The organism is Shewanella kaireitica (assembly GCF_023284045.1).
GTDB classification, from domain to species: Bacteria; Pseudomonadota; Gammaproteobacteria; order Enterobacterales; family Shewanellaceae; genus Shewanella; species Shewanella kaireitica.
This window is the reverse complement of sequence record NZ_JAKIKQ010000021.1, coordinates 1-57,671: the sequence shown is the minus strand read 5'-3', so window position 1 is coordinate 57,671 and position 57,671 is coordinate 1. Positions and strand designations below refer to the sequence as shown.

Here is a 57,671-nt window from a genome sequence, read left to right as displayed (position 1 = left end):
TATTGATGAATGCGGTATCTATGACAGCTTCGTGGACTAATTGCTTGGCAAGCCTGTCCAGCCACTTTCGTTGGTTTGGGTTCCAAGTGTGTTCGCTGTAAATACGCTGTATTGCCTTTTGTACTCGCTGTTCAAAAGGTACCAGCGCCTCATCAAGTGCAGCTTGCCTGATATAGCCGATAATACTGGCAGCAATATCTTGATTAGTGTTTTTGCGCCATGCACTTTGCAAGTTTGCTTCGCTGTACCCTGCGTTATCAAGCAGTAACTTTACTTCTATCAGTTGCTCTCTGGTGAGATCTTTGGGTCTATTCACTACCACGGATAAGGCGACTGACAAGTTAATATTTTTCTTGATGAAATCATTAAAGCTTTCAAGGTAATCGGCAGGTTTTTCGTGTACGCCATAGTTCTGCTGGCGGCTAACAAATTCGTCGTGTCCTTCGTATATGACAGGCATTTTGTCACTGCCAGCTAAAAACCTGACTTCGGCGAGTTGATTGATCAGGCCTTGGTGTTGCTTAAAGAACTGAGCTGCCTGTTTAGGGCCTATTTGGTGTAGATGCTGGTGGAGTTTGTCGGGTGCTACGCCCCATATTCCTTCAAGTTGATCTAACTTGGTTTTAAGCTCAGGTTTATTTTCTGCTTTTTTAACGGCTTTACGCATAATACGCATGACTTTTTGGCTGAGCTGATCAAGTACATCATCTGCATGGCTACTGTTGGTGTCATTCGTGCTAGCTTGCTCACCTGGAGTGTTGAGAGCTCGCTCTAAGTGAGCATCATCACTGAGTTCGTCCACCAGCTGTTCTAGGGTGATTTTAGGGTCTTTAACGATGGGCTTCATGGTATTCACTTCTTCAAGTGCACTATAAAGATCAACTGGATCATACACTTTGAACACGGTTTTACCGATATCATCACAGCGTCTAGTTGCGCGGCCCATCATTTGTTCGTAGAGAATGCGCGATTTTACTCGACGTAGAAAAACTAAGTGGCCGATCTTGGGCACATCGATACCTGTTGTCAGCAGATCTACTGTGATGGCGATATTCGGGTAGGTCTCATTTTTATACTTGCGAATAAGTTGCGCGACTTTATCACTTTGACCTGTAATTTTGGCTACCGCAGCTTGGTTATACTGCTCACCATAAAGGGCTTTAAACTCTTCATCTAACGCAGATTTAACCATGTCCGCATGTAAGTCAGTGGCACAGAAGATTAGGGTTTTCTCTTCGCCGAATGGGTCTAAGTCCTCTGTCGCGAGTTGTTTGCAAATCACTTGGTTAAAGTTTTTGGTTATCACGCGGCGGTTAAATGATTCCACATCAAATTTGAGTTCATCTTCTAAGTCTGCAGTTTCTATTTCACCAGTTTGGGTGTTCAATGCTGAGACTTTCTCTCCCTTTTCAAACTTGATGCCATTTTGGGTTAGTAAGGTTTCATAGCGAATGGGTGGCTCGTGATCAATTAGCCAATCTGCTGCAACCGCTTCACGGTAACTGTAGGTGTAAACAGGTTTACCGAATATCTCGCTAGTATGTTTGGCAGGGGTTGCGGTTAAACCTATACGCACTGCATCAAAATAATCCAAGACTCTTCGATAACTGGATAGATATTGGCGAGCATCGCGGTTAGCGAGCTCACCTTCTGTCATCTGTTGGTCAAGGGCATAACCACGGTGAGCTTCATCAACAATAATACAGTCAAATTCATCGAGTGCTGGTGGCGTATCAGACATAAAGATACGCTGCACCATAGCTTGAACCGTGGCCACTTGAATACGGGTTTCAGCTTCGGCTTTCATATCCCCAAGTTCAGCGATGTTATAGATAGATGATAAGGTTTTATTTTGTTCTAACTTGGCTTCATCAAATGAGTCACAGGCCTGTTCGCCCAGCGCTGTTCTATCAACTAAGAATAAAATTCGATTGAAGCGCTCGGCCTTTAAAAAACGATACATCAAGCCGATAATGGTTCGCGTTTTCCCCGTTCCTGTAGCCATGGCCAAAAGGCACTCGGTTTTATCTTGTTCTAGTGCTATTTCAACTGCCTCAATGGCTTTTTGTTGATAATCACGCAGACCTAAATATTCAAAGCCTTCTTGTTGCAGTAACTTTTCAGCTTGTTCTTTATCGCGCTTAAGCCTGTCTAGTAAGCCATTTGGTGAGTGAAATGCTTGTAATGCACGGGCTTGATTACTGTTTTTTCGTGTATCACGGAACCAAATCCCTGATAGCTCGGCCAGTTGCTTATTAAACTCGCGGCCGTTACACGAATAGACAAAAGGTATATGGTAGTGACCCTCTGCTTCGTCAGCCCAAGCCACGGTTCTACCTTCCAAGACCCACGCACCTTGCTGAGGGGTAACTATTTTATAGCCTTTTGAATAACGCTCAGCTTGACCAATTTTACCCGCTACATTGGTATTCTCTTTCTTGGCTTCAACCACTCCTATAGGGACTAGCCCACAAAAAAGAACATAATCAGCTCGACCTTTCTCGCCTTGATACAAGGTAGGCCATTCAGCGATAGCGAGGTTTTTACCTTTTTCTGGCCTGGTGCCTTTTCGATAATCTAGCTCTTCGCTATCGGCCGTCCAGCCAGCATCAATGAGCTGTTCATCAATAAGCACGCGAGTTAGTTCTTCATTTAAAGTGAAGTTTTTAGTCGCTTTATTCGTTAGGTTGGAAACTTCTTTGCGTTGAGCTTTAGCAAGCTTTAGCGCGTCTTCAGTTTGCTGCTCAAGCCGCTTTTGTATTACAGCGAGCTTTTTATCAAACTCAACTTGTTGTTTAGCTAATGCTTGCTCATGTGTTTTAGCTTGCTCGGCAAGCAATCTTGCTTCTGCATCCATTTGTTCTGCAAGTACAGCAAACTCTTCTTTTTCTCGTGCGAGTAAAGCGGTGAGTTGCTGGTTAGTTTCAAGCTGTTCATTGTTTTCGACCAATTGACAGGCAAGTAATTTTATCTGCGTTTGTAAGGCATCAAGTTCATGGCTTGGATCCGTTGGTTTCACAAAAGCAGTCGGCTTGAAGTTTATTCCTAGGCTGCCAAAAGCTTTGTGATACCAAATAGCAATATCACGGGCAACTTTGAGGCCTGCTAATGCAGATTTATGCTCAGTTTTGAATTTATGTACCGCTTGATTCCCTGCTTTGCGTAGCCCGTGAAATAGACTGATGATCTGTGACTCTAGGCGCAGCTCTCGATTGATACGAAACAGCAGATCTGCTTGCTTTGTTTGCTCATCGAATTCAATACTGCAACGCATGGCTAAGTCTTGCGTTATCGCTTCGGCAAACTGACGCAGCTTAACTAATGTGGTATTGGGATCACTAGAGAAAGCGCGTTCAGCACTTTGCGCTAGCTGCAGAAATATGGGGTCATGTTCTGTGAGGAAATCGAAGTTACCTACTGCGGTGGTCGCGTCAACGTTATTTGGTCCTGTCATGACTTCCTCTTTGCAACTAAAACGTCCAATGTAGTGGGGCAATTTTCTTAATTAAAACGGTAACGTACAGATCAAAACACAAGCTGACACCACTTTGCTTTAAGAGGAGGCAAAAAACAACCATATTTATCTGATAATAAGAGGGTCAATAAGCTTTTAGACGGTACTGCGTTAGGTGTAAATATAATCAATTCGAGTTTCTAAGTGATTGGTCATGTCTTAACGCTGTACTGGTGAAGCTAGGTGTGTTTTTCTTTAAAGTCCTTAAGCCGCTTCTTGAGTTCTTTTCGCATAGGACTGGGGTAGACCCTACCTGAGTAAAAACAGCCTTTTTTTCTTATTGTCTTAACCAGCATTTTTGTACACAGCTCATCTTCGGCTTTTGAACCATGGAATCGGTGATAAAAAGGAGTGGGATATATTGGGGTGTATATATGGAAGTGTAAGTGTTCATTGGCGTTATCTTTATAGTAGTGATCTAAAGCTGATTGGATAATGACGAAGGCTTCAGGTCCCTCATATTTTTCTATGTAGTATTTGGCTGTTTCTAGCTCAACACGATACTCACGGACAATGTCGATAACTTGGTTTTGTAGCTCGTTATATTTTAGGTTGGTCAGGTCTACTAGGTTTAGATAAGCCTTGATTGCTCTTTCCATGTCAGATTTACTGATCTTCATGTAAAAGTGGCTATTGCAAAACCACATAAAGTTATTCAGCAGTGCATTAACTCGAACGGCTAACTTACCTTCCTTTGTTTTTGCACCTGTTGAGCGCCCTCCATGTAACTTACAGCGGCCATTTGTCTTATTACCGTAACGTTGGCATGGCTTTCCACTTCTGGTCTTTGCACCGCATTTAGCTAGGGTCTCTAGGTTAAACTTAGCCATTATCACTCCTATTTTTAGTGATCACTGAAGTGATCACCTTTTAATATTTCTTCGGTTCATGGGCTTTGTTTTGCATTCTGGAAAAACGGATAAGGCTTTGAATACTCCAATTATCACAACCCCCCGGTGTAACTTGTTTCATGCGGTTTACTCGTGCTTGATGTCTCAATCATTGATGATCCAAGTGATCAAAAAATTAGTGATCACTTTTCGGTTCATGAGGTGCTACTCGAGTGATCACTATTAAATTTAATAGTGATCACTCCTCAGACAATTCATTTACCAATGCATCCTTGTATCGATAAGTTTGCCTGTTCTGTATTGCGGAAGAGGAAGCCGTCAGATGGTTTAAGCTGGTGGTTCTTGAGGCTATACACTCTTTTAGTTGCTGAGAGTGAGGCAGGGTATTAAACCAAGCATAGTTAGATGGTTTACTTGTCTTGGCTATTGGCTCACCGCCTGTGTCTTGGGCAATCTCAAATACCTGCTTTCGCTTGTTCTTTTCGAATGTGATGTCTGGGTCCACCAGCATTAAGTCATTAGTGGGGTTAAAGTTTTTTGCTGGTGGTAGCTTATTACTTAGGAAGCCTTTAGTTTTACCATTGAGCTCTTTGGTGTGTTCTTTGGCGAGATAGCTTGAACGGTAAATAGCATGTTTGAGTGAGGCTTTGTTGCCTCGGTATACAATGCAGAAGGGGTTATCGACATAGGCCACGGTACCTGTGGTGTGCATCTTCCACATAGCTTTAACTAGCGAGAGTATTCGATCGGAATAGTTAACTTTATGAGCACTGAGCATGAGTTCAAGGTGGTAATGTTCGCGCTCTGATGTTTCTTGCTCTCTGGCACAGTGATAAATAACCTTGCTTTGGTATTCGTCAGAGAGAAATGTTGTTAGTTGCGCTAAGAATTGCTTAATAATTTTGTTGTCTGCCGAGTAGGCATTTGGGTGCAGTTCAATTCTAGTCACGAATACTCTTTTGTAGTGGCTAAGCATAATTTCATAATCATAGATAATGGTGCTGACCATGTTCTTGTTTAGGTTTTTCTGTTTAGCCTTGAAGACATGATAAGCGTGATCCTTGTAAGTGAATAAACTTGAGTTGTTTTGATTAATACAGAACACCCGCTTGCGTGACTTGGCGATAGGGTTGCTGGAATTGTTTTTCATGGTTTTAATCGTCATCTTTATTATTCTTATAATTGGACAATAGGTTGGTATGGTGGCGGTATATTATTTAATATCCGCCGTACTGCATCGCCTTCAATCCCCTAGTTGTCGAGTAGGTATGGGATGTAGGGCATTCAGACTGACTACTCGCTTGCTGTTAGTGCTTCAAAGTGTGTCATCTACATGTGTAAAAAAAGCAGGTCGAAACCTGCTTTTCATTTATCGATTTGATAACCACAGATGGACATCTTTAAATTGCCAGCTCAAATGTGCGTCGCCATTATCTATAGGTGGTGGAAATCTCCCTGATTTGACCCACCTTCTTAATGTTGATGAGCTCACACTTAACAACTGTAGAACTTTAGGCCTTTTAATTAATCGATTGTCATCGAGGTACATTTCAAGATGATTAATGTGCTTTTTAGTCATATCGATTACTACCTTAAGTCTAAAGATTGACGAGAATCGACCCATTCATTGAGTTCTGATAATAGCCAACCTACTAAGTTACTTTGTGGGTATAACTGACGACGCTTTGGGAAAAGACCTTTACGTTCAAGCCTCCAAGCAGTGCTCCGTGAAATAGAAGTGATGCTTTTACGCTCGCCTTCGCGAATGATGCGGTCTGGTGATTTGGTTTGTGATGTTGTACTTGATATTTTCATGGTCACTCCTGTTTAAGGTTATCTCTGTATGTTTCAGGAGTGACTTTGCGGTTTTGAGGATGATTAATAGATAGGTCTCTGTGAGGCCTGCTACTTATTTTTTAATCAATTGCTTTGCATAAGGTTTATATGTTTTATTAAATGATTTTTTATCTATCTGTTTATAATCATCTTTTGTTGCTCCCTTCCAGTTTGGATGGGGAGTGATTGCTTTTAAAGATGTACTTATAAAATCTTTAAATAAATCAGATTTTCTATCCTTTGGGTATTCGAAGCCTTGTTGAATGCATAGCATTTCAATGTAATCGATTACTAAATTAGGCTTAACAGGGCGGTTTTTTTCAATATTATAGAAATGTGAAAGCACTATTTGTGTTAGTTCGAGTGCTTTGTTGTATTTTTGATTATATTTCTTAAGTGACTTTACTTGCTCTGCCTGCAACTTTTTTATGCCTGATTCGGTATAATAGGTGCTATTCATCTCTTGATTATGCGCCCCAACAAGAAGACCCAGTGTAAATTTAGCTTGCGCTATTTTCTCATGAGATTGGTTGAAGGCAATAACATCATCTGTTTTACAGCTATCTGATTTAGGATAGTTAACAAGCCTATTTTGAAACGCCTCTAGCTCTTCATATAAAAATTGTATGTATGCTAGCTGCTGTTTTATTTTTTGAAAATTTGTAGGATATTCAGTTGGTGTTGGTACCCCATCAATGTTTTCTATGTGATGCGCGAGTAATGGAATATCAAAGCTGTTTACACGATGAAATTCGCTTACAAATTGATTAAGGAAATCACGCCCAACAGGTTCAATTTTTAGCGGATCTTGGCTAGTGAATTTTTCAAAATTAAAAGTTTTATCGAAATTTTCCGCTATTTTATTCTCAAGCTTTTTTGACATCATTTGTACTCTTTAAATGAAGGGGGAGTAGCCTAAGCTCGCTTACTAAAAGGGGTTACATTGTTATGAGCATCATTAATTACAGGGGCTAATAAATCAGCTAATTGGCACAATGCTTCTCTTCGCTCTTCTAAGTAGTCATGCTGATTGTAGACTGCTTCAATGCCCTTTAACTTGTGGTTGAGGCAGCGTTCTGCAATATGAGGAAGTACTTTAAGTTCAGCTAACAAGCTGCGGCAGGTTCTACGTAAATCGTGGATGGTGAAGTGTTCGATGCTTGCTTGCCCTAGTAAGTTGTCATAGGGCTTTTTGTTGCTATCTACTTTTTTGCCAAATAACTTTGCTAGCGCGTGATTTAGGGTATCACTAGAGATATAACCACGACGTTTACTGGCTCGGCGTGATGGAAACACAAACTCAGAGCCACCGGCTCTTGCACGAAGCTCTTGAAACCAGTCAATTGCGGGTGTTGGCAGGGGGATCGTAATGGCTACACCAGTTTTACTTCGCTCTTTTGGCATGTGCCAAAGTTGATGGTCAAAATCAAATTCACTCCACTGTGCGGCAATTAGTTCCCCTTTACGGACACCTAATGTTAATAGTAAAGCTACCGCTAGATAGTTGTCTCTTGTAAAGATTTGGTTGTTGTCTCTTAATACTTTGAAAAGGTTAACGAGCTCTGAAACCTTTAATGCTCTGTCTCTGCTCTTTTCTACTCCACCAGCATCAATAGGTTTAAAAGCTGTAGCGGGGTTACCAACGATAAGGTCAAGTTTACAGGCATGATTAAATAGTTGCTTACAACACAGCAGGGTCTTATTAGAAACGGTGGGGCGATTGCTGGTCGCTACCTTATGAATAATAGCTCTTATGTCTCGTGCATTTACATCTGCAACTCGAAGTTGTCCTATGGTCGGCTTAATATCTTTGGTGTACATACGCATTGGTATTTCTGGGTGCTTTAAGCGTGAAGCGGTTGTTTGATACCAATCGTCGAAAAGGTCATTGACCGTAATGATGGTCTCTTCTTGTTGACGCTCTCGCTCAGCAAGTGAATCTATACCCTGTTTCGCTGATAATTTAATTTTTGCGGCTTCAGCCCTTGCCTCGACTAAAGGCATAGCAGGATAACAACCACCTTCTAGCATCATAGAACGGCGTTTACCGTTAATGCTGTACCGAACCTCCCAGTAACCGATACCTTCAGTCTGCACTCTGATATAGAGTCCATCACCTACTGCTTTACGTCCTAGTTCTTTGCTTTTCACAAAAGCCTTTACTTGTTTATCGTTCATTTGCTTCGGTCCAAATTGGTGACTAAATTATCTTAAAGTGGTGACCAATGTATTTAGTCACCACTTTAGTCCCACTTTTGTTGAAACAATAGCAAACAATCTGAAACAAGTAAAAACAAGGTTTAAATAAAAAACCCTGTTATAACAGGCGTTATAACAGGGTTTTAATGAGCTGTAGTTAGGGGTTAAAACTCTACTCTACGTTTTGGATCTGCTCGCGCATCTGCTCAATCAGTACTTTAAGCTCTACCGCAGCGGCAGTCACTTCGGCGCTGATAGATTTAGAGGCCAAGGTGTTTGATTCACGGTTAAACTCTTGCATCATAAAGTCTAAACGGCGGCCTTGTGCGCCACCTTTTTTCAAAATTAGACGAGTCTCGGCAACGTGTGCATCAAGTCTATCCATCTCTTCGGCAACATCCATCTTCTGCGCCATTAACACCATCTCTTGCTCCATACGTGCAGGATCAAGTTCGCCAGTGATTTCAGCTAGACGGTTAGTTAGCTTGTCGCGTTGCCACTGCATAACGGCTGGCATATGTTCACGCACAACTGCGACTTGATCAACTATTTGGTCAAGGCGAGTTTGCAGCATGGTATTGATAGCTTCACCTTCGCGGCCACGGGCTTCGATAAATTGATCGATGGCTAAGTTGAAAGCGTTCAGTAGATCTTTGCCTAAGGCATCCATATCCTGCTCTGAGCTAGACATAACGCCAGGCCAGCGCAGTACGTCAACGACGTTGAGTTCACCCTGTTTGGCTTCATCTTTTACCCAGTTCGCAGCGTTGATGATCTGCTTAGCCAGTTCTTGGTTTAATTGCAGTTCACTGCTATCACCTTCATTAAGGTCGTAACGCAGATTAACTTCAACTTTACCACGGTTTAAGCGTTTACGTAGACGATCTCTAAGCACGGGCTCTAAGCTGCGGAAATGTTCCGGAAGGCGCAGGTATGTTTCTAAGTAGCGCTGATTAACTGAACGGATTTCCCAAGAGGCTGTGCCCCAATCTGCTTTGTGCTCAATGCGAGCATAGGCTGTCATGCTTTGGATCATGGATGGTTTCCAGTGTAGTTCGTCTAAGTGAGCTGTGATTATATACGCAATTAGCATCGAGGTGCAGGATTGCACCATAATTTACTGTTGAGAATTTAAGATGGTTTTATTTTACAGATAGCATAGTGCCTAACATATCCCTATAATATGCAGCCAAATTAGCCCTTAGCTCTTAACTACAGGAATTCACCATGCGCCCAAGCAACAGAACTCCAGCACAATCTCGTCCTGTGACGATTACCCGCCAATTTACCGCTCATGCCGAAGGTTCGGTATTGGTTGAGTTTGGTGACACTAAAGTCCTTTGTACTGCCAGTTTTGAAGAGGGTGTACCGCGTTTTCTTAAAGGCCAAGGCCAAGGTTGGGTAACTGCCGAATATGGCATGTTGCCGCGTTCGACACATAGCCGCATGAACCGTGAAGCTGCTCGTGGTAAGCAGTCAGGTCGTACTCAAGAAATCCAGCGTTTAATCGGTCGCTCATTGCGCGCTGCTGTTGATATGAAGCTTCTGGGCGAAAACACCATAGTGATCGATTGTGATGTGATTCAAGCTGATGGTGGCACGCGTACTGCTGCTATTACTGGTGCATGTGTGGCTTTAGTTGACGCACTGAACTGGGCTCGTGGTAAAGGTATATTGAAGACTAACCCACTTAAGTTCCTGATTGCTGCAGTCAGCGTTGGTATTTATAAAGGTGAGCCAATCTGCGATTTAGAGTATATCGAAGATAGCGCGGCTGAAACCGACATGAACGTTGTCATGACTGAAACAGGTAAAATGATTGAGATCCAAGGTACTGCCGAAGGCGATCCGTTCAGCCATGAAGAGCTACTAAGCTTATTGGACTTGGCTAAGCATGGTATCCGAGAAATCGTTGATATTCAAAAAGCTTCGTTAAGCTAAGCAGTATTGATATTCGGGCCCTACGGGGTCCTTTTTGTAAGTGCTTTTTGACAGCGCTTATAATAGAAGACTGATTAAATAGAACTGAGTTACCCTACATATTTTAAGGAGATATTGTGAAAGCCTATCAACGTGAGTTTATTGAGTTTGCCCTTGAGCGTCAGGTACTTAGATTTGGCGAATTTACGTTAAAATCAGGCCGCACTAGCCCTTACTTCTTTAATGCTGGCTTGTTCAATACTGGTCGTGATTTAGCGCGTTTAGGTCGCTTCTATGCGGCTGCATTGGTTGATTCAGGTATTGAGTATGATCTGTTGTTCGGCCCTGCGTATAAAGGGATCCCAATTGCAACCACTACAGCGGTTGCCTTGTGTGATCACCACGATATTGATATGCCTTACTGCTTTAACCGTAAAGAGAAAAAAGATCACGGTGAGGGGGGAAGCTTGGTGGGTAGCGAGTTGCAAGGTCGAGTGATGCTAGTTGATGATGTGATCACAGCTGGTACTGCTATTCGTGAATCAATGGAAATTATCGCGGCTCATAATGCTAAGCTTGCTGGGGTGTTGATTGCACTTGATCGCCAAGAGAAAGGCAAAGGTGAATTGTCTGCTATTCAAGAAGTAGAGCGTGACTTTGGTTGTGACATCGTATCTATCATTAAGCTTGAAGACTTGATCAACTACTTGTCTGAAAAGTCTGGTATGGAAACTGAGCTTGCTTCAGTCAGTGCTTACCGTGACCAATACGGGATTTAACAGAGGGCCATAGTCACTAGGACATTATAGGGTGACTTCGAGTTAAGATAACAAAAACGCTGCATTGGATGATGCAGCGTTTTTTTATGTTCTGATATTACCGGGGTATATCAACCTAGGCTAATTACTCAGAAATTCTGCCCGTGTCGCCGGATTAGATTTAAAGATCCCACCCAAGGCTGTAGTAGTGGTGGAGCTGGTTGAGTCCATTACGCCGCGAGACTTCACGCAGTAATGTACCGCATCCATTTTTACAGCTACATCTTTGGTCTCAAGTAAAGTTTGCAAAGCGACTAATACCTGCTGCGTTAGACGTTCTTGCACCTGTGGACGCTGAGCAAAAAAGCGCACAATACGGTTAATCTTTGATAAACCGATGATATTCTTACGTGGCAAGTAAGCAACCCGTGCTAAACCATCGATAGTCACCAAGTGGTGCTCACAAGTGCTAGTTAGACTAATGTCATTAACTTTAACCATCTCATCGAAACCCATTTTGTTCTCAATGACGGTAATCTTTGGGAAATTGGCGTAATCGAGACCTGAAAAAATCTCATCAACGTACATTTTTGCAATGCGGCGTGGAGTTTCTTCCAAACTATCATCGCGCAGATCGAGTGACATTAAGGTCAAGATCTCGCGCATATGATGTTCTATTTTTTCTTTACGCTCTTCGCGAGTGAACTCGCTGGGCAGCATTGGAGTTTCAAGCCCACGCTCAAGCAGAGCGGTTTGAACCAGTTGTGCTGATTCACTGAGGATAGCTTCTTTTGATGTCATAAGGTCCTCCACTGTAACGGGTAGTGGTACTGTCTCAGTGTTCTTAAGTGGCGACACATATTTTGACTGGTATCGCTGAACAGTAATAATAGAGCATTAACGCGTTGCCTTGGCGCTAAGAAGCACGGAGGATACAGCGATTTGCTGTAAATATACACCGAAAAACGCATTGGGGATAAGAAAAACCGACTAAATTAGTCGGTTTTTCTATTTGCAGCATTACAATTTTAGATTGGTTTTCAAGAAGCCCAGCATTTCGTCGTAGTATTTGGCTTTATGCGCATCGTCATAAAAGCCGTGTCCTTCATCATCCATAACCAGTTTCTTAAACGGGTACTTGTGCTCATTTAAGGCATCTTCGAGTGCTTCGAACTGCTCGATAGGTGCTCTTTCATCTTCACCGCCATGAACTAGCATGATGTTGGCCTTGAGCTTATCGACATTGTGGGTTGGTGACATCGAACGCAGTATGCTTTCATTTTCACCTAGCACCTCTTTGAGGTAGCGCTTACCTGCACGACGTCCTTGTACATCGCCTTCATCGAACATGAGCTGCAGATCGTAAACCCCGGCGAAACCTATAGCACATTTAAACAGATCTGGTTCTATCGCTGAGCTTTGAATTGCGGAGTAGCCTCCGAAGCTGCCACCCACAATACAGATTCGGTCTTTATCCACCATGCCCTGCTCGATAACATACTTAGTGGCATCAATAATATCGTACTGAATATTTGTGCCCCACTTTTTATGGCCTGCATTCTCAAAGCTGTTACCGTAGCCGCCTGAACCGCGGAAATTGACTTGCAATACAGCCGCGCCTTGGCTGGCGATCATTTGGTTTTGTGGGTCAAAGCCCCATCGGTCTCTTGGGCCGTGAGGTCCACCATGAGGGTTGACGACTAGTGGTAGGTTTTTGGCTTCAACACCATGAGGTAAGGTTATGTAGCCATGTATTGTTACGCCATCTCTGCTGGTAAACTTAATCGGTTTGATTTCGGCCATTTGGTCAGGATCTAGCCATTTCTTTTGTGATACCAGATACTCTAGTTTTTTTGCCTTGGTATTGAACAGGTAGTAGTCGCCGGGATTACGGTCATTGAAGGCTTTAATTATGATTTTATCAGCACTGGTTGTTTGGCTAACTAAATGGATTTGGTGCCCCGGTAGAGCCGCTAAAAGTTGCTTAATGATTTTGGCTGAGGGGTCTTTTGAATCGACAAACTCATAAGTTGGGTAACCATTTTCATATTCAATAGCGTAGAGCTTTTTGCTGATAGCATTAATCCATACATTGCTTGGATCTACCACTTTATCTTGGCTGACGAGCTTTTTATCGCCGGTTTTGATATTCACTAAGTACACGCCAGCTGGTTTACCAGCTTCGCTTGCGGTGACATATAAGCTGTCTTTGTCATCGCTAAATGCAATTGGCTTTATGGCGTCTAAGCCAAGATTTAACTTATCAGTATCTGTCCAATTACCGTCATTTCGGTAATATAATTTTGAATTGACGTAATCTCGAGTGCCACTGACAAAGCGTACGTTGCCATCATGATCGGTTAAGAAATTCGGGTAGGTGATGGGCGCAGTTGCGACTTTTTTGCGTCGACCTTTATATACGTCGACGCGATAAACTTTTTGAGTATTCTCAGCCATATTACTACCGCCACTCCCCCAAGGAAGCGCTTGAACGAGCATATAACGATCATCTTCTGGTAGTGGATCTAGGATATAGGCTGTTGCGCGAATTGGGGTGTTTTTCTTCAGGTTTGAGCCGGTTTGCTGTTCACCTCCTTGGTAACCAAATAGGTAAGTTGCTTTAGAACCGTCGGCGTTGACTGCCATTAATTCGCCGTAATAGAGCGGGTGGTCGCTCCAGCCTTTTAAATATTCTTTTTGCATCACCAACCGTTCATCATTGACCCATTCGTAATGGCCGACTTGTGCATTACCCTTAAAGAAAATGGCGTGAACTAGGGATCTATCTGCAGCTTTTAGGATAAGTAGCATGGCTTTACCATCTTTTTTGGTAATCACGCTTAGATAATCTCCTGCTGGAGATATTTTGACTTGCGAGAACTCAGCCGAACGGCTGAATAAATTGGCTGCATCGTTGGTTTTTGCTGATGCGTAGCAACTTAGCCAAGCTAGGCATACTAGGCCAATGGTTTTAATGAGTTTCATACAACTTCCTTGTGAAAAAATATTAGCTTTTATAGATATTTGCAATAATTAGACACGAGGAAAGTAAACCAAAAGTAGTGGGGGGGCAACAGTTTTGTACAATTAGGCAGCATGTTTGCTCTGCTGCCTTTTTTTATGATATTTAGCTTTTAGCTCTGCAGTAATTGCTGCTGCACGAATGTCCACTGTTCGTTAAAGTGCTTAGTCGGTTTTAGCTTAAATTCGCTGCGGACAAATTGGGCAATTCGTCCCTCGGCAATCGCCATTAGTAGGTTGGCTAGTACAGCTTCATCAATGCTAAAGGCTTGCCCTTCGCGCAGACTCTTCTCGCGTAAAATCTGCTTCAGATGAGTTTCTATCTTTGAGAAAAGCTGGCTAATTCGGCTGCGTAAACGTTCGTTTTCACCCAACAACGCATCACCATTGAGCACCCGTGAAATCCCTGGATTACGTTCGGCAAAAACCAACAGTAGTTGCAGTAATTGCTGACAGCGTTTCATGGTGTCTTTCTCTTCATCCATGATGAGATTGATGCGAGACAGTAATGACTCTTCGATAAACTCAATCAGGCCTTCAAACATCCGCGCTTTGCTCGGAAAGTGGCGATAAAGCGCCGCCTCTGACACACCGACTTCCGCTGCTAATTTGGCAGTAGTGATACGTTGTCCTGGGCTTGTCTCTAACATGGTCGCTAAACACTGTAGAATGTGTTCGCGGCGATTAATCTTTGGGCTTGCAGCCATTTATCAGTCCTTCACTCGATTACTACTGAGCGAGACGGCAAGGAAACAACGCTCCGTGCTGTCCATAAAATGTAGTGATGTGCTTAAATGTGGTTATTATTTTGTGCCTGAATGGCCAAAGCCGCCTGCACCGCGATCTGAGCTATCAAACTCATCAACAAGCTTAAACTCTGCCTGCACAACAGGAACAAATACTAATTGCGCGAGGCGGTCACCGATCTCTATGGTGAATGGCTCACTGCCGCGATTCCAGCAAGAGACCATTAGCGGACCTTGGTAATCAGAATCAATCAATCCAACTAAGTTACCGAGTACGATACCGTGCTTATGGCCTAAGCCTGAACGAGGCAGAATAATAGCTGCCAAGCTCGGATCCGCGACGTGTACAGCAATACCGGTTGGAATGAGTACGGTTTCACCTGGTCGTATGGTGAGCGCAGTATCAGTGATTGCACGTAGATCCATACCTGCACTACCTGGAGTCGCGTAGGCGGGTAACGGAAACTGTGTACCAATGCGCGAGTCGAGAATTTTTAGTTCGATCGGTGTTTTCATTTATTTTTTACTTTTTCTGCGATTAGGGTCAGTAATTGCTTGGCCAGAGTTTGCTTGTCGACAGCGGGGAGGTGGGTTACACCATCATGCCAAAAGACGCTAAGCGCGTTATCGTCGCTATTAAAACCAATGCTGCTATTCGACACATCATTGGCGGCAATCATATCAAGTTTTTTGCGCTCAAGTTTACCTTTTGCGTATTGCTCAACATTATTGGTTTCTGCTGCAAAACCAACCGTAAACGGACGTTTTGGATGGCTGGCAACGCTGGCTAAGATATCAGGATTTCGCACTAGCGCAAGCTGCATCTGCTCAGCTGATTTTTTGATCTTACTCTCGGCCACATCCGCAATTCGATAATCAGCTACTGCGGCACAACCGATAAAAATTTGGTTTTTTTCCACTTCTGGCAGCACGGCATCAAGCATCTCTTGTGCCGATTCAACATCGATACGGCCGACATTCGCTGGTGTTGCTAGATTAACGGGGCCCGCAACTAGCGTAACTTTAGCGCCCATTGCTGCTGCGGCACTCGCTAGAGAGAAGCCCATTTTGCCTGAGCTATGGTTAGAGATGTACCTAACTGGGTCGATCGCTTCGCGTGTAGGCCCTGCTGTTAACAGTAAAGAGATGCCAGCTAATAATTTAGGGCCAAAGAACTGTTCGGCTTTTTCAGCGATAGCCACTGGCTCTAACATTCTACCGGGACCAACTTCTCCGCAGGCTTGAGAGCCTGAATCTGGGCCCCAAATCGCTATGCCACGCTGAGCGACGGTGACTAAATTGGCTTGGGTTGCGGCATTGCGATACATCTGCTGGTTCATTGCAGGGCAAAGCACGATAGGCGCTTCGGTGGCTAGGCAAGTGGTGGTGATGAGTTCATCAGCCATGCCGCTACTGATGCGCGCAATTAAATTCGCTGTGGCTGGCGCCACAATCACTAAGTCTGCCCAACGAGCTAATTCAATATGGCCCATGGATGCTTCAGCGCTTGGGTCAAGAAGATCGGTCGAGACTGGATAGCCAGATAATGCTTGCAGGGTGAGTGGGGTAATAAATTCCTGCGCGCTCTGGCTCATTACCACTCTAACATCTGCGCCGCGATCTTTTAGTTTGCGAACTAAGTCAGCAGATTTATAGGCTGCAATACCACCGCCAATTCCTAAAAGTACTTTCTTGTTTTTCAAACCCATAGCTACTCTTTCCATAATCATTTTGACGGATTTAAATACTGTCCGTGCAGTCGACGTTGCGGCCTAAGATATCACACTCCGAATTGAGTTGATGAACAAGTTAGTAAATTGTCGACCATACTCAACTAGAAATAATGACAAGGAGGTTATTGTGGGAATTAAAGATTGGCCGCAGGGTGAAGGACCAAGAGAAAAACTACTACTTAATGGTGCAGAGCATCTGTCGGATGCAGAATTACTTGCTGTATTGCTCAGAGTTGGTTTAAAGGGATTAAGTGCCGTAGAGCTTGCTCGTATGATGATAACGGAGTTTGGTGGGCTTAGAAGCTTGCTGACAGCCTCTCAAGCACAAGTGTGCCGGCTAGACGGAATAGGCCCGGTTAAGTTTGCTCAATTGCAAGCTGCGGTAGAGATTGGCAAGCGAATTTCGAAAGAAAATCTAAAAAGAGGCAAAATTTTATCGGATCCTGATTTAACTCGAGACTATTTAATGAGACAATTGGGAGATCGTGCCTACGAAGTGTTTGCTATTTTACTACTTGATAGCCAGCATCGGGTGATTCAATTCGTTGAATTATTCAGGGGTACCATTAACTCAGCGTCGGTTTACCCACGAGATGTGGTGAGCTTGGTGCTTGAGAAAAAGGCTGCGGCTGTGATCGTGTGTCACAATCATCCCTCTGGAATTGCAGAGCCAAGTACAGCCGATAGACGAATTACTGAGCGATTGAAACAAGCACTACAAACCATCGATGTTTCCTTGCTGGACCATATGGTTGTAGGCGATCGAGAGATAGTTTCTTTCGCTGAACGAGGGTGGATAGATTAATCTAACCCTTGATCTTTGATTTTAGATCCTGTATAAAATGCGCCCTCTGTTGTGTGCCTCAGGCGACGGCCGTGTTCGAGGTACATTAATGCTCGAGCGTTATATATATTGTTTTGGAGAAGTTTGACATGTCAAGAGTATGCCAAGTAACTGGCAAGAAACCAATGGTTGGTAACAACCGTTCGCACGCGAAGAATGCTACGCGTCGTCGTTTTTTACCTAACCTACAGAATCACAGATTCTGGTTAGAAACTGAAAAGCGTTTCGTTAAGCTACGTATCTCTACTAAAGGTATGCGTATCATCGATAAGAAAGGTATTGAAGTTGTTGTTGCTGAACTTCGTGCCCGCGGCGAGAAGGTATAATAAACCATGGCTAAATCTAAAGGTAATCGTGAGAAGATCAAGCTAGTATCTAGCGCTAAAACTGGTCACTTCTACACGACTGAAAAGAACAAGCGTAACATGCCTGAAAAGATGGAAATCAAGAAATTTGATCCTGTTATCCGTCAGCACGTTATGTACAAAGAAGCTAAAATCAAGTAATTACTTGTTTAAAGCATCTTCAAAAGCCTCTATTTATAGAGGCTTTTTTTTGGCTTAAATTTACCACGACGCCAAACTCCTGCAGAACAATTAAATCATGATCTTAGTGGCTGTAACTATCTAATTTCAGCTATTGGCCTGATAGCCATTATTCACCCTCATTTTCATCCCACTGTTTCAATTAAGAGTCTCAACCATTTCAGAGTTTACGATATCGCTCAATGTCACCGCCATCATGATACAGCTTGCAACACTATTCACTTTCTTGAATTCAGCACTTTAAAGGTAAACCTTTTGTGTTTAATAGCTTTGTTGCGATATATGTTGCTTTAATTGGTGGAAATAAATGCTTTTTAATTGAATTAAAATGCAATATTATGATGGGTGTTATCAATGAACTAGATTATTGCGACTGTCTATTTAGACTTATAAGGTGGATTTAGCGTGCGTACTACAGAACTCGTCGATGGTTTTCGTCATTCAGCCTCCTATGTTAACGCCCACAGAGGTAAAACCTTTGTGGTTATGCTTGGCGGTGAAGCGCTTGCTCAGCCGCAGTTTAAAGCCATTATTAACGATATAGCGTTATTGCATAGCCTAGGAATTAAAATCGTCCTAGTGCACGGCGCTCGCCCGCAGATTGATGAAGCGTTAGCACAACAAAGCCTAACCCCTGAATATTACAATGGTGTGAGGATTACCGAAGAAGAGACCTTTAAAGTCATTAAGCAGGTCGTAGGTGCATTACAGCTTGATATTACGGCACGGTTGTCGATGAGTTTGAGCAACACGCCTATGCAAGGGGCACAGATTAATGTAGTTAGCGGTAACTTTGTAATTGCACAGCCTTTGGGGGTAGAAGACGGGGTTGATTACAGTCTCAGCGGCAGAGTAAGGCGTATAGATAGCCAAGGCTTAAAGCGTCAACTGGATAATGGTGGCATTGTATTGTTGGGCCCTGTGGCTGCATCAGTAACGGGTGAAAGCTTTAACCTAACGGCTGAAGAGGTTGCAACCCAAATTGCGGTAAAACTCAAGGCCGATAAGATGATTGGCTTTAGCGCCCATAAAGGGATTATGGATGAAGGTGGTGAAGTGCTTGCTGAGCTGATGCCTACAGATGCTCAAGCCATTCTTAATAACTTACCTGAACAAGCGCCACTTTGTTTAAGTACAAAAGCATTTTTGCAAGCCAGTATCGATGCTTGTAGAAATGGCGTAAGCCGTTGCCACTTTGTTAGCTATCTAGATGATGGTGCTCTACTGCAAGAGCTTTTCTCCCGTGATGGTATCGGTACCCAAATTGTGACAGAAAGTGCCGAACGTCTGCGTCGTGCTTCTATTCGGGATATCGGTGGCATACTCGACCTTATCCGTCCACTGGAGGAAAAAGGCATACTGGTGCGCCGTTCAAGAGAGCAGTTAGAGGTCGAAATTGAGCAGTTTATGCTGATTGAGCGCGACAGTTTAGTGATTGGTTGTGCGGCATTTTATCCGTTTGAAGAGGATAATGCTGGTGAGTTTGCCTGTTTAGTGGTCCACCCCGAATATCGAGATGCAGATAGGGGCAGTTTGCTGCTGCAAAATATTATTAGCCAAGCGCGGGTGAGAGGTTATTCAAGATTATTTGCGCTGACAACGCGGAGTATTCACTGGTTCTTAGAGCATGGTTTTAATATTGTTGAAGTTGATGAGTTACCAGGAAAGAAGAAACAGCTCTACAACTACCAACGTAAGTCGAAGATTTTAGCGTTGGATCTATAAACGAACATCCTAAAAGACTCGGCTTGACATAATATGTCATCTAGTCAAAGATAAGGTTACCTTATTGACAGGACTAGATGATGACTCAAAGTTTTGCACTTACTCCTCTAGGCTCAACCGGTACGTTGAGCTTTATTGCCTTACTCATCGGCCTAATTGGAATAGGGATTTATATATATTATAAAGCGCTGCCGCAAACCAGTAAGGTTGTTATTGCTGCGGTATTAATGCCGATGTTCATAGCATTCAGTTGGATGTTCTATAAAGTTAATGACGCAAAACTGATTGTGACGCCGGATTCGGTTACTGTCGATGTGCCATTTTATCGGTTTAGTCTACCGATAGAAGAGGTAGATGTAGCTAGAATACGTCAATTAAATTGGTCTGTTGGAGCTGATACTGCATTTAAACCTGATCTGCGGGTTAATGGCGTGGGTATGCCCGGATTTCAATTAGGATGGTTCAGTTTAGTTGGTCAGTCGAAAGCTTTTGTTGCAGTCACTGAAACTGATCATGTGGTGCTGCTTCCGACAGTGCAAGGTTACCCGATACTATTGAGCCTTGAGCAACCCGATACACTGCTAAGCCATTTTAAGTAATAGCGACATAGGGTTTAAGCTCAATCATAAAAAGCGAACCGACTAGGCTCGCTTTTTTGCATGTTAAAGGGTTACTTTTTCTGTTTGCGCTTATAAAACATATCAGCGGTAAACAGTGCTAATGCAGCCCAAATAAAGCCAAAAGTAATGCCTTTTTCCATATCGAAAGGTTCATTAAACAAGCTTATTGCAAGAATGAACATGATACTGGGGCCGATATACTGGAAAAAGCCCAACATAGTAAATGGGATCCTTACTGCTGCAGCGGCAAAACACAATAACGGCACTGTGGTGATGATGCCTGCTGCGAGTAACAATCCGTTTAGATGCATATCGTTACTCATAAGGTGCGTCAGCGAGTCACCGATATTGCTAAGCAGGTAGAATAATGCGACAGGCATTAAGATAGCGGTTTCTACTAATAGGCCGGTTTTCGCATCAATGTTGACCTTTTTGCGCAATAAGCCATAACAGGCAAATGATCCCGCCAAACCCAGCGACACCAGTGGTATTGAGCCGAATGAAATAAGCTGAATAGACACCCCGATAGCCGCTAAAGATACTGCTGCCCACTGTAGTTTACGTAAGCGCTCCCCCAGAAATAGCATGGCCAAGAACACGTTAACCAATGGGTTGATGAAATAGCCTAGGCTGGCATCTAACATATGATCGTTATTGACTGCCCAGATGAATAACAGCCAGTTAGCGGCGATTAAACAGGAGGTAATACAGAGTACCGCCAGCTGTTTAGGCTTTTTAAGCAATTGTCTGGCACGGCCAAATCCACCGAAAAAGCTCATCAGCAATCCCATAAAAAGGAACGACCAAAGTACACGGTGCAGTAAAATCTCAGCGGCAGATACATCTGTCAGTAATTTAAAGTACAGTGGCGCAAAGCCCCACAGGGTATAAGCGCAAATGGCAAACGCTATGCCCTTGCGATGTTCAGTATCTTGCATTGAAATGTACTAAGAAGAGGAAGTAAGCGCTGATTGTAATCCTGCCCAAGCTTAGACTCAAGCTAACCGCGCTGTTTATCTACTCTGGTGGTCATGACGTTTAGTCAATAAACCGTGCCAGTTATAATTAAGTTCGAACTCACAGGCTGTTTAAAACGCCGCTAAAAGGCGACGCCCCAGTGGCTATAATTTACATCAACCCACCATATAAGTCCCTGTGCCGAAAGCAATATGATCTCCTTTTTCATTGTGAAGCTCCATTCTAGAAACTGACACTCGATTTCCGGCGCGGATCACCGTACCCGTGCCTGTAAAAATTTCGCCACGGCCAGGGCGTAAGTAATCAACTCTAAGGTCAATAGTGCCTAATGTCTGAATGCGTTTTTCTAGCTCCTCAAGACTCCAATCATCACGACTGGCGACTAAGCCCGAAAAAGCGGTGAGGCCGCCGACGACATCTAGGACGGTGGCGGTTACGCCGCCATGCAATATTTGCTGATGGATATTACCAATTAATTCAGGCTTCATTGTTACGACAACTTCTACGCCGTCCACATCATAACGTTTGATATCCATCCCAAGTAAGTTATGAAAAGGTACATGCTTGTCAAAAACCTCTGCAACTCTACGTAATGTTTCTTGCTGAATAATATTGCTCATACGGCTCCCTGCGCGTTCCTTGTCAGATCAATTGCTTCGTATTAGAGCATTTAATCTATCGCTAATGGAGTCTGTGTTGCAAGTTTAAATTTTGGTCGATAAATCGTTTGAAGAGAGACAAGAGAGGTTCGCTCGATTAGAATGGTCGGCCTTATGATTAACACAGGTTCACTATGGATCAGGCGGCACTAGAACATCCGGTCGATCAATTATCAGCAAGCCTTCAGTCGGTATTTGGTTATCGCACGTTTAGGGATGGTCAGCGTGAAGTAATCGAACAGATCTGTGCTGGCCAAGATTGCTTGGTGATCATGCCGACCGGCGGTGGTAAAAGCCTGTGTTACCAGTTGCCTGCGTTACAGTTACCAGGCTTAACGGTTGTGGTTTCACCGCTGATCTCGCTAATGAAAGATCAGGTCGATAGTCTTATTCAGACGGGTGTCCCAGCCGCTTACCTTAACTCTTCTCAACCAAGAGAAGAGAGCCTAAAAATTTTGCAGCAGATGCGCTATGGCGAACTAAAGTTGCTGTACGTTTCGCCAGAAAGGTTGTTGCAAGCCAGCTTTATCGATCGTTTACACGAGTTGAATATCTCGCTATTTGCCATTGATGAAGCGCACTGTATTTCACAGTGGGGTCATGATTTTAGACCCGAATATGCTGCGCTTGGGCGTTTACGTCAGCAATTTCCTCAGGTGCCGATTATGGCGTTAACAGCAACGGCGGATAATGCGACGCGCGTCGATATCTGCGAGCGGTTAACCATTGAACCATTTTCGCTACTAACCAGCTTCGATAGACCCAATATTCGCTATACCGTCGCAGAAAAGCTAAATGCTGCAAATCAATTGCGGCAGTTTATTGATGCGCAAAATGGTAATAGCGGCATTGTTTATTGCAGTAGCCGTCGCCGAGTTGATGAGGTGGCTGATCGTCTGCGTATGCAAGGGCATCAAGCCGAGGCGTACCATGCAGGTAAAACCCAAGAGGAGCGGGCTGATGTTCAAGATCGGTTCTTAAAAGATCAACTGGATATTGTAGTGGCCACGGTCGCTTTTGGTATGGGGATCAACAAATCAAATGTGCGTTATGTGGTGCACTATGATATCCCAAAAAGTGTCGAAGCCTACTACCAAGAAACCGGACGAGCAGGCCGTGATGGTTTGGATTCAGAAGCTTTGATGTTGTTTGACCCTGCTGACATTGGCAGAGTCAGACACCTTATTGAACAATCAGAGCCAGGGCCACAGCAGCAAGTTGAGTTCCATAAACTCAACACCATGGCTGCATTTGCTGAGGCGCAAACCTGCCGTCGCCAAGTGTTGCTGCACTATTTTGACGAAAGTGCGCTAGAACCATGCGGTAACTGTGATATCTGTTTAGACCCGCCTAAGAAATATAATGGCATTCAAGATGCGCAAAAGGTGCTGTCGTGTATCTACCGGCTTGGACAGCGCTTTGGTGTTAACCACCTCATCGAGGTGCTACGAGGTTCAAAAGCCGCTAATGTGATGGATAGAGGGCATAATAAGCTTTCAACGTGGGGCATTGGCAAAGAGAAAAGTCATGAGCATTGGCTGAGTGTCATTAGGCAGTTGATTCATCTTGGGCTCGCTAATCAAGATATTACTCGAGGTTCATCGGTGACGCTCAATCCTTCAGCGCGTACGGTGTTAAAAGGGGAGGTGGAACTACTGCTCGCTGAGCCAAGAATAGTGATTCAAACTACCAAGCGCCGAGGTCATAACCCGAAAGCACCGCTTAACTATGATCGTAAACTTTTTGCTCGATTGAAGTTACTGAGACGCACGCTAGCTGAAGAGCTAGATGTACCACCCTACTTAGTATTTAACGATGCAACCTTGGCTGAAATGGCTGCAATATTACCAACAAGCCCCGGTGAATTGTTAGCTGTAAATGGAGTTGGTGAACGTAAGTTGGAGCGTTTTGGCGGTGAATTTTTAGATGAAATTGAAAACTACTTAGCGGAAAGTTAACAGGAAAATCAGTTAACTTTTAGCTTCCTCAACTGGCTGATATTGGCTCGCTTGATCATCGACTCTAAATTATCAAACTGCTGCATACAGGCAAGGCCTATATTCACTTTGGAGTCCTCTTGCCAAACTTGAATAGTACTTGTTAATTGATCAATGACGTTTACTGCGCCTTGCTCAGAGGTGTGCGGCAACATTATTACGATCTGCTGATCATCTTGCTGTAAAAGCACATCCTGCTCTCTGAGCTTAGTTTTTAACTGCTCTATCACTATCGGCACGTCAGTTTTATAAATGTGGCTAGGATTGAATACTAATAATGACAACGGGTAACCCGCTTGCTTGCTTATATTTAGCAGATCTTCAAATGACTTCTTCTTATCAACTTTAGCATCAAGATTGAGTACTATTTGCTCTGGCTGTGTTGGTTTTGGTGCTTTCTTTTGATGCCAAGTGATGAATATGATTAGGCTGATGATCATTAGCGCGATAGGAAAAAGTGAACTGGGAATAATGCTGTTTACCGTTGTTGCTGTCATGAGGGAGTGATTAGGAGCGGCTATCTGTTCCTCACGACTTAACCCTGATTTGAGTTGCGATAACCAAATGTTTTTAATTGATAGCGTTTCGCTTTCTAGTGCCTCTAACTGTTTGATCTGGTATTGATATGCCAGTGAGAACTTTCCCTGTTTAGCAAAATAGTCTGCCAAGGTGGCATAGCTATGTTTTAAATCTGAGTAGCGGGCTTTCTCTTTCGCTAACGATATAGCCTGTTCCATTAATGTGAGGCCAGCTGCTTCACGGTACTGCTTCAGTTTGATCCGAGCATTGAGTGATAACGCGCTAATGGTGCCAATGGAGTCGGCTTCTTTGCGAAAGGTCGCCAAACTGAGGTTAACCAGTTGTTCCGCGCTGCTATATTTACCGCTATCAAAATCAATTAAAGCGATCGCATTGTAAGCTATGGCTAGCTCCAGTGGCGTACTGAGCTCAGCAAGTGTGACTCTGGCTATTTGGGTATATCTATCTCGCAGATTAGGTTGTTGATTTTGCTGAGCAAATCTGGCCATATCAAGTGCGATAAAAAGCTTCACTTTACCTAGCGTTGTGGGTTCCTTAAATGCCTTTTTAAGGTAAGTCTCAGCTTCTTTTTGTTCATCAATATCGGCTAACTGCTTAGCCATAGCGGCATATAAATAACCTTTCGGGGGCCAAGTCCAGCGTTGATCTTGCAAAGTGATCTCGGGGTAAATATCCAGAGCAAGTCTTATGTCTTCTATCGCAGCATTATTGTGTTTTACATCGGCATTGAGCTTGCTTCTGAGCCAAAGGCCACCGATGAGTGCCTGTGGTTGTTTTAGTTTGCGCGATAGTGAAATGGAAGAGTATAAAAGCGGTAGTGCTTGCTGGTAGTCGCCAAAACTTGCATAAGCTTGTGCCATACAATTTAGAAAATAGGGCCTCGCATGCTCAAGCGCTAATTGCTTTGCTTTGGCATCATTTAAGCGAGCCAGATTAATGGCGGCAGCGTTTTCACCTAGTTGGATATAGGACTCACATTTGAGTGCATTTAAACGCATCAATAGAGTATCTGATCTCGATACACCCAAATAGTGACGCTCAAGCGCATTGATCTCTGACAATGCTTTGCTTGGATATTGGTAGACGAGTGTATTTAACTGATCTAGTTGTTCCAACGTACTGCCAAACACTGGGGAAACCCAGAGTAGTAGACATAGCACGATGCTCCTAAAGTCCATTTGTAGCTCCAGTAATGACTCTATATCCGCTTTCCTTTAGCAGAGTGGGGCTATTATAACCATTTTATCTAAAAATATGCATAAAAAAGCTAAACAGTTGAGAATATTGCGACTTAACAACATTATTAGAGATGCTACGCAATAATATCTTCTTAAAGTCGTTTTTTGTAGAGTTAATTTTCAAGCTTGTGATTTTTGTGAGCAATGTTCAGTTTGGTAAATGCCTAAGTTGAGCAATTTAGGCTTGACATAGATGGCTGCTCGCGTTAAAAATTAACCGAAGCAGCAGAACTCGCTGACATAGTTATACAGAAAAGTTGAATAACCATTTATGAAGCATACAAGCACATTACTCATACTCCTCAGTCTCATTCTCGCAGTCACTGCGCGGAGGATATAGTGCTACACGCTTAAGAAAGCCTGCATTTATAAACCCCGCGAACAATTCGCGGGGTTTTTTGTATTTAAATTGCCTGAAAGCATAACTGAACGTTTGAAGTTCAATGGAGAGAATAGATGTCTGACCGCGTAATTATATTTGACACGACACTACGTGATGGCGAGCAAGCATTAGCTGCCAGTTTAACGGTTAAGGAAAAACTTCAAATAGCACTGGCATTGGAACGTCTAGGTGTTGACGTCATGGAAGTCGGTTTCCCAGTTTCTTCTCCTGGTGACTTTGAATCAGTACAGACAATTGCTAGAACGGTAAAAAATAGCCGTGTTTGTGCCTTATCAAGAGCGCTTGAGAAAGACATTGATGCTGCCGGGCAAGCGCTATCAGTTGCAGATCAGTTCCGTATCCATACTTTCATTTCAACTTCAACGATTCACGTTGAGAGCAAGCTAAAGCGCTCTTTTGATCAAGTATTAGAGATGGCTGTCGGCGCTGTGAAGTATGCGCGCCGCTTTACCGATGATGTTGAGTTTTCTTGTGAAGATGCAGGGCGTACACCGATAGATAACCTTTGCCGCATGGTTGAAGAGGCCATTAAGGCTGGCGCGCGTACGATTAATATTCCAGATACTGTTGGTTATACTGTACCGAGTGAGTTTGGCGGCATTATTCAGACCTTGTTTAATCGAGTTCCGAATATCGATCAGGCTGTTATATCTGTACATTGTCATGATGATTTGGGTTTGTCAGTGGCGAACTCTATTACGGCTGTGCAGCATGGTGCTCGCCAAATCGAATGTACAGTGAATGGTATTGGTGAGCGTGCTGGTAACTGTTCTCTGGAAGAGATTGCGATGATCCTTTCTACCCGTAAAGGTGAATTGGGTTTAGAAACTGGCATTAATGCAAAAGAGATCCACCGCACCTCTAGTTTGGTGAGCCAGCTATGTAATATGCCTGTGCAAGCTAATAAGGCGATTGTTGGCGCGAATGCTTTTACGCACTCTTCAGGTATTCACCAAGATGGCATGCTTAAAGCGCAAAATACCTATGAGATCATGACTCCGGAAAGTATTGGTCTTAATCGTAACAACTTGAATATGACCTCTCGCTCAGGCCGACATGTCATTAAGCACCGCATGAGTGAGCTTGGTTACGGCGATCAAGACTACGACATGGATATTCTATACGAAGACTTCCTTGTACTTGCAGATAAGAAAGGTCAAGTGTTTGATTATGATCTTGAAGCATTGGCCTTTATGGAAGCGCAAGCTGAAGATGATGATCATTTTAAATTGCAGCAGCTAGTTGTACATTCAGATTCAACAGAAGGTAGTGCAACAGCTACGGTAAAAGTTGAGGTGAACGGCGAAACAGTGACTGAAGCTGCCATTGGTAATGGCCCTGTAGACGCCGCTTATAAAGCAGTTGCACGTGCTAGTGGTTGTGAAATTGATATCACCAGTTATCAACTCGGCGCGAAAGGTGAGGGGCAAAATGCACTTGGCCAAGTCGATATTACTGCGAGTTACCGCAATCAGAATTTCCACGGTGTTGGGCTTGCAACAGATGTTGTCGAAGCATCTGTCAAAGCCTTAGTTCATGTGATGAATCTAACGTGGCGTGCGGATAAAGTGGCTGATTGTAAACAAAAAATACAACAAGAGAAACGCGTGTTAGGCGGTGTTTAGGTTTAGTGATGTACCCGATTTTAGATTAAAAAGAAAATTAAAGGAGTTAGTTGTCGTATGAGTTATCAAATAGCTGTATTAGCTGGAGATGGGATTGGTCCTGAAGTCATGGCAGAGGCCCGTAAAGTACTTACGGCTGTAGAGGAACGTTTTGCCCTTTCTATTGAATATACTGATTACGATGTTGGTGGCGCTGCGATTGACAGCCAAGGTTGCCCGCTGCCAGACGCGACACTCAAAGGTTGTGAAGCTGCCGATGCGATCCTTTTTGGCTCAGTAGGCGGCCCTAAGTGGGAGCACCTAGCACCAAACGATCAACCTGAGCGAGGGGCATTATTGCCGCTACGTGGACACTTTGAGTTGTTCTGTAATATGCGCCCTGCAAAATTGCATGCAGGCCTCGAGCATATGTCACCATTACGTAGTGATATCTCATCACGTGGTTTTGATGTGCTGTGTGTACGTGAACTCACCAGTGGGATTTACTTTGGTAAGCCGAAGGGACGTCAAGGTGAAGGTGAGAATGAAGAAGCATTCGATACCATGCGTTATACCCGTAAAGAGATCACCCGTATTGCTAAGATTGCCTTTGAGACTGCTCAAGGTCGCCGCAAAAAGGTTACTTCTGTCGATAAAGCGAATGTACTTGCCTGTTCTGTGCTTTGGCGTGAAGTGGTAGAAACGGTTGCTAAAGATTACCCAGATGTTGAGCTTGAACATATCTATATCGACAATGCGACGATGCAACTACTGCGCCGTCCAGACGAGTTTGACGTCATGCTTTGTTCAAACCTATTTGGCGATATCATCTCAGACGAAATTGCCATGCTTACAGGCTCTATGGGGCTATTGTCGTCTATCAGCATGAATAGTTCTGGTTTTGGTTTATATGAGCCAGCAGGTGGCAGTGCGCCAGACATTGCTGGTCAAGGTATCGCTAACCCAGTGGCGCAGATTTTGTCTGCAGCACTGCTACTTCGCCATAGCCTAAAGCAAGAAGCGGCTGCTACTGCAATTGAAACTGCAGTGGGCAAAGCATTAAGTGATGGCTACCTGACTGGCGAGTTGCTATCGAGCGAAGAGCGTCATAATGCAAAATCAACCAGTGAAATGGGCGATTATATTGCCCAGCTTGTAAAAGAAGGTGTTTAACAATGGCTAAGACATTATATGAAAAGGTATGGGATGCCCATATCGTGGTTGCCGCCGAAGGTGAAGCGCCAATTATCTATGTTGATAGGCATTTAGTGCATGAGGTGACATCACCTCAAGCGTTTAGTGGTTTAGAGGTCGCTGGGCGTAAAATGCGTGCGCCTGAAAAGACTTTCGCCACTATGGATCATAACACCTCAACAACTAGTGCAAGTCTTGATGCACTTAGCCCTATGGCGCGCACTCAAGTACAAACTCTTGAGCGAAACTGTAAAGAATTTGGCGTCAGGCTTTATGATATCCATCATAAGAACCAAGGTATTGTGCATGTTATGGGCCCTGAGTTGGGCATCACTTTACCTGGAACTGTGATTGTATGTGGTGATTCACATACCGCGACTCATGGTGCCTTTGGCGCACTAGCCTTTGGTATTGGTACTTCAGAAGTCGAGCATGTTATGGCGACGCAAACCTTGCGTCAGCTAAAAGCCAAAACCATGAAGATTGAAGTACGCGGTCACGTGGCTGAGGGCATTACTGCTAAAGATATTGTGCTGGCGATTATTGGGAAAATCGGCATGGATGGCGGTACTGGTTATGTGGTTGAATTCTGTGGTGAAGCGATAGAAGCGCTCACAATGGAAGGGCGCATGACGGTGTGTAACATGGCGATTGAGATGGGTGCTAAAGCGGGCATGATTGCGCCAGATGCAACGACCGCTGAGTACTTAAAAGGCCGTGAATTCGCACCTAAAGGCGATAACTGGCAGCAAGCAATTGCAGCATGGGCTGAATTGAAATCTGATGCTGACGCCACATTTGATGCGACTGTTGTATTAGAGGCAAGCGACATAGCTCCGCAACTGACGTGGGGGACTAACCCTGGACAAGTGGTCGCAATTGATCAACTCGTACCAAACCCTGCTGAAGAAACTAATTCAACAGTTCGTTCAAGCATCGAGAAAGCACTTGAATATGTTGATTTAAGCGCAGGCACTTTAATGACTGACGTTGGAATTAATAAGGTCTTTATTGGGTCCTGTACTAACTCACGCATAGAGGATCTACGTGCTGCTGCTGTGCATGCCAAAGGGCGTCAGGTTGCAGACGGCGTTAAGGCGATAGTCGTGCCAGGTTCAGGGTTGGTCAAAGAGCAAGCCGAAGCCGAAGGCTTAGATAAAATATTTTTGGATGCAGGCTTTGAATGGCGTTTACCTGGTTGCTCAATGTGCTTAGCGATGAATGACGATAAGCTAGAAGCTGGCGATCGCTGTGCATCGACAAGTAATCGTAACTTCGAAGGGCGACAAGGGCGAGGCAGTCGTACTCACTTAGTGAGTCCTGCTATGGCTGCAGCTGCTGCAGTTGCTGGTCATTTTGTTGATATCCGTAAACCTTACTAGAGAGTTAAGTTATGCAACCATTTATTGCACACACAGGGCTTGCGGTTATCATTGATAGCGCAAACGTTGATACTGATCAGATCATTCCAAAACAGTTTTTGTCGAAAGTTACTCGTGATGGTTTTGGCGTTCATCTGTTCCATGATTGGCGCTACCTAGATGATGCTGGCGATCAGCCTAATCCTGATTTTAATTTGAATAAGCCGCGTTATAAAGGCGCTTCAATTTTGATCTCGCAAGAGAACTTTGGTTGTGGCTCAAGCCGTGAGCATGCGCCATGGGCTTTAGCTGACTTCGGTTTAAAAGCGATTATAGCACCGAGCTTTGCTGATATTTTCTATGGCAACTCAATCAACAACGGTTTGCTACCTGTTAAATTAACAGATGCCGAAGTTGAGCAAGTTATGGCTGAAGTTGACGCGTTACCAGGTGCTGAAGTGACCGTTGATCTGCAAGCGCTAACTGTGACCTCACCATCTGGTGCGGTATTTAACTTTGAGATCGCAGAGTCAGCCAGACATAACCTGCTAAATGGACTTGACGCTATTGGGCTTACTTTGGCTCATGCGGATGCGATTAGCCATTATGAGGCCAACCTACCATCGTGGAGAGCTTAACGCTAAGCGATAGATTTTAAGCGTACGCTTGTACCAAGCTGTTGATATAACAAAGCCACTTAGCGTTAAAACTAAGTGGCTTTTGTTTTGACTATAATTATAATCAACCTAACTTGTTGTATTTTAATTATAATTATTAAGCTTCTTAGTCAGGCTTTTTGTATTACTTTCGCGCCAGTCATTTATGCTGTTGGTTGGGTTGAATTTAAGTGAACACGTGTTTTCTCGTGTTATTTGTTTAAGTGACTGTAAGTATTCTTTTATTTTTATTTTAAGGTTCTATCACCCTTCTGCTTAGCGAGCTTTTTAGCTAGTTTGTATCCTGTTTTTTAATTTAAAACGTGATCTATGTTTTATTCTCACTACCTTCCTTATGTTTTGCCAGTGTTTTACGCTGTTTTTATTAAAACACTTGTAAAGATATTCTGTGGTTGTAAAATCCGCTCCACTTTTAAGTGGAGTAATTGCTCTACTTGTTGTAATTACATAATTAGAGAACACAAATGAATAAGCGTTTATTAACACTTGCCGTTAGTACGGTACTTTTGGGGAATGTAACACAGGTTCAAGCTGCTGGATTTCAGTTAGCTGAATACTCGGCTACGGGACTTGGGCGTGCGTTTGCTGGTGAAGCGGCAATGGCTGATAACGCGGCGGCACAGTTTCGCAACCCTGCAATGCTTACCTATTTAAACGGTACGCAAATGACAGCTGGTGCCATCTTGGTCATGCCTAATATTGATATCAATGGTGAAGTGACCTATACCGATGGTACGAACCCAACATCTGCTCATGACATTGCCGATGATGCGGTTATTCCTAATTTCTATGTCTCTCATCAAATCGATGACAACTGGTTTGTTGGTTTAGCGCTTGGCAGTAATTTTGGCATGGCTACTGAGCTTGATGATGATTTCCGTGGGACACAATTTGGTAATGAAGCGTCTGTTACTACCATAGAGATTAATCCTAACGTGGCGTACCGCATCAATGATCAGTTTAGTATCGGCGGCGGTGTGCGCTTTGTGATTGGTGAAGGCAGCATTGGCGCAAAAAGCTCAGCTGACACTGTTCTTCCTACACCAGTTGGTAACTTACCAGTTCCGAAAGGTACAACGCTTAAGTATATGGAAGGTGATGACACCGCTTGGGGATGGCAGTTAGGCGGTGCTTGGCAGATAAATGCTGACAACAGAGTTGGTTTTAACTACCGCTCAGCAGTCGATCAAAACCTTGAAGGCGAAGCCAATGGTTTAGCCTTTAACCCAATGGATCCAACAATGAAGATGGCGGGTTCTATGGAGTTGTCATTACCTGCAACGGCGGAGCTTGCTTCTTACCATCAATTAAGCGAAAAACTTGCCATTCATGCCAGTATTAACTGGACCGATTGGAGCTCATTTGAGAAGTTAGAAGCGGTTATCCCTGCACTCTCTGAGCCTACTCAACTAGTGAAGCAAGAGAATTGGGAAGATAACTACCGTTTTGCACTGGGTACGACTTATCAGCTGAACGACACAGTAAGTATGCGAGCGGGTGTTGCTTACGACAAATCTGCAGTGTCTGATGCTAATCGTACTCTGACAATTCCTGAGATGGATCGTCTATGGTTGAGTGCAGGTATGGGTTACCGCATTAGCGAAAACTTTGATATGGATTTTGGTCTGACTTACATCTTTGCTGATGAATCTCCAGTTGTAGAACCGCGTCCAGGTATCCCGTCAGATGATTCTTCTGCTCATTTTGGTGGTACTTTTACCGGTACAACGAGTGGTAATATTTTGTTAGTAGGTATCCAAACAAGCTACCGCTTTTAAAGTGTAGTCATTACAAGTTGGCGTGTATTAAACATATGTGCCTGTAAGTTTAAGCCTCGCATTAGCGGGGCTTTTTACTTTGTTAGCCATTGGATTATTAGGTGGGTTTCATGGTAAAAGAGTTAACTTGCAGTGGGTTAATAACCCTCAGTTTTCAAATTCAGTACGCAAAATAAAAGTGAGTTTTTGCTGGAATAGGCTCTACTAAAAAGAGGTTTAAAATGAACATTAAAGCCCTTAACTTATCGGTTTGTTTGCTGTTAATTAGCTTTGTCCCAGCCTATTGCAGTGCCGATGATGTAATGCCAATCAAAGCTAATGCTTCGATTGAGGTGGTTGAGCAGTTTATAGAGGCTTTTAATGAACATAGTGTCGGGAAGCTGCTATCTCACACTACTGACTCTGTACATTGGTTCAATATATCTGGTAGTAAAATGCTCATAGAGACCTCATCAAAAAATGAGCTTGGTGCGGCGATGGCCGACTATTTTCAAACGCTACCTGATGCCAAAGCCACGTTGACGCAGGCGGTAAGTTCAGCCAATTATGTGAGCACCATCGAAAAGGTGACTTGGAGTCATGACGGTGAGCTAGATAGCCAATGTAGCATTGGGGTTTATGAGTTAAAGCAAGGCAAAATTAATGCGGTGTGGTATTACCCTGCCCATGCCTGTGAACTGGAGCCTGGCGGCGATAATATTGTGCAACCAGAAATCGGTTTACTAAAAGAAACACGTCAATAAGGAAGTTTTTGTGTCAAAGAAATATGTCATCGCACTCGATCAAGGTACCACGAGTTCAAGAGCAATTGTTTTCGATCACGATGCGAATATGGTGGCGAGCTCACAACGAGAGTTTGGCCAGATTTACCCACAACCAGGTTGGGTAGAGCATGATGCAATGGAGATCTGGGCATCGCAAAGCTCAACCTTAATTGAAGCGTTAGCACGAGCGGATATTCATAGTGAAGATGTCGCCGCAATAGGGATCACCAATCAGCGTGAAACCACGGTTATCTGGGATAAAGTGACTGGCAAACCTGTGTATAACGCCATTGTATGGCAGTGCCGAAGAAGCAAAGCGATTTGTGATGAGTTGAAGGCGCAAGGATTAGAAGAGTACGTTAAAGACGCAACGGGCTTATTGTTAGACCCTTACTTTTCAGGGACTAAAATTAAGTGGATCCTTGATAACGTTGAAGGTGTAAGAGAACGTGCTGAAAAGGGCGAGTTACTATTTGGTACCATCGATAGCTGGCTGGTATGGAAGCTCACCGAAGGCAAAGTACATGTCACCGATCCAACCAATGCCTCCCGAACGCTATTGTTTAATATTCATCAGCAAGCTTGGGATGAAAAGCTACTTAAAGCGTTAAATATACCTCGCTCTCTTCTGCCAGAAGTTAAACCTTCATCGGCTATCTATGGTCAAACTCGCATAGCAGGTGAAGGCAGTAGCATTGCTATCGCCGGTATTGCGGGCGACCAGCAATCTGCCTTGTTCGGTCAACTCTGTATTGACGAGGGCATGGCTAAAAATACCTATGGTACAGGCTGTTTTTTACTGATGAACACTGGTACTGAGGCGGTAAAATCCCAACATGGCTTATTAACGACAATTGCAGTGGGCGCTAAAGGTGAGGTTAATTATGCACTCGAAGGCTCAGTATTTATGGGCGGAGCAACGATTCAATGGCTGCGCGATGAGTTAGGGCTGATTAGGGATGCACAAGACACTGAATATTTTGCTTCGAAGGTAGAAAATACCAATGGCGTATATTTGGTACCTGCTTTTGTTGGCTTAGGCGCGCCGTATTGGGATCCTGATGCCAGAGGTGCTTTAGTTGGCTTAACCCGTGGTGCAAATCGAAATCATATTATTCGTGCAGCTCTGGAGGCTATTGCTTATCAAAGTCGAGATCTACTTGATGCTATGAGTAAAGACAGTGGCGTGGAGCTGAAGCAGATCAAAGTTGATGGTGGCGCAGTCGCCAATGACTTCCTAATGCAGTTTCAAGCAGATATTACCAATGTAGATGTATTGCGCCCCGAGTTAACCGAAACCACGGCAATGGGGGCTGCCTTTTTAGCCGGATTAGCTGTTGGTTTTTGGAGTTCTACTGCTGAGCTTAAACACAAAGCGGGTATTGAACGACGCTTTAAACCTAAGATTAATGATGCTGACAGAGCAACACTTTATGATGGCTGGAAAGAGGCCGTGGCGAGAACGCGTTAAACATTGATGTCGATATGACCAAAGGGCGAGTCATCCTCGTCTCTTTTGTTCATTGATGTCTGTTGCCCATCCTCTCGCCTATCTTCGACATAATTTTTACGCCTTTCTAAGCTAGGATCGAGCTGATAGAGAGCTGATGGGTTTTTGCGCCTATCTTCTCGAGACTCACGTCTTTCTAAGTGTGGTGGCAATTGTGCTTGCGGCTGTTCATGGCTATCTGCTGTGATCGCAGCACTATTGTTAACCGGTTTTACGCCATCTTTTTGTTTAATCTCACGCAGAGGCGGTCGGGCTAACATGGCATAAATACTGTCTAAACTAATCATAGAGCCTTCATAACGTAAGTTATTGATTACTTATATATCGGCAGGTGTCGCTTAAAATTTAGTCAAATATGGACAATATAAGAAGAATTATAGTGAATGGCACTATTTGATCTGTTGTGAGAGTAGATCCCTTATCTGAAGACGTGGTGAAGTGCAGCGAGTGCATATGAGGCTCAATAGAATCGACTATGGGTTAAATATCGTTAACCTAAATTTAGTTTCCAGATATCGAACCTAGATTTTTAGCCAATAGCGAGTGTAATTTAGGCTTCATTAATGAAGAGCAAAGGGGAATAAACCCCACTTAAGTGTTACTGCAAGTCCACTGTACGACTCTCTTCTGTCTGTTTTTCCTACTTTTTAGATATTTTTAATAACCCATCTCCCACAAAAATCCCTATTTGTGCACTCGATAGCATTTAGATTAAAACTCCCTGCTAACCCGCTTGGTTACTGGATTTTAAATAACACCGAGCCCTTGACAATTCTTGCATTGTGTCCCTAAACTTAGCTGTTGTGGGTAAATGTGGATATTTGTGGATTTTTGATAATTTAACAAGGACGATATAACGTGTTTTCTGGGGCGAGCGCTATTAATTTAGATGCGAAAGGACGAATTGCGATGCCAAAGCGGCACCGTGAGCCTTTGCACGCCCATCATAACAGTCAATTAGTGATTACTGTCGATATTCAATCGCCCTGTTTACTGCTCTATCCAGTGCAAGAGTGGCAGCAAATAGCGGTTAAGTTATCTCAATTATCAGATACCCAGCCAGCAGAACGAGCCATTAAGCGCATGTTACTTGGTTATGCCCATGAATGTGAATTAGACGGCAATGGCCGCATTCTGTTACCCACCCCCCTACGTCAATACGCCAATTTGGAAAAACGGGCGATGTTAGTCGGGCAACTTAATAAGTTTGAGTTATGGGATGAAGCTGCATGGCAACAGCAGATTGAAGAGAGTCGCATTGCGATTCTTAATGAAGATTTAGCAGCTAACCAACGTTTAGCTGACTTTTCGCTTTAGTTAGCGACAATTAATATATAGAAGATAAACATGACGCAATCATTTGAACACCTATCAGTCTTGTTGACCGAAACAGTCGCAGGCTTAAATATACGCGAAGATGGCATCTACATAGATGGTACTTTCGGCCGTGGTGGTCATTCAAGAAAAGTGCTTGAGCAACTCGGACCTAATGGCCGTTTGATTGCGATTGATAGAGATCCACAGGCCATTTTGGCCGCAGAGCAGTTTAAAGACGATAGTCGTTTTCAGATTGTGCATGGTGGCTTTGGTCAGTTAGCGCAGTATGTCGAAGAGCTTGGGCTGAAAGGTAAGATTGACGGTGTATTGCTCGACTTTGGTGTGTCTTCACCTCAGCTTGATGATGCTGAACGTGGTTTCAGTTTCCTACGTGATGGTCCATTGGATATGCGTATGGATAATTCTCAAGGTCAGACCGCAGCCCAGTGGATTGCTCGTGCCGAAATTGAAGACATGGCATGGGTATTTAAAACCTATGGCGAAGAAAAAAATTCGCGCCATATTGCTCGTTGTATTGCAGCGGATCGCGAGAAAACGCCGTTTTTACGGACTAAAGAGTTAGCCGATCTTATTGCACGTATTACTAAGAATAAAGAGCGTAATAAACACCCAGCAACACGCGTGTTCCAAGCTATTCGTATTTATATCAATAGTGAACTTGAACAGATTGATCAGGCATTGGAAGGCGCGTTAACAGTGTTGGCGCCAGAAGGGCGTTTATCTGTCATTAGTTTCCATTCTTTGGAAGATCGCATGGTTAAGCGCTTTATTCGCCGTCATAGCCAAGGGGAAAGTGTGCCGCATGGTTTACCGATCACAGAAGCTGAGATCAATAAGTCACGTAAGTTGAAAGGCATAGGCAAAGCAATTAAACCGTCGGCTGAAGAGATAGAGCGTAACGCTAGAGCGAGAAGTTCAGTATTACGTATTGGTGAACGTTTACCTTATGACCTTGAGTCAGTGTAGAGGCTTCGGTGAGTAAGTCGCAGCTAAACCTAACTCGTATTGTGTTGCTCGATTTATGGCATCACAAATGGGTCATGGTGGTTGCACTGCTCGTCATGCTCAATGCAATAGCCGTGGTTTACACCAGTTATGAAGGACGAAAGTACACCAGCCAGTGGGAGCAGTTGCTACAAGAGCGTGATCGATTAGACATTGAATGGCGAAACTTGTTACTTGAAGAGCAGTCTCGCTCAGAGCATAGCAGAGTTACCCGGATGGCGACTAAAGAGCTCGATATGAGGCGTCCTTTACCCAAAGAAGAGGTGGTAGTTAGAGTCCCATGAGTAAACAGGCAAAGCGCAAACAGAAACCACAGCTGATCCAATGGCGTTTATACGTTGTTGTGGCGTTTGTTTGCATGCTATTTACCAGCCTTATCGGTCGAGCGGCATATATTCAGATTATTGAGCCAGAAAAGCTGCGCCACGAAAGTGATATGCGTACTTTAAGAACCACTAGCCGCGAAGTGCAGCGAGGCCTCATTACCGATCGTAACGGCGAAATGTTGGCGGTCAGTGTGCCTGTTAAAGCTGTTTATGCTGATCCTAAAGTCGTGCATGACGAAAATGGTTTTGTTGATATGCGCCGTTGGCAAGCGCTTGCTGACGTGCTGCATGAGCCGAAAGAAAAAATTTTAAAGCGAGTGCAAAGTAATCCACGTAAACGCTTTACCTACCTAAAGCGCCAAGTCACACCAGCGGTTGCTGACTACATTAAGAAACTTAAACTCCCTGGTGTTTACCTTAAGCCTGAATCACGTCGCTATTATCCAACCAGTGAGATCTCGGCACAGCTAGTCGGTATTACCAATATTGACGATTTAGGCATTGAAGGGATAGAGAATACCTATAACGATTGGCTAACGGGAACACCGAGTAAACAGAAGGTGCGTAAATCACGTGATGGTCACGTCGTTGAGCGTCTGGATATGGTGCAAGAGGGTGAAAGCCCTAATGATCTAGTACTCAGTATTGACCAACGCATTCAGCAGTTAGCATATCGAGAGATAAAAAAGGCCACTGAAGCTAACCAAGCAACGTCGGCATCCATTGTGGTGTTAGATGTGAATACTGGTGAAGTGTTGGCGATGGCTAATACTCCCTCTTACAACCCAAATTCGCGTGAGAACTTACAGAGTTATCGGATGCGAAATCGTGCTTTAACCGATGCCTATGAGCCAGGTTCGACCATCAAGCCGTTTGTAGTCGCAGCAGCGCTTGAAGCGGGCACGATTAAGCTCGACGACATCATTAAAACGAATCCCGGTCGAATGCGTATTGGCGGTAAAATTGTACGTGATACTCGCAACTATGGAGACCTGTCGCTAGCCGGGATCTTGGTGCATTCAAGTAACGTTGGCATGACCAAAATTGCATTATCAATGCCAGTACAAGAGTTGCTAGGCTCCTATCAGGCGATGGGATTGGGTAACTACTCAGGGATTAATCTTGAAGGCGAGAGTGCGGGCCTTATTCATGATCGCCGTCGCTGGTCTGAGTTTGAGCGAGCCACACTGTCGTTTGGCTATGGCTTAATGGCTACACCATTACAGATAGCCAGAATGTATGCCACTCTTGGAAGTAAAGGGGTGCTTTATCCAACTTCGATTCTAAAGCTTAAGCAAAAGCCTGAAGGTACCCAAGTCATCTCTGCGGATGTTGCGCAGAATGTGATGGAGATGCTGGTTGGTGTCACCGAGAAAGGCGGCACCGCGCGTAAGGCGCATATTGAAGGTTATCCAGTTGCAGGTAAAACAGGGACTGCACGTAAGGCCGTTGCCGGCGGTTATGGTGAAGATTATGTGGCTATTTTTGCCGGAGTTGCGCCAGTACATAACCCTAGACTTGCTATTGCTGTTGTTGTTAATGAACCTAAAGGCGATAGATATTACGGCGGTGATATTGCTGCCCCCGTCTTCGCATCAGTAATGTCTGGAGCATTACAAATGTTGAATGTTGAACCCATTTCTAGCCGCGAAAAAGTTCGTTTGGCTGCTTTATCTAGGAGTGCAGAATAATGTTAATTCGAGATCTCCTTGCTCCCTGGTTCCACTATTCAGGCATAGAAGTTTTCAATGATCTCACGCTTGATAGCCGCGCGCTAAAAGCGGGCGATCTTTTTGTCGCAGTACCTGGTTATCAGGTAGATGGACGACAGTATACTCAAGCCGCATTGGATAACGGTGCCGCTGCAGTATTGGTGCATACCGACTCGCCAGAAGAACACGGCAAAGTTAGCACCGATAATGGTTTGCAAATTTCGTTTTTCCAGTTAAACCGTCAACTGTCAGCGTTAGCAGTGCAGGCATACCCTTTGTCGAGCAAACGACCAAAGATTATCGGAGTGACGGGCACTAACGGTAAAACCTCTGTTACGCAGTTAATTGCTCAATTACAGCAACTGCAGAGCAAGCAAACTGCTGTGATGGGGACGCTGGGCAATGGATTATGGGGCGAGCTCGTCGATAGTGGCAACACCACTGCCGACGCTATTACCCTGATTAAGCAATTACAAAATTTTGAAAAAAGCCATGCTGATACCTGCGCTATGGAAGTATCTAGTCATGGTTTAGTGCAAGGCCGTGTCGAAGCGGTGCCTTTTGATGTCGCTGTCTTTACCAATTTGAGCCGCGATCACCTCGATTACCACCATACAATGGAAGCTTATGGCGCTGCTAAGCAACGTCTGTTTAATTTCAGCTCATTGAGTGCAGGCTTGATAAATTATGATGACGAAACCGGCGCCTCGTGGTTAGCACAAGCTACATCAACAAAAACATTAGGCTTCAGTATTAAGGGTAATAGCAAGGCGGATATCTATGCCAAGCAGTGCCATTACCATGATGGTGGCGTTACGTGCACATTAGTTTGGCCTGAAGGCGAAGCTAAACTGCAATCGCCGCTATTAGGTGACTTTAATCTTTCTAATTTAGTGGCAGCGCTGGGCGCACTTTATCTTGTGGGTGAAGATATGGCAGCCATAGTAAGACTCGCGTCAGCCCTGACGCCGGTTGCTGGTCGAATGGAGCGATTTACCACCACTGGCAATGTAACGTTAGTTGTCGATTATGCCCACACGCCAGATGCTATCGAGCAGGCTTTACAGGCATTAAGAGTGCACTGTAAGGGTGAATTATGGTGCTTGTTTGGTTGTGGTGGAGATAGAGATTCAGGTAAACGCCCTATGATGGCAAGCAGTGCAGAGCAGTTTGCCGATCATGTGATGGTGACCAGCGATAACGCACGTAGTGAAAATCCTGAAGATATCATCGCAGATGTTTTTTCAGGATTTATTGAGCCGCAAAAGGCGCAATCTCAAGTTAATCGTAAAGCAGCTATTAGAGAAGTGGTTGCCTTGGCAAAACCTGGTGACATGGTGCTACTTGCCGGTAAAGGGCATGAAACCTACCAAGAAGTTAATGGTGAAAAATTGAATTATGACGAACGCGCATTTACCAAAGCCATAGCGGAAGGTAAAGCATGATAAAGCTAACGTTAACTGAAATTGCTGAGCACCTTGGGGGCAAGTTGCTTGGAGAAGATTTGTCGATAGAACAGGTATCGAGTGATAGTCGCGCTGTGGATGGACAAACACTCTTTGTGGCACTTAAAGGTGACAACTTTGATGGCCATAACTTTGTAGCATCAGCTGCAGAGAATGGCGTAAGGGCGGTGCTGGTTGAGCACGAACTCCCAGATGCTGTTTCGCAAATCATTGTAGACAATAGCCAGCGAGCAATGGGGGACATTGGCGCTTATGTACGAGAGAAGCTAGCGCCAGTCTGTGTTGCATTAACTGGCTCAAACGGCAAAACCAGTGTTAAAGAGATGGTTGCCACTATTTTGTCACAGCAACACCAAGTGCTTTATACCGCTGGGAATTTTAACAACGAAATCGGTGTGCCGCTGACATTATTACGTTTACAAGCTGGTGATCAGTTTGGTGTATTTGAGCTTGGTGCTAATCATGCTGGAGAAATTGATTATACCTCGAGCCTAGTTAAACCCACTGTCGCGATGGTGAATAATGTTGCCTCGGCACACCTTGAAGGGTTTGGCTCGTTAGCGGGAGTTGCCAAGGCTAAATCTGAGATATTCAATCACGTTGCAACAGACGGTACTGCGGTTATCAATGCCGATGATGCTTTTGCAGCAGTGATGTTAGCGGCATCTAAACATTTAACTCAGTTAACCTTTGCTATTGATGCAGCCGCTGATGTGAAAGCGACTGCATTACACGCGGATAAAGGTGGGCGATACAGCTTCGATATTTCCTATGCTGGACAGGTTGAATCTGTGGTTTTACCGCTTGCTGGCCGCCATCAGGTACTTAATGCATTGGCTGCTAGTAGTCTATGTTTGGCACTTGGTATGTCATTAAGCTTTATCAATCAAGGACTGAGCCTACTTGAGCCCGTCAAGGGCAGAATGTTGCCAACTCGTTTAGGCAGAGTAACGGTAATTGATGATAGCTATAATGCTAACCCCGCCTCGGTAGGTGCGGCGATTGACTGGCTTCAAGAAATTAACGGAAATCGGTGTTTAGTGCTGGGCGATTTAGGAGAATTAGGCGACAATGCCGCCCTTTTGCACAATGAGCTAGGCGCAGAAGCTAAAGCAAAAGGTGTTGATGCACTGTTTTGTGTTGGCGAGCTAAGTGAAGGTGCAAGTCATGCTTTTGGTACTACACACCACAAAGATATTAATGAATTGATAGAGAAATTAGTGGCTTATATAAATGAGTCTAATGGCGATATCACAATCTTAGTCAAAGGTTCTCGCAGTGCGAGAATGGAACGTGTAGTTGAAGCTTTAACAATGGCCTTTGGTCGCGGGGAGTTTGTTTAATGCTGGTTTACCTGGCGGAGTATTTAACCCAGTTTTACAGTGGGTTTAACGTATTTTCTTATGTCACCTTCCGAGCCATTCTTGGATTGATGACGGCATTGATGTTTAGTCTTTGGTGGGGACCAAAGATGATAGAACGTTTGCAGTTATTGCAAATTGGCCAAGTTGTGCGAAACGACGGCCCCGAGTCTCATTTTAGCAAGCGCGGAACACCTACTATGGGTGGTCTGCTTATTCTTGCTGGTATTTTTATTAGTGTATTGCTTTGGGGCGATTTAGGTAGCCGTTATGTGTGGGTTGTGCTGTTTGTGCTAGCAAGTTTTGGCACCATTGGTTTTATCGATGACTATCGCAAAGTGGTTCGAAAAGACACTAAGGGATTGATCGCCCGTTGGAAATACCTATTGCAATCTATAGCAGCCATTGTGATTGCTGTTTATCTTTACGCGTCAGCTGACACGGCTGGAGAAACACAGTTAGTGGTACCTTTCTTTAAAGATGTGATGCCGCAACTGGGGGCTTTCTTTATTGTATTGGTGTACTTCACGATTGTGGGCTCAAGTAATGCGGTCAACTTAACCGACGGTCTTGATGGTTTAGCTATTATGCCAACCGTTATGGTCGCAGCTGCATTTGCCTTGATCGCGTATCTTTCGGGTCATGTTCAATTTGCTAACTATTTGCACATTCCTTATCTGCCTGGAGCGGGTGAGTTAGTGATTGTCTGTACGGCGATTGTTGGTGCGGGACTTGGGTTCTTATGGTTTAACACTTATCCAGCACAAGTATTTATGGGGGATGTAGGTTCTCTAGCACTTGGTGCTGCACTTGGCGCAATAGCGGTATTAGTGCGCCAAGAGATCTTACTTGTCATCATGGGGGGCGTGTTCGTGATGGAGACCGTATCCGTTATATTGCAGGTCGGTTCTTACAAGCTAAGAGGCCAGCGTATCTTCCGTATGGCACCTATACATCATCATTATGAGTTAAAAGGGTGGCCAGAGCCGCGCGTTATCGTGCGCTTTTGGATTATCTCCCTGTTCCTAGTGTTGCTTGGTCTTGCAACGTTGAAGCTTAGATAAAACGGACATATAACATGGCGCAGCAGTATTCACACATAGTATTAGGATTGGGAGCAACTGGCTTATCGGTTGTTCGCTACCTGTGTGATCAGGGTATAACTCCTTTAGTGATGGACAGTCGAGAGCAGCCTCCAGGTGCAGATAAACTGACTGCCGCTTATCCTGATGTTGAGCTAATCGCTGGCGGGTTTGATTGCCGTTACTTAGTTCAAGCATCTCAGATTGTTATTAGCCCAGGCATTTCTGTTGAAACGCCAGAGGTACGCGCTGCATTTGATATGGGTATTGAAGTGATTGGCGATGTCGAGCTATTCGCTAGAGCGATCGCCAGCAGCTCCGCCCGTGTTATAGGTATTACTGGCTCAAATGGTAAGTCTACGGTCACTACCTTAGTCGGTGAAATGGCCGCAGCGGCAGGATTATCTTATGCCTTGGGTGGCAATATCGGTATTCCTGTATTGGATCTGCTGTTGGACCCAAAAGAGCTTTATGTGCTTGAGCTATCTAGTTTCCAGCTGGAGACCACCCATAGCCTCAATTGTATTGCGGCAACCTGTTTAAACATTAGTGAAGATCATATGGATCGTTACAGTGACTTGGAGTCATACCGACAAGCCAAACTGAATCTTTATGATCAAAGTAAAAGCATACTGTTTAATCGAGAAGATCTGCTGACGTTACCAAATAGTCCGATGAACCAAAATAGCTTTGGTTTAGATGCACCAGAAGTTGACGCTTGGGGCATTGCCGAAGGCAATATTGTACGTGGTAGTAGTGTGATTATGCCTATAAGCGAGGTTGCTTTGGTGGGGAGTCATAACCACGCTAATTTGATTGCGGCAATGGCACTGGCGAGCAGTGTCGATATCGGCCGCGAATATTTAGTCGCAGTTGCTAAACAGTTTACTGGGCTGACTCACCGCTGTGAAGTGGTTGCCGATATTGCTGGAGTGACTTATGTCAACGACTCTAAAGCAACCAATGTTGGCGCAACAGTAGCAGCAATCGAAGGTTTGAGTGAGCACTTAGGTGAATTGATTTTGATTGCTGGCGGTGACGGCAAAGGTGCAGATTTTTCCGCTTTAGCAGCAGCGCTGGAGAAAGTCAGCAGTTTAATCACCCTAGGTAAAGATGGTGACAAAATTGCCGCTCTCAAAGAGGGCGCACAGTCCGTTGATACCATGGCTGAAGCGGTAGCGTTAGCCAATGAAATTTCAACTGCAGGTGATATCGTTATTCTGTCACCAGCATGTGCCAGTTTAGATATGTACCCTAATTTTATGGCGCGTGGCGATGACTTTCGCGCTGAAGTTGGCAAGTTAAATGCCTAGCGCAGAGAAGCAGCTCAGTCTGTTTAGTGGCCGCTTTAAGTGGTCGCTAGCAAACTTATTTGCAGATAGAGCCGCGCCGGGTATGCAGTTGTATGACCGAGCATTGCTGTTCGCGGTATTGTCGTTAATCTGCTTTGGGTTTGTGATGGTGATGTCCGCCTCTATGCCTGAAGCGCAGAGTTTAACTGGCAATCCATTTCACTTTGTATGGCGCCATGGCGCATATTTAGTGGGCTGCATGATAATTGCGGCAGTCGTTCTACAAGTAGAGATGCGCCATTGGCAAAATTTTAGTCCATTTTTGCTGTTGATTGTAGGCATTATGCTGGTCGCAGTATTGTTAGTAGGGACCACGGTAAACGGTGCTACGCGCTGGTTAACTGTTGGCCCGATCCGAATACAGGTTGCAGAAATCGCCAAGTTCGTTTTTGCAATTTATATGGCGGGGTACTTGGTAAGGCGTCATCAAGAGATTAGAGAAAACGCTAAAGGCTTTTATAAGCCAATCGCTGTATTTGCAGTGTATGCATTTCTGATTTTAATGCAGCCGGATTTAGGCACCGTCGTAGTGCTATTTGTTGGCACTGTAGGCTTGCTATTTTTGGCTGGTGCCAGATTATTAGACTTTTTTGCGCTGATCCTGACCGGAGTCTTAGCGTTTGTGGCTTTGGTGGCATTAGAGCCATATCGTATGCGACGAGTGACGTCATTTTTAGATCCTTGGCAAGATCCATTTGGTAGTGGCTATCAGCTAACCCAATCATTGATGGCTTATGGGCGTGGCGACTGGTTTGGACAAGGTTTAGGAAATAGTATTCAGAAATTAGAGTATCTGCCTGAAGCTCACACCGATTTTATCTTTGCCGTTATTGGTGAGGAATTAGGATTTATCGGCATTATCGTGGTGCTTGCGGTGCTGCTGTTTGTCGCTTTGAGAGCGATTAAGCTAGGTAACATGTGCTTATCGCTTGAGCGTGCATTTGATGGCTACCTTGCCTACGGCATTGGTATTTGGATCTGCTTTCAAACGGTGGTTAATGTGGGGGCAAGTATTGGCATGTTACCCACAAAAGGTTTGACCCTGCCATTCATTAGCTATGGTGGTAGTAGTTTATGGGTTATGACGGCAGCAGCGATGATGTTGATCCGAATTGATTACGAAAGACGATTAAGTGTGATCCAAGCCGTTGAAGGCCGAGGTCCAAAATAATGAGTGAATTAATGACTGAGCAAGTACAACAGAAGCGCATTTTAATTATGGCCGGCGGCACTGGCGGCCATGTTTTTCCTGCGCTTGCGGTTGCTAAATACCTAACCCAGCAGGGCTGGAAGGTACGCTGGTTAGGTACTGCCGATAGAATGGAGGCGAGATTAGTACCGCAACACGGCTTTGATATCGATTTTCTCGATATCAAGGGGGTTCGAGGAAACGGTTTATTACGTAAATTGGCTGCTCCATTTAAGATCCTGCGCTCAGTTATGCAGGCTCGCTCAGTGATCCAAGATTTTAAACCTGATGTGGTGATGGGCATGGGCGGCTTTGCCAGTGGCCCCGGTGGAGTGGCAGCAAGATTATCAGGTATTCCATTAGTTTTGCATGAGCAAAACGCCATTCCAGGGATGACCAATAAGCTTTTATCTAAGGTCGCTACTGAAGTGCTGTGTGCATTCCCTGACACATTTACCGATGTGAGTGCTGAAACTGTTGGTAACCCAATTCGTAAAGAGTTAATTGCACTGGGTGGCAATAGAGATAAAGCTTGTGAAGAGGAAGCGCTAAAAGTTTTAGTAGTGGGTGGTAGCTTAGGCGCCAAGATATTTAACGATGTCATGCCTGGTGCGCTTGAGGGCGTAAGCAAAACCCATCCAATGACCGTTTGGCATCAAGTTGGTCGCAACAATTTAGCATCGGTTAAGGCTGAGTATCAGCACTTAGGCCAAGATGGTAGCGTGAAGGTCGCTGAGTTTATTGACGATATGGAAGCTGCGTATCGCTGGGCTGATGTGGTTGTGTGCCGTTCGGGTGCATTGACGGTATCAGAACTTGCAGCAGTTGGACTACCGAGCCTATTAGTGCCATATCCACATGCTGTAGATGACCATCAAACCAAAAATGCTCAGGTATTAGTTGAGGCTGGCGCTGCATTTTTACTACCACAACCTTTAGTGGATAGCAGTAAGTTGATAAGTAAATTGTCGATGCTAGCGTCCGACAGAAAAGAGTTATGCAAAATGGGCGAGCGCGCCCGAGACGTGGCTGTAGTCGATGCAACGCAACGAGTCGCCGACGTCTGTATTAAATTAGCGGAAAAGGGTTGAGATGAGTAACAAAGCAGAGAAGTATTCGCAGCTAAGAACCATGATCCCTGAAATGCGTAGGGTGAAGCATATCTATTTTGTTGGAATAGGTGGTGCAGGTATGGGTGGCATAGCGGAAGTGCTTGTTAACGAGGGCTACAAATTGAGTGGCTCTGATATCGCTGAAAATGCAGTGACAGAGCGACTAAGTCAGTTGGGAGCTGTTATCCATATTGGCCACAATGCCGATAATGTTAAGGATGTTGACGTCGTCGTAGTTTCAACCGCGATCAGTGCTGATAACCCTGAGTTGATGGCTGCGAAAGAGCTGCGTATTCCTGTTGTTCAGCGCGCTGAAATGCTGGCAGAACTGATGCGTTACCGTCACGGTGTTGCGGTTGCTGGCACTCACGGTAAAACAACTACAACTAGTTTAATTGCCAGTGTTTACGCACAAGCTGATCGCGATCCTACTTTTGTTATTGGTGGTTTATTAAATAGTGCAGGCACTAATGCACGTTTAGGGCATAGCCGTTACCTGATCGCTGAAGCTGATGAAAGTGATGCGAGCTTTTTGCATCTGCAGCCAATGGTGAGTGTTGTAACTAATATCGAAGCCGACCATATGGATACCTATGGTGGAGATATTGAAAAGCTAAAGAATACCTTCGTTGACTTTATCCATAATTTGCCATTTTATGGCGTTGCTGTGGTTTGCATCGACGATCCTATTGTGCGTGAACTATTGCCACGTTTTAGCCGAAAGGTGGTCACCTATGGGTTCAGTGACGAAGCTGATGTACAAGCGGTTGGTTTCACTCAGACTGGTTATAGCAGTCAATTTACGGTTAAGCGCAATGGCGTGGCAGATCTGCAACTGTCGGTAAACTTGCCAGGTGAACACAATGTGCTAAATGCTTTGGCGGCAATTGCTGTAGCCAGTGAAGATGACATTGATGATGAGGCTATCGTAAAAGCACTGGCAGAATTTCAGGGGATTGGTCGCCGTTTCCAGCAGGTCGGTGATTTTGAAACCAGTAGGGGCGAAATAAAACTGGTAGATGATTACGGTCATCATCCGAGTGAAGTCGCAGCAACGATAAAAGCGGCAAGACAGGGCTGGCCTGAGCGCAGATTAGTGATGATCTATCAGCCACATCGTTATAGTCGTACTCGTGATCTTTATGAAGACTTTGTTGAAGTTCTTTCCCAAGTTGATTGCCTGTTATTACTTGATGTTTATGCCGCTGGAGAAGCCGCTATACCAGGGGCTGATAGTCGTGCATTGTGTCGCTCTATTCGAGTCCGTGGTCAGCTGGAGCCTGTATTTGTTGCCAATAATGAGCAGTTACAAATGGTATTACCAGAATTACTTCAAAATGGTGATCTGCTTCTCACTCAAGGCGCGGGTAATATTGGCGTGTTATCACGAAATTTGGCACAGTCAAATTTGGGCTTTGACGCAAAAGAAGCTGAAGATAAAAATGGGTAACTTAGAAATATATACAATGAGTTACACTGCAAATTTTGACGCTCAGGATAAGGTCTATATAATGGCCGGTTTTCCCTCTTCACGACCTAATAAGAGGGCGTAAGGATGTCTTGGAGCGATAAAGGCCAACGTGTTCGAGTTTTGCTGTTAAAAACCGACTGGTATTTATGCTTTGGGTTAGTGTTTCTTGCGAGTGTTTTAATCGGACTTTCGGCTGCGGCTTTTAAGCTCAACGCAGTATTGAATGATGCGGATGCGTTACCGATTGAAGCTGTTGCGATTAACGGTGAGCGGAATTATACCGCTGACCAAGAAATTCAAGTTGCACTGCAAGATTTGATGCAAAGAAGCTTTTTCTCTGCAGATGTCAATCAAGTACAGCAGGCATTGGAGGCCTTGCCATGGGTTTATCAGGCATCGGTAAGACGCGAGTGGCCTGCAAAGTTAAAAGTGTACTTGATTGAACAAGTACCAGTAGCCCATTGGAATGGTGATGCTTGGCTCAACACCTATGGTGATGTGTTTGATGCTCCAGCAAAAGAGGGGATACCCAATTTGCCTTCGTTGACGGGGCCAGAGGCACAAGGGAAGTCAGTGTTGACAACCTACCAGCAACTTGGAGAGTTGTTAACCATCAATGGATTTAGCTTGAAGAGTTTGGGTTTAAGTGCAAGACATGCATGGCATGCAGAGTTAAATAACGGTATCAGGCTTGAGCTTGGCCGAGAAGATAGTATGACAAGGATACAAAGGTTTATCCACGTCTACCCCAAGCTTGCTGCGCAAGATAAAAAGGTAGGAGTGGTGGATTTGCGCTACGACACTGGACTGGCCGTAGATTGGGATGATGCACAAACAGAGAGCCGTTAATTAATGACTAAGAATCTAGATAGAAATCTGATCGTTGCCTTGGACATAGGAACTTCAAAAGTTGCTGTGATCATTGGTGAAGTATTGCCTGATGGCGAGATCAGTATTGTCGGCCTCGGCAACCACCCTTCGCGAGGGATGGATAAAGGCGGTGTAAACGATCTTGATTCTATTGTACGCAGCGTACAGCGAGCACTCGATCAAGCAGAGTTAATGGCAGATTGCCAAGTCTCTTCGGTTTACCTAAGTATTTCAGGCAAACATATTGAATGTCAGAACGAAAATGGCATGGTATCGATTAATGATGAAGAAGTGACACAAGAAGATGTCGACAACGTTATTCATACAGCGCGCTCAGTAAAGATTCCTACTGAGCGACGAATTTTGCACGTGTTACCGCAAGAGTATGCCATCGATGTACAAGATGGAATTAAGAGCCCTATTGGCATGTCAGGCATGCGTATGGAAGCAAAAGTACATATCGTGACTTGTGCTAATGATATGGCAAAGAATATTACTAAGAGTGTTGAGCGCTGCGGGCTAAAAGTGGATGACCTAGTGTTTTCAGCTATTGCCTCGGCAGACTCGGTGTTAACCGATGACGAGAAAGATCTGGGTGTCTGTTTAGTTGATATGGGTGGTGGTACAACAGATATTGCGGTTTATACCAATGGTGCGCTACGCCATTGTGCCGTCGTCCCTGTTGCAGGTAATCAGGTGACCAACGACATCGCTAAGATTTTCCGCACACCGCTATCCCATGCTGAGCAAATTAAAGTGCAGCATGCCAGTGCACGAAGCTCCATGGTCAGTCGAGAAGACAGCATCGAAGTCCCTTCAGTCGGAGGGCGACCATCGCGCAGTATGTCTAGGCATACATTGGCAGAAGTGGTTGAGCCAAGATACCAAGAGCTATTTGAATTAATTCTAAAGCAACTACGTGAAAGCGGACTTGAAGACCAAGTTGCAGCGGGCATAGTGCTAACCGGCGGGACTGCATCTATTGAAGGTGCTGTTGATGTTGCCGAAGCAACGTTTGGGATGCCAGTAAGAATGGCACAACCGTTGCCAGTTAAAGGTTTATATGAATATGTCGATCAGCCTATCTACTCCACAGGAGTTGGGCTGCTTCATTATGGTGCGCGCAGAGTGATTGAACGTCAGTTTGAGCGTCCAGAGCGACAAGGGGTCACCAGTCTTTGGAATCGGGTCCAAAGTTGGTTTAAAGGCGAGTTTTAATTTAGTAACGCAGGCAAACGGAGAAAATACCATGTTTGAGATCATGGATAGTCATACAGATGAAGCGGTGATCAAGGTCATCGGTGTCGGTGGTGGTGGTGGTAATGCTGTCGAACATATGGTTAAGCACAATATCGAAGGTGTTGAATTCGTAGCGACAAATACTGATGCACAAGCTTTACGTAAGTCAGCTGCGAGCACAACGATTCAGCTAGGCCGCGATGTCACTAAAGGTTTAGGTGCTGGGGCGAATCCAGAAATTGGTCGTCTAGCGGCTGAAGAAGATAAAGAAAGTATCCGCAATGCGATTAAAGGATCTGACATGATCTTTATTGCCGCGGGTATGGGTGGTGGTACCGGAACTGGTGCAGCTCCAGTAGTGGCAGAAGTTGCTCGTGAAGAGGGGATTCTTACTGTTGCAGTTGTGACTAAGCCATTCCCATTCGAAGGCAAAAAACGTATGACTTTCGCTGATCAAGGTATTGAGCAACTGGCTAAAAATGTTGACTCACTGATCACGATTCCAAATGAAAAGTTATTAAAAGTGCTGGGTCGCGGTACATCACTGCTTGACGCTTTTGCTGCAGCAAACAACGTACTACTTGGTGCGGTGCAAGGTATTGCTGAGCTTATCACGCGTCCAGGTTTGATTAACGTCGATTTCGCCGATGTGAAAACGGTTATGTCAGAAATGGGTAATGCCATGATGGGCACTGGTGTAGCAAGTGGCGAAGATCGTGCTGAAGAAGCGGCAGAAGCTGCTGTTGCAAGTCCCCTACTAGAAGATATCGATCTTGCGGGTGCTCGTGGTGTACTTGTGAATATCACAGCCGGTATGGATATGAGCATCGAAGAGTTTGAGACTGTGGGTAACCACGTTAAAGCTTACGCTTCTGACAATGCGACTGTGGTTGTCGGTGCCGTTATTGATCCTGAAATGTCAGATGAGCTGCGTGTAACGGTTGTAGCAACTGGTATTGGCGCTGAGAAAAAGCCTGATATTCAGTTGGTAACAAAGCCTGCTCCGCGTCCAGAGCCGATTGTTCCTGCAGAAACTCGTACTGAAACCTTTGCTGCGGAAGATCCAATTTCGCCAACGTTATCACACGGGAATACAGCCGCTGCAACTCAACCGGCAGCAGCACCAACAGCAGAGAAAAAGAGCGACCTTGATTACTTAGACATTCCAGCATTTTTGCGTAAGCAAGCTGATTAAAACGAATGTTAATAAGGTGTTAACTATTATAAGGCTATACTAATGTATTGTCTTATCGTGGGTGTGTTTTTGGTGTATTTGCAAAGATATGCTAAGATATCCGACCAGCATCGCCTGTACACGGTTAAAAAGTGTATAGTTTGTGCTTTTTTGTTGAGCGAATAAACGGGTAAATACATGATTTTTCAAAGAACAGTCAAAGAAATGGTTAAAACTACTGGTGTCGGATTGCATTCCGGCAACAAGGTGACTTTGATCATTAAACCCGCACCTGTTAATACTGGCATCATGCTTGTTCGTACCGATTTGTCACCGGCAGTTGAAATTCCAGCTGTTGCTGAACAAGTACGTGAAACGACAATGTGTACTGCGCTAGTAAATGACGATGGTGTTCGTATTTCGACAATTGAGCATCTGTTTGCAGCACTTGCTGGATTGGGCATTGATAACGCCATTATTGAAGTTGATGCTCCTGAAATCCCGATCATGGATGGCAGTGCGAGTCCTTTTGTATTCCTACTCCAATCAGTAGGTATTGAAGAGCAAGCAGCCGCTAAGAAGTACATCAAGATCACTAAACCTATTCGTGTTGAAGACGGTGATAAGTGGGCTGAGTTAAAACCTTTCAAAGGTTTTAGAGTTGATTTTGCCATTGACTTTAATCACCCTGAGATCGCCCGCAGCCAACAGCATATGGTGATGGATTTTTCATCTTCCGCCTTTGTTAAAGATATTAGTCGTGCGAGAACCTTTGGGTTTATGCGCGATATTGAATACTTGAGAGCAAATAATCTTGCGCTTGGTGGCAGTATGGAAAACGCAGTTGTACTTGACGAATATCGAGTCCTCAACCCCGATGGCCTGCGTTATGAGGATGAGTTCGTTAAGCACAAGATTCTTGATGCATTTGGTGACCTCTATGTTGCTGGTCATGCAATTGTTGGTGAGTTCTGTGCCTATAAAACAGGGCATGCACTGAACAACCAGTTAGTGCGTGCAATGCTTGCACAGCAAGATGCTTGGGAGATCGTTAGCTTTGAAAAAGAAGCTGATGCTCCAGTAAGTTTCTCAGTACCTTCGGGTGCCGTATTCGCTTAATAACGAATTAAGATTGCCTTGAACGGCTGGCCAATGCAGCCAGCCGTTTTAGTTTTACCGCCAACGTACCTTCTGCATGTTCAGCTAAAGCTTCAATGTGAGCTGCCGCATTTTCACTTATGTGGTTGTGAGCAGGTTTGGATTTTGTTTCATACATTAACAAGCTTGGGTTGACTTTGACTTCGATAGCGGTAAGCATGGGTAGCGTTTCGGCTTGCAGCATTTGCAATATTTTGGGTTTTTGGAAGTTAATTCTTGCCGCCCAAGCCGCCGTTGTTGTTTCAATGACCAAGGTACCTTGGCGTAGATTGGCAACCTTTAGCTGCTCTATCACTGGACCAGTAAGCACTTTTTTGACGTAGTTATCTAAGTGTAATAGCAGTTCTGCTTTTTCAGCCAAGTTGGGCATGTTCCCTTGCTGATGCAGTAGCTGACTGAGATCCTGTGGGGGTTTTTTCATATGATAATAAAATGGCTTAATTAGGCTATGAGTGTAACAGTTTTTATTCAAGGTCGAAACGGTGCCACACGCTGGCAACCGGGAAAGCGTTGGTTGTTATTACCTATCTTGCTCATCGCTGCGGGAACAGGTCTTTATCAACACAATGCTAAGCAGCTTATAGAGCAACAGACCAATGCTGACAGTGAACGCTTGGCTCGTGAAGAGCAAAAAAGCGAGTTGATCTCTTTAAAGAGTGCAACTGAGACTCAATTGTCGATGTTAGTGGCGCATGTTGCACGTATGCAAGCTAAACTCACGCGTATAGAAGCGTTGGGTCAGCAAGTTGCTCTAAATAATCAATTAGAAGATCAATTTGATTTCTCTTCAGAAGTCGGTGTTGGCGGTGCGAGTGAATTAGGCACTAACATCGAACTCGATCAGCTCATAGCCGATATGGATGCGCTGGTATTAAGAATGGATAATAATAATGTTCAGCTCTCACTACTTGAAACGGTAGCATCTAATCTCCATATAGATGAAGAACGTTATATATCTGGGCGACCAATTAAGAAAGGTTGGTTATCATCGCCCTATGGTTTACGAAATGATCCCTTTAGCGGTAAACGTACGATGCACAAAGGCATCGACTTTGCTGGAGAAGAGGGCGTCGATGTAGTCGCTACCGCAGGTGGTGTAGTTATGTGGGCGGACAAGATGTTTGGGTATGGCGAGCTTGTTGAAATTGATCATGGTAATGGTCTACGAACTCGTTATGGTCACAATAAAGCTTTGTCAGTAACCGTAGGCGACGTGGTCGCTAAAGGCGATAAAATCGCTGTTATGGGAAGTACTGGGCGCTCAACCGGGCCTCATGTGCACTATGAAGTGTTGCGCGGTGGACAGCAAATTGATCCGCAAAAATATGTCTACCGCAAGGCAGGTTAATCGAAAATAGGCTTTCAGGCTCTAAAAGGGACTTGGCCAACAACATAGAAGTGGTTCAGATGTTTGGTAAATTACTGACAAAAGTATTTGGTAGTCGCAACGATCGTACGCTTAAGGCTTTCGGTAAAGTCGTTAATAAAATTAATGGTTTTGAGGAAGAGTACGGGCAGTTATCAGATGAAGACTTAAAAGCAAAAACAATACTCTTTCGTGAACGTCTAGAGGCTGGGGAAACCCTAGATGACGTTTTACCTGAGGCATTCGCAACCGTACGTGAAGCATCAAAGCGTGTTTTCGAAATGCGTCATTTCGATGTGCAGCTTATTGGCGGCATGATCCTAGATAGTAACCGAATTGCAGAAATGCGTACCGGTGAAGGTAAAACGCTTACGGCGACCTTGCCAGCATACTTAAATGGCTTAACAGGCAAAGGTGTTCACGTTATTACCGTCAATGACTATCTAGCGGGTCGTGATGCTGAGAACAACCGTCCTCTATTTGAGTTCCTGGGTTTAAGTGTTGGCATCAATGTCGCGGGCTTAGGGCAAGTAGAAAAGAAAGCCGCTTATGATGCCGATATTACTTATGGTACCAATAACGAGTTTGGCTTTGATTACCTACGTGACAACATGGCGTTTTCACCTGCCGAGCGTGTTCAGCGTCCTTTGCACTATGCACTTATCGATGAAGTCGATTCAATCTTAATTGATGAAGCGCGTACTCCACTTATTATTTCTGGTGCAGCTGAAGATAGTTCAGAGCTATACACCAAGATAAATACCTTGATCCCAAATCTTATTCAGCAAGAGAAAGAAGATACTGAAGAAGAGATCGGTGAAGGTGATTACTCTATCGATGAAAAAGCTAAGCAAGTTCATATGACAGAGCGAGGCCAAGAAAAGGTCGAAGTCTTGTTGACTGAGCGTGGTATGTTGGCCGAAGGCGATTCTCTATATTCTGCAGCTAACATCTCTTTATTGCATCACGTAAATGCTGCGCTACGTGCACACACCTTATTCGAAAAAGACGTCGACTACATAGTTCAAGACAATGAAGTGATCATCGTTGATGAACACACTGGTCGTACTATGCCTGGACGTCGTTGGTCTGAAGGTCTACATCAGGCTGTAGAAGCAAAAGAAGGCGTTCATATTCAAAATGAAAACCAAACTTTAGCATCTATTACCTTCCAAAACTTCTTCCGTCAGTATGAGAAGCTTGCGGGTATGACGGGTACGGCGGATACTGAAGCGTTCGAATTCCAACATATTTATGGCCTCGATACCGTAGTGGTTCCGACTAACCGTCCAATGGTTCGTCAAGATAATCCTGATTTGGTTTACCTGACTGCAGAAGAGAAGTATGCGGCGATTGTAAAAGATATCGTTGGTTGTCGCGAGCGCGGTCAACCAGTACTTGTCGGTACTGTTTCAATTGAGCAATCAGAACTACTGCACAGTTTATTGAAGAAAGAAAAAATTCCTCATGAGATTTTGAATGCTAAATTCCATGAGCGCGAAGCAGACATTGTTGCTCAGGCGGGTCGTACTGGCGCAGTCACCGTCGCAACTAACATGGCCGGTCGTGGTACCGATATCGTGTTAGGTGGCAATTGGAATATGGAAATCGAAGCGCTCGCTAATGCTACCGATGAGCAACGAGCTAAAATTAAAGCGGATTGGCAAATACGTCACGATGAAGTTGTTGAAGCTGGCGGTTTGCATATCCTAGGTACAGAGCGTCATGAATCTCGCCGTATCGATAACCAGTTGCGTGGTCGCTCTGGTCGTCAAGGTGATGCAGGTTCTTCTCGCTTCTATTTATCTATGGAAGATAGCTTAATGCGTATCTTCGCGTCTGACAGAGTATCTTCAATGATGAAGAAACTTGGTATGGAAGAAGGTGAAGCTATTGAGCATCCTTGGGTATCTAGAGCAATTGAAAATGCTCAGCGTAAAGTTGAAGCTCGTAACTTTGATATCCGTAAGCAGCTGCTTGAGTTTGATGATGTAGCTAACGATCAGCGTCAAGTTGTATACGCACAGCGTAATGAGCTTATGGATGCTGAAAGTATCAAAGATACTATTACTAATATTCAGACTGATGTCATCAATGAATTAATGGATCAATACATTCCGCCTCAATCAGTTGAAGAGTTATGGGATGTTGCTGGTTTAGAGCAGCGCTTGCAGCAAGAGTACTCTATGGTCTTGCCTGTGCAGGAGTGGTTAGATAAAGAAGATGATCTTCATGAAGAAACATTGCGTGAGCGTATTGTAGATACATGGATTAATGCATATAAAGCTAAAGAAGAGATGGTAGGAGAGCAAGTTCTACGTCAATTTGAAAAAGCAGTTATGTTGCAAACTTTGGATGGGCTTTGGAAAGAGCATCTATCGGCTATGGACCATCTACGCCAAGGTATTCACTTACGTGGCTACGCGCAAAAGAATCCAAAGCAAGAGTATAAGCGTGAATCGTTTGAGCTATTTCAGCAGATGCTTGAGTCATTAAAGCACGACGTGATTAGTATTTTGTCTAAAGTACAAGTTCAAGCACAGTCTGATGTTGAAGAGATGGAAGAGCGTCGTCGTCAAGAAGATGCAAAGATCCGTCGTGATTACCAACATGCTGCAGCTGAAGCTATAGTCGGTGCGGAGGAGAGCGCAGCATTAGCTGCAACTCAGCCTCAGGTTCGTGAAGGTGAGAAAGTGGGTCGAAATGATCCTTGCCCATGTGGTTCTGGTAAGAAGTACAAACAGTGTCACGGTAAGCTAAGCTAAGACTGCTACACAATAGACATAGGAGGGTGACTTATTAAAGTCGCCCTTTTTTTTGCCTATTATTAGCTAATGTATTTATAAACGAATAAGGGCTCCATGTTGCCTGTTCTAAAATTCTTAGCACTTTGACTAGCACTTTGACTAGCACGAATTGAAAACCCCGCTAACATTAAAGGCTCAGTTAATTAATGTACTCCATAACGGTATTAGGATCGCATGCCTATAAAATAGCCGTTTCACGATTATTTGTGGATAACTCTGAGGGTAACTAGTGGCTAAAATGTGCTTAACTAAAAACATGATAAAAAAGGTATTATTTGGTTAAAAAGCGCTTGCGCTTACTCAAGATCTCCCTATAATGCGCAACCACTGACACGGCACAGCAGGCCAACTACTTAGGTAGTACGGGACTTGCAGCGGTGTTAGAGAGTTAAAAACCTTCGGGTATTTGATTCAGGTGACAAACGCTTTAAGGGCTTCGGGTAATGCTTCTTTTCACGAGAGTGGTTAAGAAAACATCGCTTGAAAAACTTCTTAAAATAAGCGCTTGACGCCGACGCTGGAGAGTGTAGAATACGCCTCCTCAAGCCAACGACCTAGCGTCTTCGGCGAAGTATGAAAGATGACTTCACGCTCTTTAACAATATGACAAGCAAATCTGTGTGGGCAC

At 44.3% G+C, this 57,671-nt stretch carries 50 protein-coding genes (1 of these 50 running past the window's edge); 32 read left to right on the top strand and 18 right to left on the bottom strand.

Annotation, left to right across the window (positions count from 1 at the left end; translation table 11 throughout):
* The 8 genes from hsdR to L2730_RS19395 all read right to left on the bottom strand — a co-directional run.
* A protein-coding gene (hsdR, locus tag L2730_RS19425; protein ID WP_248976100.1) for a type I restriction-modification system endonuclease crosses the window boundary here: on the bottom strand, positions 1-3,454 show its 5' portion. 107 nt of this gene lie to the left of the window's left edge; 3,454 of the gene's 3,561 nt are visible here — the first part of the coding sequence; its start codon is at positions 3,452-3,454; its stop codon lies off the left edge, out of view.
* Between the two features lie 239 nt (positions 3,455-3,693).
* Entirely contained in the window at positions 3,694-4,344 is a 651-nt protein-coding gene (locus L2730_RS19420; protein WP_248976099.1) for an HGGxSTG domain-containing protein, read from the bottom strand.
* Between the two features lie 259 nt (positions 4,345-4,603).
* Positions 4,604-5,515 (bottom strand): YagK/YfjJ domain-containing protein, encoded by a 912-nt coding sequence (locus tag L2730_RS19415; protein WP_248976098.1) that lies wholly within the window; start codon positions 5,513-5,515, stop codon positions 4,604-4,606.
* Between the two features lie 219 nt (positions 5,516-5,734).
* Positions 5,735-5,914 carry a helix-turn-helix transcriptional regulator gene (locus tag L2730_RS22105; protein ID WP_428848475.1) on the bottom strand — a complete coding sequence of 60 codons (180 nt, stop codon included), beginning with the start codon at positions 5,912-5,914 and terminating at the stop codon, positions 5,735-5,737.
* Positions 5,915-5,952: 38 nt separating this feature from the next.
* Complete coding sequence (locus tag L2730_RS19410) at positions 5,953-6,180, bottom strand: helix-turn-helix transcriptional regulator (protein ID WP_248976097.1); 228 nt, start codon at positions 6,178-6,180, stop codon at positions 5,953-5,955.
* Positions 6,181-6,274: 94 nt separating this feature from the next.
* Complete coding sequence (locus tag L2730_RS19405) at positions 6,275-7,087, bottom strand: hypothetical protein (protein ID WP_248976096.1); 813 nt, start codon at positions 7,085-7,087, stop codon at positions 6,275-6,277.
* A gap of 29 nt (positions 7,088-7,116) precedes the next feature.
* Positions 7,117-8,379 carry a tyrosine-type recombinase/integrase gene (locus tag L2730_RS19400; RefSeq protein ID WP_248976095.1) on the bottom strand — a complete coding sequence of 421 codons (1,263 nt, stop codon included), beginning with the start codon at positions 8,377-8,379 and terminating at the stop codon, positions 7,117-7,119.
* Positions 8,380-8,572: 193 nt separating this feature from the next.
* On the bottom strand, positions 8,573-9,436 hold the full coding sequence (locus tag L2730_RS19395; protein WP_044555825.1) for a YicC/YloC family endoribonuclease: 864 nt from the start codon (positions 9,434-9,436) through the stop codon (positions 8,573-8,575).
* A 191-nt stretch (positions 9,437-9,627) separates the two neighbouring features.
* Between L2730_RS19395 and rph the strand changes: the two genes are divergently transcribed.
* Both rph and pyrE read left to right on the top strand, forming a co-directional pair.
* A complete protein-coding gene (gene rph / locus L2730_RS19390) occupies positions 9,628-10,341 on the top strand; it encodes a ribonuclease PH (RefSeq protein ID WP_248976094.1) in 714 nt (237 codons plus the stop codon).
* 116 nt (positions 10,342-10,457) lie between these two features.
* On the top strand, positions 10,458-11,099 hold the full coding sequence (gene pyrE, locus L2730_RS19385) for an orotate phosphoribosyltransferase (protein WP_220738235.1): 642 nt from the start codon (positions 10,458-10,460) through the stop codon (positions 11,097-11,099).
* A 120-nt stretch (positions 11,100-11,219) separates the two neighbouring features.
* Here the strand turns inward: pyrE and folE are convergent, their stop codons facing one another.
* From folE to coaBC, 5 genes are all read right to left on the bottom strand, one after another.
* Positions 11,220-11,879 carry a GTP cyclohydrolase I FolE gene (gene folE / locus L2730_RS19380; RefSeq protein WP_248976093.1) on the bottom strand — a complete coding sequence of 220 codons (660 nt, stop codon included), beginning with the start codon at positions 11,877-11,879 and terminating at the stop codon, positions 11,220-11,222.
* A 219-nt stretch (positions 11,880-12,098) separates the two neighbouring features.
* Positions 12,099-14,063: an alpha/beta hydrolase family protein gene (locus L2730_RS19375; RefSeq protein WP_248976092.1), complete on the bottom strand. Its 1,965-nt coding sequence runs from the start codon at positions 14,061-14,063 to the stop codon at positions 12,099-12,101.
* 149 nt (positions 14,064-14,212) lie between these two features.
* On the bottom strand, positions 14,213-14,806 hold the full coding sequence (gene slmA / locus L2730_RS19370) for a nucleoid occlusion factor SlmA (RefSeq protein ID WP_020912312.1): 594 nt from the start codon (positions 14,804-14,806) through the stop codon (positions 14,213-14,215).
* A 96-nt stretch (positions 14,807-14,902) separates the two neighbouring features.
* Positions 14,903-15,361: a dUTP diphosphatase gene (dut, locus tag L2730_RS19365; RefSeq protein WP_248976091.1), complete on the bottom strand. Its 459-nt coding sequence runs from the start codon at positions 15,359-15,361 to the stop codon at positions 14,903-14,905.
* Positions 15,358-16,554, bottom strand: a complete 1,197-nt coding sequence (gene coaBC / locus L2730_RS19360) for a bifunctional phosphopantothenoylcysteine decarboxylase/phosphopantothenate--cysteine ligase CoaBC (protein ID WP_248976090.1) — start codon at positions 16,552-16,554, stop codon at positions 15,358-15,360. The genes dut and coaBC overlap by 4 nt, the downstream gene beginning before the upstream one ends.
* A 151-nt stretch (positions 16,555-16,705) precedes the next feature.
* On the opposite strand from coaBC, the gene radC reads away from it, so the two are divergent.
* From radC to L2730_RS19335, 5 genes are all read left to right on the top strand, one after another.
* A complete protein-coding gene (gene radC, locus L2730_RS19355; RefSeq protein ID WP_248976089.1) occupies positions 16,706-17,383 on the top strand; it encodes a RadC family protein in 678 nt (225 codons plus the stop codon).
* Between the two features lie 128 nt (positions 17,384-17,511).
* The gene (gene rpmB, locus L2730_RS19350) at positions 17,512-17,748 is read left to right on the top strand and encodes a 50S ribosomal protein L28 (RefSeq protein ID WP_020912316.1); all 237 of its coding nucleotides are present in this window, start codon (positions 17,512-17,514) and stop codon (positions 17,746-17,748) included.
* Positions 17,749-17,754: 6 nt separating this feature from the next.
* Positions 17,755-17,928, top strand: coding sequence for a 50S ribosomal protein L33 (gene rpmG / locus L2730_RS19345; RefSeq protein ID WP_011494790.1), 174 nt, complete (start codon positions 17,755-17,757; stop codon positions 17,926-17,928).
* A 444-nt stretch (positions 17,929-18,372) separates the two neighbouring features.
* The gene (gene argA / locus L2730_RS19340) at positions 18,373-19,692 is read left to right on the top strand and encodes an amino-acid N-acetyltransferase (RefSeq protein WP_248976088.1); all 1,320 of its coding nucleotides are present in this window, start codon (positions 18,373-18,375) and stop codon (positions 19,690-19,692) included.
* A gap of 77 nt (positions 19,693-19,769) precedes the next feature.
* Entirely contained in the window at positions 19,770-20,291 is a 522-nt protein-coding gene (locus tag L2730_RS19335; RefSeq protein WP_248976087.1) for a PH domain-containing protein, read from the top strand.
* Positions 20,292-20,362: 71 nt separating this feature from the next.
* Here the strand turns inward: L2730_RS19335 and rarD are convergent, their stop codons facing one another.
* Complete coding sequence (gene rarD, locus L2730_RS19330) at positions 20,363-21,250, bottom strand: EamA family transporter RarD (RefSeq protein ID WP_248976086.1); 888 nt, start codon at positions 21,248-21,250, stop codon at positions 20,363-20,365.
* Between the two features lie 195 nt (positions 21,251-21,445).
* Entirely contained in the window at positions 21,446-21,910 is a 465-nt protein-coding gene (locus tag L2730_RS19325) for a thioesterase family protein (protein WP_248976085.1), read from the bottom strand.
* A 173-nt stretch (positions 21,911-22,083) separates the two neighbouring features.
* On the opposite strand from L2730_RS19325, the gene recQ reads away from it, so the two are divergent.
* Positions 22,084-23,907 carry a DNA helicase RecQ gene (gene recQ, locus L2730_RS19320; RefSeq protein WP_248976084.1) on the top strand — a complete coding sequence of 608 codons (1,824 nt, stop codon included), beginning with the start codon at positions 22,084-22,086 and terminating at the stop codon, positions 23,905-23,907.
* An 8-nt stretch (positions 23,908-23,915) separates the two neighbouring features.
* Here the strand turns inward: recQ and L2730_RS19315 are convergent, their stop codons facing one another.
* Positions 23,916-25,664 carry a histidine kinase gene (locus tag L2730_RS19315; protein WP_248976083.1) on the bottom strand — a complete coding sequence of 583 codons (1,749 nt, stop codon included), beginning with the start codon at positions 25,662-25,664 and terminating at the stop codon, positions 23,916-23,918.
* 516 nt (positions 25,665-26,180) lie between these two features.
* Between L2730_RS19315 and leuA the strand changes: the two genes are divergently transcribed.
* From leuA to glpK, 7 genes are all read left to right on the top strand, one after another.
* Positions 26,181-27,752, top strand: a complete 1,572-nt coding sequence (gene leuA / locus L2730_RS19310; RefSeq protein WP_248976082.1) for a 2-isopropylmalate synthase — start codon at positions 26,181-26,183, stop codon at positions 27,750-27,752.
* Positions 27,753-27,809: 57 nt separating this feature from the next.
* Positions 27,810-28,904, top strand: a complete 1,095-nt coding sequence (gene leuB, locus L2730_RS19305) for a 3-isopropylmalate dehydrogenase (protein ID WP_220738222.1) — start codon at positions 27,810-27,812, stop codon at positions 28,902-28,904.
* 2 nt (positions 28,905-28,906) lie between these two features.
* Positions 28,907-30,307, top strand: coding sequence for a 3-isopropylmalate dehydratase large subunit (gene leuC / locus L2730_RS19300; protein ID WP_248976081.1), 1,401 nt, complete (start codon positions 28,907-28,909; stop codon positions 30,305-30,307).
* 11 nt (positions 30,308-30,318) lie between these two features.
* The gene (gene leuD, locus L2730_RS19295) at positions 30,319-30,924 is read left to right on the top strand and encodes a 3-isopropylmalate dehydratase small subunit (RefSeq protein WP_248976080.1); all 606 of its coding nucleotides are present in this window, start codon (positions 30,319-30,321) and stop codon (positions 30,922-30,924) included.
* Between the two features lie 503 nt (positions 30,925-31,427).
* Positions 31,428-32,741: an outer membrane protein transport protein gene (locus L2730_RS19290; protein WP_248976079.1), complete on the top strand. Its 1,314-nt coding sequence runs from the start codon at positions 31,428-31,430 to the stop codon at positions 32,739-32,741.
* Between the two features lie 221 nt (positions 32,742-32,962).
* Positions 32,963-33,484 (top strand): nuclear transport factor 2 family protein, encoded by a 522-nt coding sequence (locus L2730_RS19285; protein WP_248976078.1) that lies wholly within the window; start codon positions 32,963-32,965, stop codon positions 33,482-33,484.
* Between the two features lie 10 nt (positions 33,485-33,494).
* Positions 33,495-34,976, top strand: coding sequence for a glycerol kinase GlpK (gene glpK, locus L2730_RS19280; RefSeq protein ID WP_248976077.1), 1,482 nt, complete (start codon positions 33,495-33,497; stop codon positions 34,974-34,976).
* Here glpK and L2730_RS19275 read toward each other — a convergent pair.
* Entirely contained in the window at positions 34,973-35,302 is a 330-nt protein-coding gene (locus tag L2730_RS19275; protein ID WP_248976076.1) for a hypothetical protein, read from the bottom strand. The genes glpK and L2730_RS19275 overlap by 4 nt on opposite strands.
* A 571-nt stretch (positions 35,303-35,873) precedes the next feature.
* On the opposite strand from L2730_RS19275, the gene mraZ reads away from it, so the two are divergent.
* The 15 genes from mraZ to lpxC all read left to right on the top strand — a co-directional run bounded on the left by mraZ (position 35,874) and on the right by lpxC (position 52,831).
* On the top strand, positions 35,874-36,332 hold the full coding sequence (gene mraZ, locus L2730_RS19270; RefSeq protein ID WP_020912332.1) for a division/cell wall cluster transcriptional repressor MraZ: 459 nt from the start codon (positions 35,874-35,876) through the stop codon (positions 36,330-36,332).
* A 30-nt stretch (positions 36,333-36,362) separates the two neighbouring features.
* Entirely contained in the window at positions 36,363-37,319 is a 957-nt protein-coding gene (gene rsmH / locus L2730_RS19265) for a 16S rRNA (cytosine(1402)-N(4))-methyltransferase RsmH (protein ID WP_020912333.1), read from the top strand.
* Between the two features lie 8 nt (positions 37,320-37,327).
* A complete protein-coding gene (gene ftsL / locus L2730_RS19260; protein ID WP_020912334.1) occupies positions 37,328-37,642 on the top strand; it encodes a cell division protein FtsL in 315 nt (104 codons plus the stop codon).
* Positions 37,639-39,375 (top strand): peptidoglycan D,D-transpeptidase FtsI family protein, encoded by a 1,737-nt coding sequence (locus L2730_RS19255; RefSeq protein WP_020912335.1) that lies wholly within the window; start codon positions 37,639-37,641, stop codon positions 39,373-39,375. Before ftsL ends, L2730_RS19255 begins: the two co-directional genes overlap by 4 nt.
* On the top strand, positions 39,372-40,841 hold the full coding sequence (murE, locus tag L2730_RS19250) for a UDP-N-acetylmuramoyl-L-alanyl-D-glutamate--2,6-diaminopimelate ligase (RefSeq protein ID WP_248976125.1): 1,470 nt from the start codon (positions 39,372-39,374) through the stop codon (positions 40,839-40,841). Before L2730_RS19255 ends, murE begins: the two co-directional genes overlap by 4 nt.
* Positions 40,838-42,205 (top strand): UDP-N-acetylmuramoyl-tripeptide--D-alanyl-D-alanine ligase, encoded by a 1,368-nt coding sequence (locus tag L2730_RS19245; RefSeq protein WP_248976075.1) that lies wholly within the window; start codon positions 40,838-40,840, stop codon positions 42,203-42,205. Before murE ends, L2730_RS19245 begins: the two co-directional genes overlap by 4 nt.
* On the top strand, positions 42,205-43,287 hold the full coding sequence (gene mraY, locus L2730_RS19240) for a phospho-N-acetylmuramoyl-pentapeptide-transferase (RefSeq protein WP_020912338.1): 1,083 nt from the start codon (positions 42,205-42,207) through the stop codon (positions 43,285-43,287). The genes L2730_RS19245 and mraY overlap by 1 nt, the downstream gene beginning before the upstream one ends.
* Before the next feature lie 14 nt (positions 43,288-43,301).
* The gene (murD, locus tag L2730_RS19235) at positions 43,302-44,618 is read left to right on the top strand and encodes a UDP-N-acetylmuramoyl-L-alanine--D-glutamate ligase (RefSeq protein ID WP_248976074.1); all 1,317 of its coding nucleotides are present in this window, start codon (positions 43,302-43,304) and stop codon (positions 44,616-44,618) included.
* On the top strand, positions 44,611-45,828 hold the full coding sequence (gene ftsW, locus L2730_RS19230; protein ID WP_248976073.1) for a cell division protein FtsW: 1,218 nt from the start codon (positions 44,611-44,613) through the stop codon (positions 45,826-45,828). The genes murD and ftsW overlap by 8 nt, the downstream gene beginning before the upstream one ends.
* An 11-nt stretch (positions 45,829-45,839) precedes the next feature.
* Positions 45,840-46,937, top strand: coding sequence for an undecaprenyldiphospho-muramoylpentapeptide beta-N-acetylglucosaminyltransferase (murG, locus tag L2730_RS19225; RefSeq protein ID WP_248976124.1), 1,098 nt, complete (start codon positions 45,840-45,842; stop codon positions 46,935-46,937).
* Position 46,938: 1 nt separating this feature from the next.
* Positions 46,939-48,408 carry a UDP-N-acetylmuramate--L-alanine ligase gene (gene murC / locus L2730_RS19220; RefSeq protein ID WP_248976072.1) on the top strand — a complete coding sequence of 490 codons (1,470 nt, stop codon included), beginning with the start codon at positions 46,939-46,941 and terminating at the stop codon, positions 48,406-48,408.
* Between the two features lie 105 nt (positions 48,409-48,513).
* On the top strand, positions 48,514-49,278 hold the full coding sequence (locus L2730_RS19215) for a cell division protein FtsQ/DivIB (RefSeq protein WP_248976071.1): 765 nt from the start codon (positions 48,514-48,516) through the stop codon (positions 49,276-49,278).
* Between the two features lie 3 nt (positions 49,279-49,281).
* Complete coding sequence (gene ftsA, locus L2730_RS19210) at positions 49,282-50,517, top strand: cell division protein FtsA (RefSeq protein ID WP_020912344.1); 1,236 nt, start codon at positions 49,282-49,284, stop codon at positions 50,515-50,517.
* Positions 50,518-50,548: 31 nt separating this feature from the next.
* Positions 50,549-51,733: a cell division protein FtsZ gene (gene ftsZ, locus L2730_RS19205; protein ID WP_220738205.1), complete on the top strand. Its 1,185-nt coding sequence runs from the start codon at positions 50,549-50,551 to the stop codon at positions 51,731-51,733.
* Positions 51,734-51,910: 177 nt separating this feature from the next.
* Positions 51,911-52,831 carry a UDP-3-O-acyl-N-acetylglucosamine deacetylase gene (gene lpxC / locus L2730_RS19200; RefSeq protein WP_020912346.1) on the top strand — a complete coding sequence of 307 codons (921 nt, stop codon included), beginning with the start codon at positions 51,911-51,913 and terminating at the stop codon, positions 52,829-52,831.
* A 7-nt stretch (positions 52,832-52,838) separates the two neighbouring features.
* On the opposite strand, the gene L2730_RS19195 is transcribed toward lpxC, so the two are convergent.
* A complete protein-coding gene (locus tag L2730_RS19195; RefSeq protein ID WP_248976070.1) occupies positions 52,839-53,291 on the bottom strand; it encodes a DUF721 domain-containing protein in 453 nt (150 codons plus the stop codon).
* A gap of 27 nt (positions 53,292-53,318) precedes the next feature.
* On the opposite strand from L2730_RS19195, the gene L2730_RS19190 reads away from it, so the two are divergent.
* Both L2730_RS19190 and secA read left to right on the top strand, forming a co-directional pair.
* Complete coding sequence (locus tag L2730_RS19190; RefSeq protein ID WP_248976069.1) at positions 53,319-54,218, top strand: M23 family metallopeptidase; 900 nt, start codon at positions 53,319-53,321, stop codon at positions 54,216-54,218.
* A gap of 59 nt (positions 54,219-54,277) precedes the next feature.
* Positions 54,278-57,001, top strand: a complete 2,724-nt coding sequence (gene secA / locus L2730_RS19185) for a preprotein translocase subunit SecA (protein WP_248976068.1) — start codon at positions 54,278-54,280, stop codon at positions 56,999-57,001.
* The last annotated feature ends 670 nt before the right edge of the window (positions 57,002-57,671 follow it).

What these genes read in the sequence shown, in the direction of transcription:
- L2730_RS19420 (WP_248976099.1), bottom strand. Translation starts at nt 4,344, where the DNA reads ATGGCTAAGTTTAACCTAGAGACCCTAGCTAAATGCGGTGCAAAGACC.
- L2730_RS19415 (WP_248976098.1), bottom strand. Translation starts at nt 5,515, where the DNA reads ATGAAAAACAATTCCAGCAACCCTATCGCCAAGTCACGCAAGCGGGTG.
- L2730_RS22105 (WP_428848475.1), bottom strand. Translation starts at nt 5,914, where the DNA reads ATGTACCTCGATGACAATCGATTAATTAAAAGGCCTAAAGTTCTACAG.
- L2730_RS19410 (WP_248976097.1), bottom strand. Translation starts at nt 6,180, where the DNA reads ATGAAAATATCAAGTACAACATCACAAACCAAATCACCAGACCGCATC.
- L2730_RS19405 (WP_248976096.1), bottom strand. Translation starts at nt 7,087, where the DNA reads ATGATGTCAAAAAAGCTTGAGAATAAAATAGCGGAAAATTTCGATAAA.
- L2730_RS19400 (WP_248976095.1), bottom strand. Translation starts at nt 8,379, where the DNA reads ATGAACGATAAACAAGTAAAGGCTTTTGTGAAAAGCAAAGAACTAGGA.
- L2730_RS19395 (WP_044555825.1), bottom strand. Translation starts at nt 9,436, where the DNA reads ATGATCCAAAGCATGACAGCCTATGCTCGCATTGAGCACAAAGCAGAT.
- rph (WP_248976094.1), top strand. Translation starts at nt 9,628, where the DNA reads ATGCGCCCAAGCAACAGAACTCCAGCACAATCTCGTCCTGTGACGATT.
- folE (WP_248976093.1), bottom strand. Translation starts at nt 11,879, where the DNA reads ATGACATCAAAAGAAGCTATCCTCAGTGAATCAGCACAACTGGTTCAA.
- L2730_RS19375 (WP_248976092.1), bottom strand. Translation starts at nt 14,063, where the DNA reads ATGAAACTCATTAAAACCATTGGCCTAGTATGCCTAGCTTGGCTAAGT.
- slmA (WP_020912312.1), bottom strand. Translation starts at nt 14,806, where the DNA reads ATGGCTGCAAGCCCAAAGATTAATCGCCGCGAACACATTCTACAGTGT.
- dut (WP_248976091.1), bottom strand. Translation starts at nt 15,361, where the DNA reads ATGAAAACACCGATCGAACTAAAAATTCTCGACTCGCGCATTGGTACA.
- coaBC (WP_248976090.1), bottom strand. Translation starts at nt 16,554, where the DNA reads ATGGGTTTGAAAAACAAGAAAGTACTTTTAGGAATTGGCGGTGGTATT.
- rpmB (WP_020912316.1), top strand. Translation starts at nt 17,512, where the DNA reads ATGTCAAGAGTATGCCAAGTAACTGGCAAGAAACCAATGGTTGGTAAC.
- rpmG (WP_011494790.1), top strand. Translation starts at nt 17,755, where the DNA reads ATGGCTAAATCTAAAGGTAATCGTGAGAAGATCAAGCTAGTATCTAGC.
- L2730_RS19335 (WP_248976087.1), top strand. Translation starts at nt 19,770, where the DNA reads ATGATGACTCAAAGTTTTGCACTTACTCCTCTAGGCTCAACCGGTACG.
- rarD (WP_248976086.1), bottom strand. Translation starts at nt 21,250, where the DNA reads ATGCAAGATACTGAACATCGCAAGGGCATAGCGTTTGCCATTTGCGCT.
- L2730_RS19325 (WP_248976085.1), bottom strand. Translation starts at nt 21,910, where the DNA reads ATGAGCAATATTATTCAGCAAGAAACATTACGTAGAGTTGCAGAGGTT.
- recQ (WP_248976084.1), top strand. Translation starts at nt 22,084, where the DNA reads ATGGATCAGGCGGCACTAGAACATCCGGTCGATCAATTATCAGCAAGC.
- L2730_RS19315 (WP_248976083.1), bottom strand. Translation starts at nt 25,664, where the DNA reads ATGGACTTTAGGAGCATCGTGCTATGTCTACTACTCTGGGTTTCCCCA.
- leuA (WP_248976082.1), top strand. Translation starts at nt 26,181, where the DNA reads ATGTCTGACCGCGTAATTATATTTGACACGACACTACGTGATGGCGAG.
- leuB (WP_220738222.1), top strand. Translation starts at nt 27,810, where the DNA reads ATGAGTTATCAAATAGCTGTATTAGCTGGAGATGGGATTGGTCCTGAA.
- leuC (WP_248976081.1), top strand. Translation starts at nt 28,907, where the DNA reads ATGGCTAAGACATTATATGAAAAGGTATGGGATGCCCATATCGTGGTT.
- leuD (WP_248976080.1), top strand. Translation starts at nt 30,319, where the DNA reads ATGCAACCATTTATTGCACACACAGGGCTTGCGGTTATCATTGATAGC.
- L2730_RS19290 (WP_248976079.1), top strand. Translation starts at nt 31,428, where the DNA reads ATGAATAAGCGTTTATTAACACTTGCCGTTAGTACGGTACTTTTGGGG.
- L2730_RS19285 (WP_248976078.1), top strand. Translation starts at nt 32,963, where the DNA reads ATGAACATTAAAGCCCTTAACTTATCGGTTTGTTTGCTGTTAATTAGC.
- L2730_RS19275 (WP_248976076.1), bottom strand. Translation starts at nt 35,302, where the DNA reads ATGATTAGTTTAGACAGTATTTATGCCATGTTAGCCCGACCGCCTCTG.
- rsmH (WP_020912333.1), top strand. Translation starts at nt 36,363, where the DNA reads ATGACGCAATCATTTGAACACCTATCAGTCTTGTTGACCGAAACAGTC.
- L2730_RS19255 (WP_020912335.1), top strand. Translation starts at nt 37,639, where the DNA reads ATGAGTAAACAGGCAAAGCGCAAACAGAAACCACAGCTGATCCAATGG.
- L2730_RS19245 (WP_248976075.1), top strand. Translation starts at nt 40,838, where the DNA reads ATGATAAAGCTAACGTTAACTGAAATTGCTGAGCACCTTGGGGGCAAG.
- mraY (WP_020912338.1), top strand. Translation starts at nt 42,205, where the DNA reads ATGCTGGTTTACCTGGCGGAGTATTTAACCCAGTTTTACAGTGGGTTT.
- murD (WP_248976074.1), top strand. Translation starts at nt 43,302, where the DNA reads ATGGCGCAGCAGTATTCACACATAGTATTAGGATTGGGAGCAACTGGC.
- ftsW (WP_248976073.1), top strand. Translation starts at nt 44,611, where the DNA reads ATGCCTAGCGCAGAGAAGCAGCTCAGTCTGTTTAGTGGCCGCTTTAAG.
- murG (WP_248976124.1), top strand. Translation starts at nt 45,840, where the DNA reads ATGACTGAGCAAGTACAACAGAAGCGCATTTTAATTATGGCCGGCGGC.
- murC (WP_248976072.1), top strand. Translation starts at nt 46,939, where the DNA reads ATGAGTAACAAAGCAGAGAAGTATTCGCAGCTAAGAACCATGATCCCT.
- L2730_RS19215 (WP_248976071.1), top strand. Translation starts at nt 48,514, where the DNA reads ATGTCTTGGAGCGATAAAGGCCAACGTGTTCGAGTTTTGCTGTTAAAA.
- ftsA (WP_020912344.1), top strand. Translation starts at nt 49,282, where the DNA reads ATGACTAAGAATCTAGATAGAAATCTGATCGTTGCCTTGGACATAGGA.
- ftsZ (WP_220738205.1), top strand. Translation starts at nt 50,549, where the DNA reads ATGTTTGAGATCATGGATAGTCATACAGATGAAGCGGTGATCAAGGTC.
- lpxC (WP_020912346.1), top strand. Translation starts at nt 51,911, where the DNA reads ATGATTTTTCAAAGAACAGTCAAAGAAATGGTTAAAACTACTGGTGTC.
- L2730_RS19195 (WP_248976070.1), bottom strand. Translation starts at nt 53,291, where the DNA reads ATGAAAAAACCCCCACAGGATCTCAGTCAGCTACTGCATCAGCAAGGG.
- L2730_RS19190 (WP_248976069.1), top strand. Translation starts at nt 53,319, where the DNA reads ATGAGTGTAACAGTTTTTATTCAAGGTCGAAACGGTGCCACACGCTGG.
- secA (WP_248976068.1), top strand. Translation starts at nt 54,278, where the DNA reads ATGTTTGGTAAATTACTGACAAAAGTATTTGGTAGTCGCAACGATCGT.